Origin of the sequence: Paracoccus sp. IB05, from assembly GCF_016405985.1 — a bacterium.
In the GTDB taxonomy this organism is placed as follows: domain Bacteria; phylum Pseudomonadota; class Alphaproteobacteria; order Rhodobacterales; family Rhodobacteraceae; genus Pseudogemmobacter.
Genome location: NZ_JAEFCF010000031.1, coordinates 1 through 56,444 on the forward strand (window position 1 = coordinate 1; position 56,444 = coordinate 56,444).

Below are 56,444 nucleotides of genomic sequence, written 5' to 3' on the forward strand. Positions count from 1 at the left end.
GGCACCGGCGCGCTGCGTCAGGCGTTCGAGCTGGTCAAGCTTGCGCGGCCCGGGGCGAAGGTCTGGCTTTCGGCACCGACCTGGCCGAACCATCCGTCTATGGTGAAATTCCTTGGCCTGCCGATGGCGGAATACCGCTATTTCGACGTGAAGACCTCGGGGCTGGATTTCGCCGGTCTGATCGAGGATCTGGGCCAGGTGGCAGAGGGCGATGTCGTGCTGCTGCATGGCTGCTGCCATAACCCGACCGGGGCGAACCTGTCGCAGGCTGAGTGGGATGAGGTGATAGCGGTTCTGAAGAACCGCAAGGCGCTGCCGCTGGTCGATCTGGCCTATCAGGGCTTTGGCGACGGGCTGGATGCGGATGCCGAGGCCACCCGCAAAGTCGCGGCGGCGTTTGATGAAGTTCTGATCGCGGCCTCGTGCTCGAAGAATTTCGGCATCTACCGCGAGCGGACCGGCGTGCTGATCGCGCTGACATCAGCGGATCGCAAAGCAGTGGTGCAGGGCAATCTGAACTTCCTCAACCGCCAGAATTTCAGCTTCCCGCCGGATCATGGCGCGCGGATCGTGACCACGATCCTGGAAGACGCGGCCCTGACTGCCGACTGGAAGGCCGAGCTGGAGGAAGTGCGGCTGAACATGCTGGGCCTGCGCGAGCAGCTGGCATCCGAGCTGCGCAAGGCCACCAATTCCGACCGGTTTGATTTTGTCGCGGATCATCGGGGCATGTTCTCGCGTCTCGGGCTGTCCGAGGCGCAGGTGGTGAAGCTGCGCGAAGAATTCGGCGTCTATATGGTCGGCGATTCGCGGATCAATATCGCCGGGCTGAACAAGGGGACCGTGCCGGTGCTGGCGAAGGCGATTGCCTCGGTTCTCTGAGCGGTCTGACAGATCTGGAAAGGGCGGGACATTGTCCCGCCCTTTTGCATTTGGCCGGGGCCGCGGTGGGGGTTTCACACCCCCACACCCCCGTGGAGTATTTCCGTCAGGAGGAAGACCGGGGCTCAGTTCATTCCCATGGCGTCACGAACGGCGCGGTCGATATCGTCCTGGTTTTGCGAGGCGGGGGCGCCTTGCTGGTTCGAGCCGCCCTGGTAGACGGGCGCGTTGGAGCCGTCGAAATAGGGCACTTCCTCGGGCAGGACCGGGCGGTCGACCCCGCCGATATCGGGGGAGGGGTCGAAGGCGCCGCCCGCCGCGACGGTGTTTGGCGGGATCTCTTTCGGAAGCGGCATCGGGGGGACGCCTTCATTGATCCGGATCATCACCTCACGCCAGATATCTGCGGGCAGGCCGCCGCCGGTCACGCCGGTCAGCGGGCGGTTATCGTCATAGCCGAGCCAGACGCCAACCACGTAATCCGAGGTGAAGCCCACGAACCAGGCATCGCGCGCCGAATTGGTGGTACCGGTTTTGCCGGCGGCCTCGCGGCCTGGGAGGCGGGCGCGGGCACCGGTGCCGGAATTGATCACCTCGGTCATCATATAGATCAGCGCATGGGCGGCCGTTTCCGAGATCACCCTTTCGCCGATGCCACCGCCGCTGCCGAAGAGTTCGTCATTTTCACCCCGGAGCTTCAGCGCGCGCAGACCATAAGGCGTCACCGAAGAGCCGCCGTTCAGGATCCCGGCATAGGCGCCGGTCATTTCGATCAGCGTCGATTCCGAGGCACCGAGCGCCAGCGCCGGGCCATCGGCCATTTTGGAGGCGACGCCGAATTCGGTCGCGACATTCTTCACGAGGTCACGCCCGACCATTTCCGAGATTTTGACCGCCGGGATATTGCGGCTTTCCTTCAGAGCCTGGACCAGTGTGATCATTCCCTTGAATTTATTGTCGTAATTCTTGGGACTATAGGGGCCGGAGCCGGGGACATTGATCGTATAGGGACTGTCATCGACGTAATCGAGCGGGCTGTAGCCCAGATCGAGCGCCACCGCATAGACGAAGGGTTTGAACGCCGACCCGGTCTGCCGCAGCGCCTGGGTCGCGCGGTTGAAATCGCCGGCGCGCGGGATCGAGCGCCCGCCAACCATCGCGCGCACCGCACCGTCCGAGCTCATCACCACAATCGCGGCCTGGGCGGTCGAGCCGTCTTTCACCTTAGTGTCAAAGACATATTTCAGCGCCTCTTCGGATTTCCGCTGCAGATCCTGATCCAGCGTCGTCTCGATCACCACATCTTCGGTCGTGTCACGGGCGAGGTAATCCGGCGTGGTCTCCATCACCCAATCGGCGAAATAGCCGCCCGAGCGCTGCCGCGCGGCCTCGGTCGGGGTGGCGGGATGGGCACGGGCCTCATCGGCCTCGGCTTTGGTCAGGTAACCCTGTTCCTGCATCAGCCCGATCACCACATTGGCGCGGTTTTGCGAGCGTTCGAGGTTGGAAGTGGGCGCCAGTGCCGAAGGGGCCTGCAGCAGGCCCGCAAGCATCGCGGCCTCGGCCGGTGTCACGGTCGCTGCGGATTTGCCGAAATAGCGCTGTGCGGCGGCTTCGAACCCGCGCGCGCCGGCCCCCAGATAGGCGCGGTTCATATAGATGCCGAGGATGTCCTTCTTGGAGTATTTCAGCTCCATCGCGATGGCATAGGGCACTTCCTTGACCTTGCGCTTGATGCCGCCACCCCGGCAATCCGCCTCATATTCGGCCTCGGATTTCCATTCCGCCGGGTTGAAGGGCACGCCCAGACACAGGAGTTTTGCCACCTGTTGCGTGATGGTCGAGCCGCCATTGCCCTGGAACGCACTGCGCCCTTCGGCAAGGTTGATCCGGATCGCACTGGCGATACCGCGGGGCGAGACGCCAAGGTGCCAGTAGAAGCGCTTGTCCTCGGTTGCGACGATGGCATTGAGGAGATGCGGCGAGACCGTATCAGCGGTGATCTGGCCGCCATAGGTCTCACCGCGCCAGGCAAATGTCTTGCCGTCACGGTCAAGCATGGTGACCGAGCCGCGTGCCCGCCCGTCCAGCAGCGCCTCAAGCGGCGGCAGCTGGCTGTAGAAATACGCGACCACCGCGCCGACAACCAATGCGCCGACGGCGGTGACACGCCACAACACGCCCCAGATCATCCGCCAGAAGAACAGGATGGTCCCGAGGATGAAACCATGTTTGCGCCGGGCGCGGGCCGCTTTGCGGGGCTGTTTTGGCGCCTGTTTGCGCGGTGCCGGTTTTTGTGGCGGTCTGCCTCCGCCGCCACCACCCCCGCCGCTGCCGCCACGCCCCGGGCTTCCGCCCTGGCCTCTGCCGGAATTGCCACCGGACCCGCCGGAGCCACCCGCAGAAGAACGGGGAGGATATCGTCTGTCTGCCACCAGAGGGCTTTTGCCCCCGCCACTCGTCGCCATATGCCTGCTGCCCGCCTCGAAGCGTGTTCTTTCAGAATCCGGCAGAGAATAGCGGGTTCGCCCGGCTTTGCGAAGGGCAGGAGGAAACGATTCGAATCTATCCGCTGATGAAAAAATAATCACATGCCCTGATTAGTGCAAAAATTTTGCAACTGCACCGCAAAGCACCGGTTCAGAACACGCCGTTTTCTTGTGCTGCATCGGCAAAACCCCGCCTTCTTTTGCCCAGACGCCCGCTCGCCCCGGGCTCGCTCTCAGGAAGGGGACAGATGTGAAACTCATCATTGCGGCACTGAAACCGTTCAAGCTTGACGAAGTTCGCGAAGCGCTGACCACGATCGGCGTGCGCGGAATGATGGTGACAGAAATCAAGGGCTTCGGCCTGCAGTCCGGTCATACCGAAATCTATCGCGGCGCCGAATATGCGGTGAATTTCGTGCCGAAGGTCCGGCTGGAAATCGTCGTGGCCGATGCGCTGGCCGAGCAGGTGGTCGAAACCATCGCGAAGACCGCGAAGACCGACAAGATCGGTGACGGCAAAATCTTTGTGCTCGATGTCGAACAGGCCGTGCGGGTGCGCACCGGCGAAACCGGCGACGACGCGATCTGAACAGCGACCCGAGGGAATAGGGGAAAACAGCCAAAATGAACAAACTTGTCAAATATTCCGGTCTCGCGGCGGCGATGTCGCTTCTCGCCGGACTGCCCGCCCTGGCGCAGGACGCCACGGAGGCAGCTGTCGACGTGGTCGCGGCCGCTCCGGTGCTGGATACCGGCGATACCGCCTGGATGATGATTTCGACCGTCATCGTGCTCTTCATGATCTTCCCGGGCATCGCGCTGTTCTATGGCGGGCTGGTGCGCAGCAAGAACATGCTTTCCGTGCTGATGCAGACCACCGCTATCGCCGCGCTGATGATGGTCGCTTATGTGGTTTACGGCTATTCCTTTGCTTTTGGCGGCGCGACCGGCCCGTATTTCGGTGGTTTCGGTAAGCTGTTCCTCTCGGGCGTGACGATCGACAGCCTGTCCGGCACCATTCCGGAATATGTCTTCATCGCCTTCCAGATGACCTTCGCCTCGATCACGCCGGTGCTGATCATCGGCGCCTTCGCCGAGCGGATCAAATTCTCGGCGGCGCTTCTCTTCTCGCTGCTTTGGGTCACCACGGTCTATTACCCGGTCGCACATATGGCATGGGATGCGAATGGCCTCTTCTTCGGCTGGGAAGTGTTTGACTTTGCAGGCGGCACGGTTGTGCATATCAATGCCGGGATCGCGGCTCTGGTTGGCGCCATCTGCGTCGGCAAGCGCATCGGTTACGGCAAAGAGAACATGGCGCCGCATTCGCTGACCCTGACCATGGTCGGCGCCTCGATCCTCTTCGTTGGCTGGTTCGGCTTCAATGTCGGCTCGGCTCTGGGCGCAGGTTCGCTGGCGGGCCTCGTGATGATCAATACCTTCACCGCAACCGCCGGCGGCATCCTGGGCTGGATCATCGTCGAAGGGCTCTTGCGTGGCAAAGCCTCAATGCTGGGCGGTGTCTCGGGCATGATCGCAGGTCTTGTCGCCATCACCCCGGCGGCGGGCGTGGTCGGCCCGGTCGGCGCCATCTTCCTTGGCGCAATTGCTTCGGTGGCCTGCTACTACTTCGTTGCCGTCGTGAAGGTGAAGCTGGGCTATGATGACAGCCTCGACGTCTTTGGCATCCACGGGATCGGCGGCATCGTCGGCGCGGTTGGCGCGGGCATTTTCTGCGCGCCCTCGCTGGGTGGCCAGGGCTTTGCCGGCGAACGCGGTATGGGCGAGCAACTGTTCTACCAGATCTCGGCTGTCGGCATCACCATTGTCTATTGCGGGGTGATCTCGTTCATCCTCTACAAGGTGGTCGGAGCCCTGACCGGCGGCCTGCGCGTCAGGGAAGAAGCCGAGCGCGAAGGCCTCGACCTCACCTCGCATGGCGAGCGCGCCTATCACTCCTGATCGGCCAGGGCGCGGGGCCGCGCGGCCCCGCCTCCGACAAAAATCAAAGCCCGCCGGTTGTTCCGGCGGGCTTTTCGCATGTTCAGCTCGCAAACGCAGCGTGGTGACCGCCGCAGCCCCTGAACGCTCCGCGGGGAGTATTTTGGTCAAGAGGAAGCCGGCATTTCCTCTTGATCAAAATACTCCCGCCGGAGGCTTCCCCGGCGGTCCGGAGGCGCAGGTTCAGGCCTTTTGCAGATCCTGGATCAGCGCATCAATATCGCCCCTGCGCTTGTCGAGCATCGCGCCGATTTCGGTGCGCTCCGAGGCGAGCATGTTCACGCCTTCGATGATAATGTTGAAGAAAAGATCCCGCCCGCTTTTGTTCGAGACCTGCCAGCGCACCTCGAAGGGGCTCTCGCCTTTCAGATATGCGGTTGAGATCACTTCGTAATAGCTTTTCACCGGACGCGCGCCGGTGACTTCGATACGGCCCCCGATGAACTCGCGGAAGCGGCGGCCATATTTGCGGCTGACATAGCCCTGATAGGCTTTGGTGAATGCCTGCAACTGTGCCTTCGAGGCGGATTTCGCCGCCGGGCCAAGTGCCGAACGCGCGATCTGCGGCACATCGGCATAGGTTGCGAAGAGCTTCTCGAATTGCGGATACATCTGGGCTTCGGAGCGGCCCGAGTTGATGATCGCATTGATATCCGCGACCGCCTTGTCGATCAGGGCCTTGGCCTCGGCATCCGAGAAGGCGAGGGCGGGCATGGCCCCAAGCGCGGCCGCTGCCGCAAGCCCGGTGCCGAGAAAGTGGCGGCGCGAAAGGCCGGAAACCAGATGAACAGACATGTCAGTCCTCGCAACGTCAATCCGCATAGGGATCAATGAAATCGTCTTCATAGGGGTCGATGAAATCGCCATCATCCCCATCCGCTGCGCCCTTTGCCTTCGCAATCTCATGGCGCCGGTTCTGCAGATACAGAAGCCGGAGCTGGGCATAGCTGTCAGCGCTGTCATATAGGATCGAATCCACCGTATCGGAATAGCGGTAGCGATCATTTAGGCGTGAAAGCCCTTCAATGGCGAGCGTCGCATCGGCATCATTGCCGTCAAACACATTGTTCAGCGGGTTCATCGCGAAATCGACCACGATCCCGACCGTATCGCGTGCAGTGGACGGCCCTTCGATGGGCAATTCGACATAGGGCCCTTCGCCGACACCCCAGACGGCGAGCGTCTGGCCGAAATCGGCTTCGGTTTTCGGCATCCCCAGCACCGAGGCCACGTCGAACAGCCCGCCGATCCCGGCGGTCGCGTTCACCGCAAAGCGCAGCGCATTTGTCGTCGCCTCGCCGATCCGGGCCTGAAGCACCTGGTTCACCACCACGCCCGGCAGATCCAGCGTATCGGCGACATTCGAGACCCCCTGGCGCAGCGGCCCCGGCACCACGGTGCCATAGGCTTTCGACACCGGCCGAACGATCGCCGTGTCCAGCCCTTTATTCACTGCATGGACGCCGCGATTCATCGGCTCGATCGGGTCATAGATGCCATCCGCGCGCGGGGTCTGGGCACAGGCCGCAAGCGCGCTCAGCCCGAGGACCAGCAGGAAAGGGCGGAGAGAGAGGATTTCGGTCTGGCTGGTCACGGTCATTAACGGAATCTCAGGGCGTCACGAGACACTGAACAAAGAGAAGGATGCAGAGATATTGCGTGAGAGGCTTACGGTGTGGCAATGCTCAAGACAACGGACATTTCTGCAGCGGCCCCCGGGGCGGCAGGCTTCGGCCAAAATCAGGTCCTTTACTGAGCGATTTATGTGACATCCGGAGAAATGCATTGGTCAAAGACATTTCGCAATCCGGGCTGAGCGAGCTTTCCTCGGTCCGGTCCCTCTCAAAGGGGGCGTTGCTGGCGGCATTTCTCTTCTCGGTCTTCGCCAATCTCCTGATGCTGACCTCACCGCTTTACATGCTGCAGATCTATGACCGCGTGCTGCTGTCGAGATCCGAGCCGACGCTGATCGCGCTCACGGTGCTGATGGTGTTCCTGTTCGCGGTGATGGGGCTTCTGGATCATGCGCGGTCGCGCATTCTGGCCCGGATCGGGGCGCGGTTCCAGGAGGCGCTGGACAAGAGGGTGCTGGCGGCCTCGTTTCGCAGGCTCTCGGTTGCGCCGATGGATACCGAGGCCCGCGCCGCCCAGTCGGATCTGGAGGCGATTGCGCGCTTCTGGGCCTCGCCGCTGCTCCAGGGGCTGCTGGATCTGCCCTGGACCCCGATCTTCATCGCGGCCCTGTTCATCTTCCATCCGGTGCTGGGCTGGTTTGCGGTTGGTGCGGCGATCCTGTTGCTTTTGCTGGCCTGGGCCAATCAGCGCGCCACCGATACGATCACCCAACAGGCCACGCTGGCCAGTTTCGCCGCCGACCGCCAGGCCGAGAACCTGAAATCCGAATCCGAACTGGTGCGGTCCCTGGGCATGAGCGGCAATGCCTTTACCCGCTGGTATCATCTGCGCAGCCGCGCGCTGATCCGGGGGATGGAGCTGGCGGATCGCTCGGGCGGCTATTCGGTCCTGACCAAGACGCTGCGGCTGTTCCTGCAATCGGCGATCCTTGGCCTTGGCGCCTGGCTCGTGCTGGAAAACGCGCTGTCGCCGGGGGCGATGATTGCGGGCTCGATCCTTTTGGGGCGGGCTTTGCAGCCGATCGAGCAGACCATCGGGCAATGGCCGATGCTGGCCAGAACGCGGGCGGCGCGCGACCGTCTGGGCAAGCTTTTATCCGAAGTGCCGCGCGAGGGGAACCGCACCGCCTTGCCGCGCCCGACCGGGCGGATCGAGGTTTCGGGTCTTGCGGTTCTGCCCCCTGGTGATCCGCGTCCGGTTCTGCGGGGCGTGTCTTTCCGGGTCGATCCCGGTCAGGCCATCGGGGTGATCGGCCTATCGGGCTCGGGGAAATCCTCGCTGGCGCGGGCACTTTGCGGTGTCTGGCCGCCTGCGGCGGGGACGGTCAGGCTCGATGGGGCGACCCTGGATCAGTATGATCCCGATGTGCTGGGAAGCTATATCGGCTATCTGCCGCAGCGGGTGACGCTGTTTGACGGCACCATTGCCGAGAATATCTCGCGGCTCGATGAGAATGCCGATCCCGCGCAGATCGTGGATGCAGCGAAGAAGGCGGCGGTGCATGATCTGATCCTGCATCTGCCCAGAGGCTATGACACCCAGGTGACCAGCATGGGCGGCCAGCTCTCCGGCGGCCAGATCCAGCGCATCGGCCTCGCGCGGGCCTTTTACGGCAATCCGGTGATGCTGGTGCTGGATGAGCCGAATTCCAACCTCGACAATGACGGCTCACTGGCGCTGAATCAGGCGATCCGGCAGGCGAAATCTGATGGCTGCGCGGTGTTCATCATGGCGCACCGTCCGGCGGCAATCCAGGAATGTGACCTGCTGATGCTGATGAAAGACGGGATGGTGCAGAATTTCGGTCCGCGCGACCAGGTGCTGCGTGAGGCGGTGAAAAATGCCGGCGATATCGCCCGCCCTGCGCAGGGGGCCCAGACCCCCGCCAGTCAGGGAGGTGTGCAATGAGCCGCTCTGATCCCAACAGCGGCCCCGGCCTGGGGCAATGGCCCATGCACCGCCCGCTGATCATCGGTTTCGCAGCCCTCATAGCCCTGATCGGCGGTTTCGGCCTCTGGGGCGCTATGGCAAGCCTTTCGGGCGCCATCGTCGCCGGGGGCCAGATCGAGGTGGAGCAGAACCGTCAGGTGATCCAGCATCCTGATGGCGGGGTTGTGGCCTCGATCGAGGTCACTGAGGGCAAGCGGGTCGAGGCCGGCGATATACTGATCCGGCTGGACGGAACGCTTTTGCACAGTGAACTGGCGATCGTTGAAGGCCAGCTTTCCGAGGTGATCTCACAGCGGGTGCGGCTGGAAGCCGAGCGCGACAATATCCCGGTGCTGGACTTCCCCGAGTCGCTGCGGGAAGAGGCGAAGAGCCACCCCGAGATACAGGGTCAGATCGACGGTCAGATCAGCCTCTTTGAGGCGCGCCTTGCGACTTCGGCGAAAGAGGCAGAGCAGCTGGGGCGCCAGATCGGCCAGATCCAGGCGCGGATCACCGGGATCGACGCGCAATCCGAGGCGATCCGGATCCAGCTTGACCTGATCCGCCAGGAGCTGACCAGCCAGAAGAGCCTGCTGGATCGCGGACTGACCCAGATGGCTTCGGTGCTGGCGCTGCAACGCGAAGAGGCGCGGCTGCTGGGCCAGACCGGGGATCTGATCTCGACCCGCGCCCAGGCCGAGGAACGTATCACCGAAATCAATGTGGTGATCGGCAGTATCGATATCCGCCGCCGGGAAGAGGCGACCGACCGGCTGCGCGAGATCGCTCCGATGGAGCTGGAACTGGCCGAACGCAGGCGTGCGCTGCGCGAACAGGTGGCGCGGCTCGATATCCGCACGCCGGTTTCCGGGATCGTGCTGGGGCTTGGCGTGACCACGCCGCGGGCGGTGATCCGGGCGGCAGATCCCCTGCTCTATATCGTGCCGCAGGATCGCCCGCTGGTGATCGCGGCTCAGGTCTCGCCCATTGATATCGACCAGATCCATCTCGGCCAGCCGGTGGAGCTGGTCTTTTCGGCCTTCTCGTCGCGCACAACGCCGCATCTGCTGGGCAAGGTGACGGTGGTATCGGCCGATGCTTTCAGCGACCAGACGACCCATGCCAGTTTCTACCGGGTCGAAATCGTGCTTGATATCGGGGAAATCGACAAACTGGGAGATCTGCAGCTGATGCCCGGGATGCCGGTCGAAGCTTTTATCCAGACCGATCCCCGCACCCCGATCGGCTATCTGGTCAAACCCTTTATGGACTATTTCAATCGCGCATTCCGCGAGAGCTGAGCCGGAGTTTTAACAAAACTCCGGACCGGAGCCTGCACAGGCTCCGGCACGATTTCTTGTAAGAAATCGTTTCCGACGCGCCCGGCTTGTCGCCCGGGCGGCCTGCGGATAGGCTCGGTCGCGACATTGATCAGCGGAGAATCCCATGTCCATTGAAGCCCGCCTGAAAGAGCTTGGCGTCACCCTTCCTGACGCGCCTGCCCCGGTCGCGAATTACGTGGGCTTCGTCCGGACCGGAAATCTCGTCCATATTTCGGGCCAGATCAGCGCCGATGAAAACGGTCCGATCAAAGGCAAGCTGGGCAGTGACCTCTCGGTCGAACAGGGTGCGGCTGCTGCGCGGCGCTGCGCGATTTCGCTCCTGTCGCAGGTCAAAGCGGCCTGTGCTGGCGATCTGAGCCGTATCATCCGGCTGGTGAAACTGACCGGATTCGTCAATTCCACCGCCGATTTCACCGATCAGCCAAAGGTGATCAACGGCGCCTCGGATTTCATGGTTGATGTGCTGGGTGACAAAGGGCGCCATGCCCGGGCTGCGGTCTCTGCAAACTCGCTGCCGCTTGGCGTGGCGGTCGAGATCGACGCGATTTTCGAGATCGCCTGATCATGACCCGGGTCCCTCTGCCGCCGTCAATGCTTTGCCTGCCGGTCGCGCATCGTGCCTTGCATGACCGCAGCGGGGGGATCATCGAGAATTCTCCCGCCGCCATAAGGGCGGCCATCCGCGCCGGCTATGCGATCGAGATCGACCTGCAACTGTCACAGGACGGCGTGGCGATGGTGTTCCATGATGAGGACCTCGACCGTCTGACGCATGAGACCGGGCCGCTGAATGCACGCAACGCGGCTGATCTGTCCCGGATCACGCTGAAAGACAGCGAGGACAGGATCCCGACCTTTGCTGAAGTGCTTGATCTTGTCGCGGGACAGGTGCCGCTCCTGATCGAGATCAAGGACCAGACCCTGACCATGTCTGACACCGACGGGCGGCTGGAGGCCGAGACGGCGCGGTTGCTGGCGGATTACCAGGGCGATGTGGCGGTGATGTCCTTCAACCCGCATTCCATCGCCCATATGGCGCGGCTGGCGCCGGGGATCGCGCGGGGGATCACCACTTCGGCCTATGATGCTGAGGACTGGGCGCCGCTGGACCCTGCCATTTGCGACCATCTGCGCGAGATCCCGGATTTCACCCGCACCGGTGCGTCCTTCATCAGCCATGAGGCCAACGATCTGTCGCGCCCGCGCGTGGCAGAGCTGACGGCCCAGGGCGCGGCGATCCTGTGCTGGACCATCCGGTCACCCGTGGCCGAGGCAAAGGCCCGTGAAATCGCGCAGAATATCACCTTCGAAGGGTATTCCGCGCCGCTTCCGGCTTGATCTGCCCCCTGGGTGACCCATTTAAACCAGACACCTGCTCCCCGCGCCGCAAACAGGATCGCGATGGCCGATATTACCCTCGCCGAAAGCCTGACCGAGCTTCCCGCTGCCACCTGGGATGCGATTGCTGCGCCGGAACAGGCTGATGGCCGCCCCATTGACCCTTTCACCACGCATCGCTTTCTGATGGCGCTGGAGGCTTCGGGTTCGACCGGGGGTAAGACCGGCTGGCTGCCGAAACCTTTGATCCTGTCTGATGCCGGGCGCCCGGCTGCACTTATGCCGCTCTGGCTCAAGACCCACAGCCAGGGGGAATATATCTTCGATCATGGCTGGGCCGAGGCCTATGAGCGCGCGGGCGGCCGCTATTACCCCAAGCTCCAGGCGGCGGTGCCCTTCACCCCGGTCAGCGGCCGCCGGTTTCTCGGCCCCGACCCTTACCGCGAGGCGCTGGCCGAAGCCGCCATTTCGATCACCGCCGGCAATCAGATTTCTTCGCTGCATGTCACCTTCTGCACGCCTGAAGAGGCGCTGGCCCTGGCCGGATTCCAGGGCCTCATCCCCCGCAAGAGCCAGCAATTCCATTGGTTTAACCGAGGCTACGCCACATTTGACGACTTCCTTGCCGATCTGTCCTCGCGCAAGCGCAAGATGATCCGCAAGGAACGCGAGGCGGCGCGCGCCCATGGCCTCAGCATTCTTGCGCTCAGCGGCGACCAGATCCTGCCCGAACACTGGAGCGCTTTCTGGGCCTTTTACCAGGACACCGGCGCGCGCAAATGGGGCCGCCCCTATCTGACCCGCGCCGCCTTTACTGCCTTTCACGACACGATGCGCGACGATATGTTGCTGGTCCTTGCCTTCGATGGCGCGACAGCAGTGGCCGGCGCGCTGAATTTCATCGGGCGCGACGCGCTGTTCGGGCGCTATTGGGGGGCGCTCGCAGAGTATCCGGCGCTGCATTTCGAGCTCTGTTACTATCAGGCCATCGATTATGCCATTGCGCAGGGGCTGCAACGGGTCGAGGCCGGTGCCCAGGGCGAACACAAGCTTGCGCGGGGCTATCTGCCCCAGGAAACCTGGTCACTGCACTGGATCACCGATCCGGGCTTTCGCCGGGCGGTCGCCGATTTCACCAGCCGCGAATCGCTTGCACTGGAGGAGGAAATCGAAATCCTTACCCAGTACGGCCCCTTCCGCCGCGGCGGAGAGGCCGACTGATCAAAAGGAGGGCACCATGGCCACGTCACTGACCAAAGCCGAACGCAAAGAACAGCTCCCCGCGCTGGAAGCCACGGGCTGGCGCGCGGTCTCCGGGCAGGATGCCATCCGCAAGATCTGGAAATTCCGCAGCTTTTCCGAGGCCTGGGGCTTCATGTCTCGCGCGGCCCTCGCGGCAGAGCGCGCAAATCACCATCCGGAATGGTCAAACCGCTACAATATCGTCGATGTCACGCTGACCACGCATGACACGGATGGTCTGACCGCTCTCGATACCGATCTGGCCTGCAAACTTGACCGTTTCGCGCCCGAGGCCACGGTGATCACCGATCATGGGGAGCCTGTTTTGTGCCTGTGCGAGGAAAGGGCGCAATCCCGCCCCTGACCCCATTTTCTGTCTGAAAATATCCTCGGGGGGTGTGGGGGGCAGACAGCCCCCCGCAAACGCCAGCCGAAAAGATCAGACCTCGGCCAGCAGCGCTTCACCGCCCGAGATCTCGCACTGCCCCGGCGAGGCCTCAAGATGCAGCACCTTCACCACGCCATCTTCGGCCAGCAGCGCGTAGCGTTTGGAACGCCCCAGCAGACCGGCGGGCGGCGCGTCGAATTCCAGACCGATCGCTTTGGTGAATGACCCATCCGCATCACCAAGGAAGCTCAGCCCCGCCTTGTCTGCTCCGGTCGATTTCGCCCAGGCATCCATCACGAAAGGATCATTGACCGAGACGCAGATGATCTCTGCCACGCCTTTGGCGGCGAATTTTTCGGCGGTGCGGATAAAGCTTGGCACATGCGCGGTGGTGCAGGTGCCGGTATAGGCGCCGGGCAGACCGAAAATCACCACTTTGCGGCCCTTGAGCTTCTCGCCCAGATCCACCGCTTCCGGCCCGTTCGCACCCAGTTTCAAGAGCTTCGCTTCGGGCAGTTTCGCCCCGACAGTGATTTGCGACATTACGTGTCTCCTCGCGCGTTGCGCCTGTTGCCCGGGAAGTTATAGGCTGTGTCGCGTAACATTCCAGAGGGGGCGGAAGATGCGGGTGGTGATAGTGGGCGCCGGTCAGGCCGGAGCGGCGCTGGCGGCAAAATTGCGCAGCCTTGGCGCCGATGGTCCGATCACCATGATCGGCGATGAAGCCGCGCCGCCCTATCAGCGCCCGCCGCTGTCGAAAGCCTATCTGATGGGCGAGATGGAGCAGGAACGCCTCTGGCTGCGCGGCCCGGAATTCTGGCAGGAAAACAACATCACCCTGCGTCTGGGTGCGCCCGTGACCGCCATCGACCGCGCCGCGAAAACCGTGACGGTCGGGGCCGAGACCATCCCCTATGACCAGCTGGCGCTGACCACTGGCTCCAGCCCGCGCCGCCTGCCCGCTGCCATCGGCGGGGATCTGGACGGCGTCTTCACCTTGCGCAATCTGCGCGATGTCGACCGGATGCGCGCGGAATTCACCGCAGGCCGCAGCCTCGTCGTGATCGGCGGCGGCTATATCGGGCTCGAAGCGGCGGCGGTGGCCAGAAAACTCGGCCTCACCGTCACCCTGATCGAGGCAGCCCCCCGCATCCTGGGCCGTGTCGCCGCCGCCGAGACCGCCGATTTTGTCCGCAAGACCCATAGCGAACAAGGCGTTGCGATCCTCGAAGAAGCCGGGCTGGACCGCATCCTTGGTGACACATCCGTCACCGGCGTCCGGCTGAAAGACGGGCGCGAGATCGCGGCCGATTTCGTCGTGGTGGGTGTGGGCGTCTCGCCCGGGGCCGAGCTGGCCGAAGCCAGCGGCATCGCGCTCGATAACGGCATCGCAACGGATGAACATGGCCGCACTTCTGACCCGGCGATCTGGGCGGCGGGTGATTGCGCCTCCTTTCCCTGGAGAGGCGGCAGGATCCGGCTGGAATCGGTCGGGAATGCCATTGATCAGGGCGAGATCGTCGCGGAAAACATGCTCGGCGCCGCAAAGGCCTATCAGGCGAAACCCTGGTTCTGGTCGGATCAATATGATCTGAAACTGCAGATTGCCGGGCTGAATATCGGCTATGACCGGGTGATCACCCGCGAGATCGGCGGCATCTCGCATTGGTATTACCGCGGCGATGACCTGCTCGCGGTCGATGCCATGAGCGATGCGCGCGCCTATATGGTAGGCAAACGGCTGATCGAATCGGGCAAATCGCCGGCGCCGGAGGTGATCATCGCCGCACCCGATCTGAAGGCCTTGCTGAAATAATGCGCATCATCGGAGGCGCGCGGCGCGGGTTGCAACTCACGGATGTCGGGCAGGGGGATGTCGAGGCGCATCTGCGCCCCACCTCCGACCGCGTCCGCGAGGCGATCTTCAACCTGCTGCTGAATGGCGGCTACGGCAATCCGGTCCAGGGCGCGCGGGTTCTTGACCTTTTCGCGGGCACCGGCGCGCTCGGGCTTGAGGCATTGTCACGCGGCGCGGCGCAGGTCGCCTTTGTCGATGACGGCGCGGCGTCGCGCGCGCTTTTGCGCAAGAATATCGAAAAGATGCAGGCGATGGGCGTCACCGATGTCTGGCGCCGCGATGCGACAAAGCTCGGCGCCAATCGCGGCCCCGGCTATGGTCTCGTCTTCCTCGATCCGCCCTATGGCAAAGCGCTTGGCGAGGCCGCGCTCGCTTCGGCGCTCGAGGGCGCGTGGCTGACCCCGGGCGCGATCATCGTCTGGGAGGAAGGCACCGCCCCCGCCCCGCCCGGGGCATTCGGGCTCCTAGACCAGCGCCGCTATGGCGAGACCTGGATTACACTGCTGCGTGCCCCCGGCGCGGCCTGAGCGTTACCGCTATCACACAATCAGGATCTGATGCCGCCCGGGCGCTGTTCGCCCGGGGCCATGGGTGATAGCGCCGGGCAGAGATTGCCGCCCCCGCCAGAACCGGAGCACGACATGACCCCTCCCGCTGCTGTACTCTTCGATTGTGACGGCGTGATCGTTGACAGCGAAGGCCCGACATTCCAGATCATGCTGGCCGAGTTTGCCAGCTGCGGCTTTCATCTGACACTGGAAGAGCTCGAGCGCGATTATATCGGCGGCACTGTCGAGGATGTCGCTGCCCGCGCCCGTGCCAATGGCGCCGTTCTGCCCGACAGCTGGGTCGATGATCTCTATGCCAATATGTATGCCATGCTCGAAGCCGGGGTGCCGCTGATCCCGGATATTATCCAGGTCTTCGACCGGCTGGATGCGGCGGGCATTCCCTATGCGGTCGGCTCCAATGGATCACCCGAAAAGATGCAGATCACCCTGGGCGCGCGAGGTCTGATCCCACGGTTCCGCACCGTGCTGTCGGGCCAGGCCATCGGCAAACCAAAACCGCTGCCCGATCTCTACCTCGCCTGTGCAAAAGCCTGCGGCGCCGTGCCCAAAGACTGTGTGGTGATCGAAGACAGCCCCGCCGGCGCCCGCGCCGCCATTGCTGCGGGCATCCCCTGCCTCGGCTTTGCCGCCCATGGCGAAGACACGCCGCCCGCCAAAGGGCTCAAAGCCCTGAACGTGCCGCTCTTCCACTCCATGAAAGACCTGCCCGCTTTGCTCGGTCTGTGAGCATTTTCTGTCCTTAAATATCCCGGGGGAGTCTCTGAAAGAGACGGGGGCAGGGCCCCCAACCCGTCACGCCAACCCTCACTCCGCGCGCAGATCGCGCAAGACATCCGGGCTGGCATAGCCATCCGCCACCAGCCCGCGCGCCTTTTGCCAGGCCTTGACCGCGGCCACCGTCTTCGGCCCGATCCGTCCGTCAACACCGCCCGCGTCAAAGCCGGCGGCAGTCAGACGCTGCTGGACCTCCTTGCGCTCGTCAAGCGTCAGCGCCTTCCACTGCCGTGGCCAGCTGGCCGCAATGGTCGCGCCGCCCGCGATCCGGTCCGCCAGATGGCCAATCGCGATCACATAGGCATCGGCAGGGTTATAGCTCTCGATCGCCTGGAAATTCGGCCAGATTGCGAAGGCCGCACCCCTGGCCCCGGCAGGCACCAGGATCGACACCCGCGCGCCCTCTGGCCAGTCCCCCGCCACCGGCTTCACGCCAAGCGCCGCCCAGTCCGAAACCGGTTTCACCACCTGTTCAGAGGTCAGATCATAGTCGAATCCCTCGGGCAGCTGCACCTCCATCCCCCAGGGGACGCCTGTCGCCCAGCCATGCTTCGCCAGGTAATGCGCCGCCGAGGCCAGCGCGTCGGCTGGATCGTCGGACCACAGGTTTCGCCGCCCGTCGCCATCGAAATCCACCGCATAATCGCGCCAGGAGGTCGGCATGAACTGGGTATGCCCCATCGCGCCGGCCCAGCTGCCCTGCATCTGTGCGCGCGAAATTTCGCCGGCTTCGATGATCTTCAGCGCCTCGATCAGCTGCGCGCCGAAAAACGCCTCGCGCCGCCCGTCATAGGTCAGCGTCGCCAGCGCCGAGATCGTGTCGGTCGTGCCGCGAAAGCTGCCGTAAGAGGTCTCAAGCCCCCAGACCGCCAGCACAATTTCCTTCCGCACTCCGAATTTCGCCTCGATCCGGGCCAGCAGATCCGCATGTTTCTCAGCCGCCGCGCGGCCCATCGCCACCCGCTCATCCGAGACGGCAATGTCGAGATAATCCCAGATCGTGCGGGTAAACTCATTCTGGTTGCGGTCGCCGCGCAGGACATCGGGCAGGAACTCCGCCGCGCGCATTTCGCGGTCCCAGACCGGCGCCGGAACACCTGCCTCCAGCGCTTTGCCGCGATAGGCGCCAATCCAGGCGCGGAACCCCGCTGCACTTTCGCTTTCGCGCCCCACGGTTAGACTGCCCTCCGTGTCTTCGATGGTCTGGGCGTGAACCGCCGGCCCCATGGCGGGAGACGCCAGCATCAGCGCCGCCGCAAGGGCGAGCGGTTTCATTTCCGCCGCCTCACCACCCGGCGCTTCGCCGCCTCTGCCGCCCGCGCCTTGCCAAGCGCGCGTTTCGGCGCGCGGCCCCGGCCCTTCGCGGCACGCCCCGAAGGCAAAGCGCGGTCTTCCAGTTCGACAAGCTCAAGGATCAGCCCGCCGGTCACCGGCACGGCTTCGGCCAGGCGCACTTTGACCTTCTGGCCGATGCCGATGGTCAGGCCGGTATCGGCCCCCATCAGGGTCTGGCTTTCGGGGGCGAAATGGAAGAATTCGCGCCCGACCTCGCGGATCGGCACCAGCCCGTCGGCACCGGTCTCGTCAAGCTTCACGAAAAGCCCGAAGCGCTGCACCCCGGCGACGCGGCCGGTAAAGACTGCGCCGACCCGGTCCGAGAGATAGGCAGCCAGATAGCGGTCGACCGTGTCCCGCTCGGCTGCCATCGAGCGGCGCTCGGCATCCGAGATCAGCTTGCCGGTCTCGCCGAGGTTCTCCATGTCGAAATCCGACAGGCCATCCGGCGTGTTCTTTGGTCCGAGGCCCAGCCCCCGGATCAGCGCGCGATGCACGATCAGGTCGGCATAGCGGCGGATGGGAGAGGTGAAATGCGCGTAATTCTTCAGCGCCAGCCCGAAATGGCCGAAATTCTCGGGCGCGTAATAGGCCTGGGTCATCGAGCGCAGGGTCGAGATATTGATCAGCTCGTCAAATTCCGAGCCTTCGGCCTGTTTCAGCAGCTGGTTCAGATGCGAGGTTTTCAGCACCTGCCCCTTGGCCAGCGTAAAGCCGGAGCTTTCCGCCACTTCGCGAAGGCTTTCCAGCTTGTCGGGCGAGGGTTCTTCATGAACGCGGTATAGCAAAGGCTGCTTCACCCGCTGCAATTCTTCGGCGGCGGCGACATTCGCCATCACCATGCATTCCTCGATCAGCTTATGCGCGTCGAGCCGGTCCTTGAAATCGACCGCCAGAACCTTGCCCTCGTCTGACAGAACGATCTGGCGTTCGGGCAGATCCAGATCCAGCGGCTGACGCAAGGCCCGCCCGCGTTTCAGCGCGTCATAGCAGGCGTAAAGCACTTTGAGCTGCGGCAAAAGCGCCCCGGTCGCGGCATCGGGCTGGCCGTCAATCGCGCGCTGAACCTGGCCATATTCAAGGCTGCCCTTTGACCGCATCACGCCCCGCGTAAAGCGATGCGCGATCTTTTGCCCCGAGGAATTGACCCGCATTCTGACCGCCATACAGGGCCGGTCGACATGTTCGTGCAACGAACACAGATCGCCCGACAGCGTATCGGGCAGCATGGGCACCACTCGGTCGGGGAAATAGGTCGAATTGCCCCTGCGCCGCGCCTCACGGTCGAGGGCCGAGCCCGGGCGGACATAATTCGCCACATCGGCAATCGCGACCCAAAGGACAAAGCCGTCCGGATTGCCCGGCTCGTCATCAACCAGCGCCAGCACCGCATCATCACGGTCGCGCGCGTCCTGGGGGTCGATGGTGACAAGGTCGAGGCCCCGCAGATCTTCGCGATGTGCCATGGTAAAGGGCGGCGCGTTATCGGCCTCCTCCACCGCCTTGTCGGGGAACTGATCGGGGATGCCGTGCTGATGGATCGCGATCAGCGAGACCGCGCGCGGCCCCGCCGGATCGCCCAGCCGCGCCAGGATCTTCGCCTGCGGCAGGCCCATGCGGCGTGGGCCTGTGGCCTCGCCCTCGACCAGCTCGCCGTCTTTCGCGCCCATATCGCCATCGGGCAAGACCCGCCATTCCTTGTCCTGGCCCTTGTCGATCGGCACGATCCGCCCGCCATCGGATCCTTTGCGGAACACGCCCAGCACCTTCAGCGGGTTCGACCCGATCCGCCGGATCAGCCGCGCTTCCCAGACGTAATCGTCAAGATAGACCCGCGCGAGCCGCGCCAGAATCCGGTCGCCGGCCCCCAGGGTCGGGTCACCCTTTTTCGCGATGATCAGGATACGGCCGGTATCGGGATCAATGCCTTCCTCCATCGCTTCGGCGAAAAGATCGCCCGCCGCATCGGGCGGCAACACCTTCAGCAGCGCGACCGGCGGCAGCTCGCCTTTCGGCAGGAAGCGGCGCGCGCGTTTCGCGAGATCCCCCTCGGCCTCCATCTCGCGCAACAGGCGTTTCAGCGCGTTGCGCTCATCGGCCTTCACGCCGAAGGCTTTCGCGATGTCGCGTTTCGACGACAGGCCGGGATTATCGGTGATCCATTGACGGATCTGCTCTTTGGACGGGATCTGGCTCATGTCTCAGACCTAGCACGCGCCTTGCCAGCCGGGAAGCGGATGCTTGACAGGCTGCGCTTTCACGCGCTTATGCGGGCCAGTCCGCAGCCCCCCGCTGCTGCAGCCCCCGCCGCAGGAGGTCGATATGGCGCCGAAAAAGCCGCAGGAAAAGACACCGGAAGAGCTGTTTCTGCAGCCGCTGGCGCGTCTTGCGGGTGAGGATCCGGAGATAGAGGCGCTGGTCTTCTGGGGCGATGCCGATGGCTGGCCGGCGCTGCCCTCCGAGGCGCTGGAAAGCGAAGAGATCATCTTCTGGGCCGAAGGGCTGATCCCCGAGGGCTTCCACCTTGAATGGCGGGTGATTGCCGGGCCGGATGGCACCAGCCCGGATCACATCCGCCTTTACGCCTGGGAAACAGGCGCAGCCCCGCCCGAAGGCGACGCGGCGGTTCTTGCCCAGGCGCGCTGGCCTGACTGAGGTTCAGCCGCCGCGCGGACGACCCCCGACAAAGACGTAATAGGCCTTGCCCTGCGCTATGGTGATTTCAAACCCCATCTCGGTGATCTGGGGGTTGAGCAGATTGGCCAGATGCTGAGACGAACCCTGCCAGAGCCGTGCCGCCGTTCCCGAACTGGGCGCCGCAGTGCTGGTCGCCACGTTCTCCGTCGCGGTCTTGAGCCCGTAGCCCACCTTTTTCAGCCGCGACTTCAGCGTCGATCCGTTCGAGCCCTTATGGCCCATGAACGCATTTTTCGACATGTCACAGGCGTGACTCGTGGCGGCACTGTCAAGTTTTCCGTTCATTTGCAGAGGGCCAAGCCCGCGATCCGCGCGTAACCCATTGACCCATTTCGTGAATTCCTGACGAATTTGCTGCCGATCCCCCGCGGCTGTACAGGCGAGGGCAGGAACAGACATCGCGAAAAAGGCGACCGTCAGGGACGGCAACAGTGAGAATCTCATGCCAATATCATCCACGCTGAAAAGAAAAATCGGACAGAATCAGCCCCGCTGATCCTTTTTGATTATAAATGACCAAACCGGTTCAACTAAGACGTGTCAAAATAAAACCGGGCAGAATGCCCGGTTCTCGCCTATTTCACGACAAATGCCGCACAGAGGGTGTCTCTGTCTGGCTCAGTCCGGCTTAGTGACGGCCAGGCTCGTCGTCTTCGTCATCATCCTGACCGCCCGAAGGCATCGTGAAGAAGCTGTCGGCATCCGAGAAATCCTTCTCTTCCGCCTCTTCCTCTTCGACGGGCTGCTCCTCGCCAAAGACCTCAAGCCCGGTGAGAGCGGTCTCGACACGCGCGACGGGCTCCATGCCGAGGCTCTGCTCGGTCGAAACCAGTTTGCGACGCTCGTCATCCGACATCACACCGCCTTCGGCTGCCTTGCGGCGGACGGCCTGCTGCACCGCGGCGTCCAGCTCGGACTGGCGGCACAGGCCAAGCGCGACCGGGTCAACCGGGGTGATATGCTGGATGTTCCAATGGGTGCGTTCGCGGATCGACTGGATCGTCGGCTTGGTGGTGCCAACGAGCTTGCCAATGGCGCCATCCGAGAGTTCTGGGTGGAACTTGACCAGCCAGAGGATCGCCGCCGGACGGTCCTGGCGTTTCGAGAGCGGGGTATAGCGCGGGCCACGGCGCTTTTCCTCGCCCAGAGCGGCGGCGTTGAATTTGAGCTTGAGCCTGTAGAGCGGGTCTTTCTCGCCACGGTCGATCTCGACCTGTTCAAGCTGGTTATTGGCGATCGGGTCGAACCCTTTGACGCCACCCCCGACATCACCATCGGCAATGCCCTGAACCTCAAGCTCATGCATGCCGCAGAAATCGGCGATCTGTCTGAAGGTCAGGGTCGTGTTGTCCACCAGCCAGACGGCGGTCGCGCGGGCCATAATCGGCTTCGACATAGGACTTCCTTTCAGCTGCTGCCCTGATTGCAGGGCTGGCCTTTACAAATCTCTCCCGCGCCGGGAAAACGGCTGTGAACCTTTGGCTCACGTTCTCCGATGTCGGGGAATTACCCTGCCATATAGTGCGATTCCTGCGAGAGGGAAAGTAAAATTGCTGCGGATCCTGTCGCTCGTCACCCTGTGCCTGCTGATTGTCTCTCCGGCGAAAGCCGAGGGCGAGAGGGCGGGCGATTTCGACTATTACGTCATGGCGCTGTCCTGGTCCTCGGGCTGGTGCGAGGCCGAAGGCGATGCGCGCCGCGATCCGCAATGCGATATCGGGCGCGGGCTGACCTTCGTGCTGCACGGGCTCTGGCCGCAAAAGGAACAGGGCTGGCCGTCTTATTGCCGCACGGTGGAGCGCGATCCGACCCGGGCAGAATCTGCGGCTATGGCGGATGTGATGGGCGGCGCCGGTTATGCCTTCTACCAGTGGAAAAAGCACGGGCGCTGTTCGGGTCTCGCGCCGCGTGACTATTACGCAAAGGCCCGGGATGCCTATGAAAGCGTCAAAATCCCGCCGGTCTTTGCGCGCATGTCAAAGACGCTGAAAGTGCCGGCCGAGGTGATCGAGGGCGCCTTTCTCGACTCAAATCCGGCGCTGAAACCCGATCAGGTCACCGTCATCTGCCAGGACGGAGCCATCCGCGAAGTGCGAATCTGCCTGACCAAAGACCTCGCGCCGCGCCGCTGTGGCGAGGGCGCGATCCGGGATTGCCGGCTGAAAGACGCAGTGCTCGACGCGGTGCGCTGAAAGGCACAATCCGGAAGCCTCCGGCGGGAGTATTTAAGTCAAGAGGAAATCGCATTCCCCTGACCCAAATACTCCCGCCGGAGGCGCAGGGTTCAGCCCGCGCTCAGATCAGGAATTCTCGACCTTCATCACGATCTTCCCGATATGGCCGGGGGATTCGATCCGCTCATGCGCCTTCGCGGCGTCGCGAAGCGTGAATTCGCTGTCGAGCACCACTTTCAGCGCCCCCCGTGCGATCATCGGCCAGACCTCGCGTTCCAGATCGCGCGCGATCCGGGCCTTGGCGATGTCGCTTTGCGGGCGAAGGGTCGAGCCGGTGATGGTCAGGCGGCGCATCATCACCTCGGCGAAATTCACCTCGGCTTTGGCGCCTTGCAGGAAGGCGATCTGCACGATGCGGCCATCATCGGCAAGGGCTTTGATATTCCTCGGGATATAGCTGCCGCCGACCATATCGAGGATCACATCGGCCCCGCCGATCCTGCGCATTTCCGTCACAAAATCGCGGGTGCGGTAGTTGAAGGCAGCCTCGGCGCCGAGATCGAGGCAGACCTGGGCTTTCTCATCGCTGCCCGCGGTTGCGAAGACCCGCGCTCCTAGCGCTCCGGCAATCTGGATCGCGGTGGTGCCAATCCCCGAAGTGCCGCCATGGACAAGGAATTTCTCGCCCGGCCTGAGCCCACCACGCATCACGATATTCGACCAGACGGTGAAGCAGGTCTCGGGCAGGCAGGCGGCCATTTTCAGCGACATGCCCTGCGGCACCGGCAGCGCATGGGTCTCGTGGCACAGCGCATATTCCGCGTAACCACCGCCCGGGAGCAGCGCGCAGACCGTCTCGCCTATCTTCCAGCGCGAGACGCCCGGGCCGGTTTCAACCACCGTGCCCGAACATTCCAGCCCGGGCAGCGGCGAGGCATTCGCGGGCGGCGCATAGGCGCCGGCGCGTTGCAGCGCATCGGGGCGGTTCACCCCGGCATAGGCCACCCGGATCACGATCTGGCCATGGCCCGGCACCGGCACCGGCAGAGTACAGGGTTGCAGCACATCCGGGCCGCCGGGGGCGACGATCTCGATGGCCTGCATGGAATCAGAGAGTTTGTCGGAAAGGGGCATGGGCTTGCTTTGTCTTTGCGGGCAGGGATGCGGGGGACGGGGCAGTGACGCGGACAGGGGCGGCGGGCGGATCAGAACGGGCGGGGGCCTTTGCCGCCCTTTGCCTCCTGGCCCGGCAGATCATCGGGCAGGACGGGCGGGCGGATCCGGCCGAGAAATTTCAGCGGTCCCCCCATCAGTGCCTTGCTGATCGGGTTGCTGGCAAGGGCTGCTTTGGCTTTCTCGAACTGCATGACATTTTCGATGCGGCGGTCGAGGAAATCGCGCGTGGCCTGAAGGCCGGTGCTGTCATCGCCCAGCCAGAACAGAACCGTCGCCGCATAGACCGCCGAGAGGCTGAGGCGTTTCGTGTACCAGTTCAGATCATCCGATGTATCGCCAAGCGCGGTCCAGATTGCATCCGCCGTGCCCCAGATCGCGCGGCTTCCCTCGGCACTGTATTGGGGCAGCGCGAAAAGCGTGGTGCCCCGCCGGACCGCCTCGCGATCCGCGATCTCCAGCCGCAGGAGCACCGCCCGCGCCACCCGGTCGCGAAACCTCAGCGCGGCCAGATCCTCTTCGGCAAGGATCCGCGCCATCTCACGGTCGCCCCGCATATGCCAGGCCAGTGCCAGATCGACCCCACCGCGCGGGAAGAGCGCAGCTGCAAGGCCCGGCGCCACCCCCGAATCAGCCGCCGCCGCCTTCAGCGTGGTCTCGGACCAGCCATCGAACGCCACATGCGCCAGGGCCGCATCCAGCAGTTTTTCCCTTGCAATCGCCGCTTCCATCATCGTCTCCGCAGGTCGAAAGGTGGACAGGAGCCCCTGCATCTGTTATGCGCGCCGGGCCTGCACAAATATGTGCAACTCTAGCTTAGGAAGGTGGTGACAACCACATGCAGGTCAGCGTCCGCGACAATAACGTCGAACAGGCACTCCGTGCTCTGAAAAAGAAGCTGCAGCGCGAAGGCGTTTTCCGTGAAATGAAGCTTAAGCAACATTTCGAGAAACCGTCGGTTAAGAAAGCTCGCGAGCAAGCCGAAGCGATCCGCCGTGCGCGTAAACTCGCGCGCAAGAAAGCGCAACGCGAAGGCGCACTCTGAGTTTTACCGCGAGGTAGCTTTGAGGCGTTTCCCGATCTGGTCCTTCCGGTTTTCCAGAGGATCAGACAGGGACGTGAACACTGGGGCCGTTCGGTCCTTACAAGGTCAACCCCCGCCCTCATGGTTGGGGGTTTTCCTTTTTCGGGTCTCTGAAAGGCCAGGTCCCAGAGCTGTTGTCCTCCAGGGGATCACGAAACCCGCCGCCGAAACACAGAGGAAACCCTTGTTTCCGGAGACGTTCAGCAAATCCATGATCGTGTCGCCGCCCTCGTCGGGCAGGACAGAAACCTTTTCGCCTGGCTGACGTGCAAAAGCCGCGGGTCACAACCGCCCCGCGCCATCGAAAACGGCCCGCGAGAGGCGGGCCGTTCTGTCAGATCAGGCTTTCGATTTCAGCTCGACCAGGATCGCCTGCAGCAGCTCTGCCTCGGTGGGCGCGGCTGGCGCATCCGGGGCCGCTTCTTCTTTCTTCTTGCCCATTTGCGAGACGCGGTTGATCCCTTTGACCAGCAGGAAGACCACCCAGGCGATGATCAGGAACTTGATGACGGCATTGATGAAGCTGCCGATCTTGAATTGCGCTTCGCCGAGCCCGAAGCTCAAATTCGAGAAATCGATGCCGCCGACGATCAGACCGATCAGCGGATTGACGAGGTCATCGACCAGCGAGGTGACGATGGCGGTGAAGGCTGCGCCGATGATGATACCGACGGCCATGTCGATGACATTGCCGCGCGAGATAAAGGCCTTGAACTCATTGAGCATCTGAATGTCCCTTGTTTCCTCCGGCTCCTGCGCCGGTCCGCTTCTCTGCGCTTCACGCACAGTTACGACAGGAATATCGCACATAAATTGGGGCTTACCCACTGGGAAAAAATGCCTATCTCTTAGCAAAACAGCCGCAGGAGGCCACATTGTCCACACTATCAGCTTTTCCGGTGACGGCGCGCTGGCCCGCCCACAACCCCGAGGTGATCCAGCTTTATTCGCTGCCCACACCCAACGGGATCAAGGTGTCCCTGATGCTTGAGGAGACCGGCCTGCCCTATGAGGCGCATCTGGTTGATTTCGGGAAAAATGACCAGCTCAGCCCAGAATTCCTGTCGCTGAACCCGAACAACAAGATCCCGGCGATGATCGACCCGCATGGGCCGGGGGATAAACCGCTGCCCTTGTTCGAGAGCGGTGCGATCCTGCTCTATCTGGCAGAGAAAAGCGGGAAATTCCTGCCCGAGGCCAAACGCTGGCAGGTGATCCAGTGGCTGATGTTCCAGATGGGCGGACTTGGGCCGATGTTCGGCCAGCTGGGCTATTTCCACCATTTCGCGGGCAAGGAGATTGAGGATCCGCGCCCGAAGGAACGCTACCGTGCCGAGGCGGAGCGGCTTTTAAAGGTGCTCGACCAGGCGCTTGAGGGGCAGGACTGGCTGGTTGGCGACTATAGCATCGCCGATATGGCAATCGGGCCCTGGCTCAATACGCTGAAGGGGTTTTACAAAGCCGCAGAGATCGCAGGCTGGGCGGATCTGAAAAACGTGCCGGCCTATCTGGACCGGATCCTTGCGCGCCCGGCCATGCAGCGCGCCATGAATATCCCGGCCCGCGGGTAAGGGACTGCGGGCGGGGGGTTCCCCCCGCCCCTGCGTTCAGCAGGGCTTTTTCCAGCCGTCGATCACCGAAATCGCCTCTTCTGCGGTCTCGACCATGCGGAAGAGGTCGAGATCTTCCGGAGAGATCACCCCCGCCTCCGCCAGCTGGGTCCAGTTGACCACGCTTTCCCACCAGCTCTTGCCAAAGAGCAGGAAGGGCACGGGCTTCATGCGATGGGTCTGGATCAGGGTCAGCGCCTCGAACATCTCATCAAGCGTGCCAAAGCCGCCGGGGAAGACCACGATCGCCTCGGCCCGCATCAGGAAATGCATCTTGCGGATCGCGAAATAGTGGAAGTTGAAGCACAGATCCGGTGAGACATAAGCGTTCGGCGCCTGTTCATGCGGCAAGACGATATTGAGGCCGATGGAATGGCCCCCGGCATCCGCGGCGCCGCGATTTCCCGCCTCCATCACACCCGGACCGCCGCCGGTCACGATGACCCCCTTGCGCCCGTAAGTGCCAAGGCTGCGCTCGGTCATGATCTTGGCGAAACGGCGCGCCTCATCGTAATAGGGCGAGAGATCAGCCAGCGCCTTGGTCTTTGCCTGATCGCGATGTTCCGGCGCGGGAATGCGGGCCCCGCCGAACAGGACGATGGTGGTCTCGATCCCGCGTTCATCCATGATCAGCTGCGGCTTCAGCAATTCCAGCTGCAGCCGGATCGGGCGCAGATCCTCACGCGTGAGGAAATCCTGGTCGGCAAAGGCCAGCCGGTAAGCCGGGGCACGGGTCTGCAGCGTATCGGGGCATTGATCTGCGGCAGCCAGATCCTGGCCACTGTCCCGGAACGGATGATTGCGCGACTCGTCGTTCATGATACCTCCCACCAGTCACCGGGCCGATTGCGTGACCCGGATACAAGCCTTATAGCCCCATGGACCTGAACAAAACCCTGTCACGAACGAAGCCTGCCAGAACAAAACTGTCCGAACAAATCTGCCCGAGGAGATCCACATGTCGAACGCCGCGCTGGAAACCGCAATCGAGGCCGCCTGGGAGGCGCGCGATACCATCACCCCGGCCACGAAAGGCGAGGCGCGTGATGCGATCGAGGCGACGCTGGAATCGCTCGACAAAGGCCAGCTGCGGGTGGCCGAGCGCCAGGCGGATGGGGTCTGGCATGTGAATCAATGGGCGAAAAAGGCGGTCCTGCTGGGGTTCCGGCTGAAAGATATGGAGATCCATGAGGGCGGCTCGCAGGGCGGCACCTGGTGGGACAAGGTCGACAGCAAGTTCAACGGCTGGGGTGAGGCGGAATGGAAAACCGCCGGCTTCCGCGCAGTGCCGAACTGCATCGTCCGCCGTTCGGCCTATATCGCGAAAGGCGTGGTGCTGATGCCGTCTTTCGTCAATCTCGGCGCGCATGTCGATGAGGGCACCATGGTCGATACCTGGGCGACCGTTGGCTCCTGCGCCCAGATCGGCAAGAATGTGCATCTTTCCGGCGGCGTTGGCATCGGCGGCGTGCTGGAGCCGATGCAGGCCGGCCCGACCATCATCGAGGATAACTGCTTTATCGGTGCGCGGTCCGAGGTTGTTGAGGGCTGCATCGTGCGCGAGGGTGCGGTCCTCGGCATGGGCGTCTTCATCGGGAAATCGACCAAGATCGTCGACCGTGAGACCGGCGAAGTGATGTATGGCGAAGTGCCGGCAGGATCGGTCGTGGTCGCGGGCTCGCTTCCGTCGAAGAACGGGGTGAACCTTTACTGCGCGGTGATTGTGAAACGGGTCGATGCGCAGACGCGGTCCAAGACCTCGATCAATGAGCTGCTGCGCGACTGAGCCGCAGGTGAACAGGGGCGCGGGTCGGTTTCTGATCAGAAACCGGCCCAAATCCTTTGAAGGATTTGGGGGCGCGACATGGATGATGTTGAGAAGCCGGTAAAAGAAAAGCGTCCGCAGCAGGTCTATTCTCTGGTGGTCGAGGTTGGTCGCAAGGCCGGCGATGGTCTCCCGGAGAAAGCGACCGGTGCGGCATTGCTGTGCTATGCCTCGGGCGTGGATGAGGCAGAGGCGGTGCGCGAGACGGTGGCGATCCTGAAGGATGCCGATCTCTCGCCGCTGGAAGTCCAGGGGCTTGGCACGCTCGAAGAGCGCCGGGCCGCCGGGGATGAGATCGGCGAAGACGAGGTCGTGCTGATGGAGCGCGCTCTGGCCGAGAATTCGGTGATCGTGGCGCAGATGACGCCGTTCTTCGACTGACCTTATGCGCCCTGTGAAGACCCCGCGGGCCGCGCAGAGCACTTGATTCGGGCGATGTGGGGCCGACGGTGCCGCGCGAGACGGCGCGTGGCCCCTGCAAATCTCAGGATCTGCTCAAGCCACGGGCCTCTCTCCGCCGCTCCGAGATCTGCAACTTGCGAAGATCCTGCAGATCGCGAAACCTGACGGTCCGTCCTGTGTCGCCAGGGTATAAGGGCTCAGCGCAAGGCGCGGCCTTTGATAATGGCGTCTTTGCCGAAACGGGCGCGGATCGCATCGGCCGCATGTTCCGCCTTTGCGCGCCGGGCGGCAGTCGGGTCGAGAAGATCGGGGCTGCGGTCGGCCTCTGTGCCGGGGCAGAGATCGGTGAGGCCGGTGCCGATCAGGCGGAAGGGGCCCCTGACGCCCGCGCGGTCGAGCAGATCGCGCGCGGTGCGATAGATGCGGTCGGCAAGCTGGGTCGGATCTGACAGCGCCTGGCGGCGGGTGACAATCTGGAAGTCACCCTTTCTCAGCTTGAGCGTGACGGTGCGGCCGGCGAGGTCTTTGGCTTTCGCGCGGTCGGAGACCTGTTCGGCAAGCCGCCAGAGATGGCCGTCAAGCAGATCGGCATCGGTGGTGTCCTCGAAGAAGGTGGTTTCCTTTGAGATGGATTTCAGACCGGTGTCGCGGCTGACGCGGCGGTGGTCTTCGCCGCGCGCCAGGTGCCAGAGGCGTTCGCCCATCTGGCCGAAGCGCAATGTCAGATCGCGACGGTCCCAGCGGAGGAGATCGGCGATGGTTCTGACCCCTGCGGCCTCAAGCGCGCTCCGGCTCGCTGCGCCGACACCCCAGATGATGCCAACCGGCTTTGGCATCAGGAAAGCCTGGGTCTCGACCCGCCCGATCACCGAAAAGCCGCGCGGCTTGTCGAGATCCGAGGCAATCTTGGCCAGAAATTTGTTATGCGACAGGCCGATCGAGCCAGAAACGCCGATCTCGTCCTCCATCCGCTTTGTCAGCCGCGCGAGCAGCACGGCGGGCGGCGCGCCATGCAGCCGCGCGGTGCCGGAGAGATCGAGAAAGGCCTCATCCAGCGACAGGGGTTCAATGTCGGGGGTCAGCTCTTCCATCATGGCGCGGATCTGCCGCGACGCTTCGGCGTAATGCGCGATGCGGGGGGGCACCACCACGGCCTCGGGGCAGAGCTTCAGCGCCTGGAACATCGGCATGGCCGAGCGCACCCCTTTGATCCGGGCAAGATAGCAACAGGTCGAAACCACGCCGCGCCTTCCGCCGCCGACGATCAGCGGCTGGTCTCGCAGCGCCGGATTGTCGCGTTTTTCAACGCTGGCGTAAAAGGCGTCGCAATCCATATGGGCAATGGAAAGGTGATCAAGCTCGGCATGGGCGATCACCCGGGGCGACCGGCAGGAGGGGCAGCGGCGGCCACGCCCCACCAGGCCCGGTTGGTCGATACCTGGCTGTCCTGGTTCGAATCGGGTCAGGCAATCGCGGCAGAGGGCTGGCATAATGGCGGGGATCATACCCGGAACATCGGCCTTGGAACAGGGGCGGCGGGCCCGGTTCGGCCTTGGCGGGCAGGGGGATTTGCTGTCTGGAGCCTGATGGGCGGTGATTTATGGACAGTGGCGGGAAAACCCTGTATGGCGCCCCCAGGCCTGTCTGCTCCGGGCCGCGACCGGGAGGGTTGCGGCGGTGCTCTGGGCCTTCTTTCTGGCTCATATGCGGGGGCGACTGGCCCCCTGACAGGACAAATAATGACGATTGATTCTATCGCAGGCCCGCTTAAGGCGGCGCTGGCAGCCAAGGGCTATTCCGCGCTGACCCCGGTGCAGGAGGCCGTGCTGGCCCCCGAACTGATCGGGCGCGATCTGCTGGTTTCGGCGCAGACCGGGTCGGGCAAGACGGTGGCCTTCGGCCTGGCCATCGCGCCCGAGGTTCTGGGCGGCATCGACCGGCTTTTGCCGCCGGAAAAGCCGCTGGCCCTGGTCATCGCGCCGACCCGCGAACTGGCGCTTCAGGTGCAGCGCGAACTGGTCTGGCTGTATGAGGGGGCTGTCGTGGCCTCTTGCGTGGGCGGGATGGATTATCGCACCGAACGCCGCGCACTTTCCCAGGGCGCCCATATCGTGGTCGGCACTCCGGGCCGGTTGCGCGACCATGTCGAGCGCAAATCGCTTGATCTGTCGGAACTGGCGGCGGTCGTCCTCGATGAGGCCGATGAGATGCTGGATATGGGCTTTGCCGAGGATCTGGAATTCCTGCTGGGCGGTGCCCCGGAAGAAAAGCGTGTGCTGATGTTCTCGGCCACGGTGCCGAAAGAGATCGCCTCGCTTGCCGCGACCTATCAGCGCGAGGCGCGCCGGGTCGAGGTGAAATCTTCGGCCAGCCAGCATGCCGATATCGAATATCGCGCGATCTCGGTGTCGAACCGTGACAAGGAACCGGCGATTTTCAATCTTCTGCGCTGGTATGATGCGCAGGTGGCGATTGTCTTCGCCAAGACCCGGGCCAATGTGAACCACCTGCATGCGCGGATGGTGAACCGGGGCTTCCCGGTGGTGGCGCTTTCGGGCGAGCTGTCGCAAAGCGAGCGGCTGCATGCGCTCCAGGCGCTGCGTGACGGGCGCGCCCGCGTCTGTATCGCGACCGATGTGGCGGCACGCGGCATCGACTTGCCGGGGCTGGATCTGGTGATCCATGCCGATCTGCCGACCAATCCGGAAACATTGTTGCACCGTTCGGGCCGGACGGGCCGCGCCGGGCGCAAGGGGACCTCGGTCCTTGTGGTGCCGCAGGCCGAATTCCGCAAAGCAAACCGTATCCTGCAAGGCGCCAAGCTGGTCGCCGAATGGGGTAAGGCGCCGGGCGCTGATGAGGTGCAGTCGCGCGAGGATGAGCGTCTGATCTCGGACCCGGCTCTGACCGAGGCGCCGGGCGAAGAGGCCGGGATCGCGGCTGATCTGCTTGAGGCACATGGCGGCGAGGCGATCGCTGCGGCTTTTGTGCGGCTGTGGCGCGCCAAGCGTTCGGCCCCGGAAGAGCTGGTCGAAGACCTGCCGCCCCCCGCCGCTTTGCCGCCGCGTGAGCGGGGCGAGTTCGGGCCGTCGGTCTGGTACAAGCTTTCGGTCGGGCATGAGGGCCGGGCCGAAGCGCGCTGGCTCCTGCCGAAAATCTGCGATGCCGGCGGCATTTCTAAAGACGGGATCGGCGCGATCCGGGTGCAGCAGGATGTAACCTATGTGCAGATCGCCGAGCAGCTGGCCGGGCGGTTCAAAGAGACGACCGAAATCGAGCCGGGTCTTACGATGGAGCGTGTCGCTGAGGCACCGGAATTCGGGCCGAAGGGCCGGGTGACCGGCGGCCGGCCCGAACGCGCCCCACGTGAGGGCAAACCGGCCTGGTCGCCGCGCCCGTCGCGTGGCGAGGGCGAAGAAGAGGCACCGCGTCGTCCGCGCGCCCCGCGTGAGGCAGCTGAAAGCGGCGAAGCACGCAAGCCCTATGCGCGCCGTGAGGATGGCGATGCGCCCCGTAAGCCCTATGCGCGCCGTGAGGACAGCGATGCGCCGCGCAAACCCTATACGCGCCGTGAAGATGGGGATGCGCCGGCCAAACCGCGCTGGACGCCGACCGAGGGCGAGCGCCCGATGCGCGATGACCGGCCGTCAAAGCCCGCACCGCGCTCGACCGGGTTCAAATCGCATGGTGGCAGCCCGGATCGCCCGGCGCGCTCTACCGGATTCAAGAGCCATGCCGGCGCGCCGAAGGGCCGCGACTCTTATGCGGGCCGCGATGAGGCGCCGCGCAAACCGCGCGCCGAAGGGGGCGCCGAGGGCCGGCCTTTTGAGAAACGGGAGGGCAGCAAGCCCTATGCCGGGAAGTCCGCAGCGGCAAAATCAGGTGATGCGAAACCGGCCTATAGCAAAGGCGCACCGCGCGCGGCCGGCAGCAAAACATTTGGTGCGAAACCCGAGGCAGGCAAAGGCTTTGCACCGCGCAAACCTGCCGCGCGGCCGGCAGATGCCACCGATACCTCAAAGCGTTTCACCCCGCCGAAACGTCCGCGCAGCTGAGCGCAGCGCTGACCACTGCCCCGGCACGGCAACATGATATGACGGCCCCTCGCTTTCTCAGCCAGGGGCCGTTTGTTTTTCACCCCCCCCCGCAAACCGGCTGCTGGTGACGCTGGGCTGATTGCCGTTCGCCCGGATCTGCGACACAGAATTTACGTCACCCGCTCATCCGGGTGCCGCGGTATGCGTCTTCGGCAGGAAACCACTCTTCTGCCAGGCCGAGCAGCTGGGAGTAGCTCAGAGGTTTTTCCAGCGCGAGGGTGACACCTGCGGCCTCGAGGTCCCGACATTCGGACCCCAGCGTCGAGGCGGTGATCCCGATGATCGGAACATTTTTGTCAGTCTTGCGGATTTCGCGTACGATTTCGCAACCGGTACTGCCCGGCAACAGCTGGTCGACGAGGATCAGATCGTAATTCCCGCGCTCCCACATATCCAGACCGGCTGGTCCGGTCTCGGCCCTGTCGACCAGGCGAAACAGCCGTCGCAGCCTCGTACGGGTGATCTCGCCGACAAGGCGGTTGTCCTCGATCAGCAACACCTGCCGGGCAAACCAGCGCGGTGCGACGGCAGGATCGGCCGGGTCTTCTTCGCGAAGTGGCTCTGGCACCGGGGGCGGGGTCGTGATGCTGCGGACCGGGTGGCTCAGCACGAAATGCGCCCCCCTGGGGGTTTCAAGCAGGTTCAGCTCACCTCCGAGCAGAGTGATGGCCTTGCGTGCGGTATAAAGGCCAAGCCCGGCGCCGCCGCGCCCCGGGCGCTGTTCGGGTGGCGCGCTGAAGGGTTCGTACATCCGCGCGCGTTCTGCAGCTGGGATGCCGATGCCATTATCGGCGACCTGCCAGGTGAGCATGACCTCGGCACCAGCCCCGCGACTTGCAATCACGCTGAGCCGGATTGCTGAGCCTTGCGAATGCAGGATCGCGTTGTGAAGCAGTTTTGAGAGCGCGATGAAAACCCGCGCGAAATCGCCGCGCAACGGCAGATCAGCGCTGTCCGTCCGGCTGGCCTCAATGGTAATGCCATGGGTGGTGGCGACCGGCGAGAAAATCTCAAGCAGTTGGGATATCAGGTCGATGGGCGTAAAGCTCTGCCCGACGGGAAGGGCAGAGGCGCCAGAATCCGCCATGAGATCTTCGATGATCGAGCTGATCCGGTCCATCGTTTGTTCAAACCCTTCGCGAACATCTTCCCAGAGCGCGCCGTTGCGCAGCTCTTCGGCGAGCATCGAGAGGATGGCGATGGGGGTGCGCAATTCATGTGCGGCAAAGGAGAGCAGCCTTTCCTCACGCAGGACGGCATCTGCCAGCAGCCTTTCTGCGCGTTCTGCACGTTCGGCCAGCTCTTTTTCATGCGAGAGGCTGAAGAGCGCGAGCCAGGCGGTGGGATGGGTCTTCTTCAGCACCCGCGCTTCGAAAAGCTGCGGCCCGCTGACCTCGCGGCGCGTTTCACCAGCGGGTTTCATCTGCAGGCGGATTCTGACCGGCGCGGTCTGCTCTCCCTCTGGTTTTTGCAGCTCGCGCAGCAAATCGAGCAGCCCGCTCGAGGCGCTTTCCTGGAAGATGCGACTGAAGCTGACCGGCGGCCCGCGCTCTGCCGAAAAGGCGGAGCCGAAGGGGAAATGCACCGTCTGCTTTTCCAGGTCGAGCAGAACGAGCCAGCTGGTCGAATTGCGGCTGAAGGCTGAGATCACCGCAGGCGGAGGGTCGCCGGCGCGGCGCACGAGAGTGCCGCCGCTGCGTCGGCTGGTGCGCATGATGCTGAAAGGAAGCGCCAGCAAAAGCGCAAGGAGGCCCGGGTCACCTGTCGGATCGCTGAGCAACCAGCCGCAAAGGAGCGGCGCCGCCAGGCAGAGCAGCATTCCCATGAGGGTCAGCACCCAGAAGCGCCGCATCAGGAACACCGTCAGCAGCGCGGGCACCAGCAACAGGGTGAGGAAGCCGGAGGGGGATTGGGCAGTGATGCGGTTGCCGGCAATCATCCCATAGCCCAGCATGGCGGCGATGGCGAGCAGAGCCGGCGTCAGATCAGATGGCGCCATTTCCTTACGGTCACTGGCGATGGTTACGGCAAGCCCGAAGAGGAGCGTGACCCCGGGTGTGAAGGCGGCGAGCGCTGCGGCCAGCAGGGCGCGCTCGACCGAGAACGGGGAGCTGAGGCCCGGCAGCACCAGGGTTGCGATAAGCCAGAACCCGGTCGCATAGACCGAACAGGCGAAAATCAGATGAATAGGGTGGATCAGTACTTTTGAAGTCGCGACGGCCTGCCAGCTGAGCACCTGCCGCGAGGCGCGGGCCAGCAAGGCGAGCAGGGCGCCGCCCCCCCAGCAGAGTGACGTCATGACACCGGGTTCGCCGAGACCGGTGCCAGCGGGCAGAAAGAGACTGCTGACTCCGAATGCAGGTTGCAAGAGCAGCGCAGCAAGGAGGACGAGCACCAGGGTGATCCGTCTGCCAAACCTGTCCATCGGCAGGAGGGTCGTGAGGATCCCTGTCAGGACAGCGGCATAAACTGCGGTTGCGAGTGGCTGCACGGTCGGTTGCGTGGCGAGCGGGGTCAGGATCTGACCCGCCGCCGGCATGAGGGTCAGGCAAAAGACCGTGGCCGGGCGCCAGCCCCCTTCTCCCTCATTGTGTTTCCGGTTCTGTTCCATTGCGGGGGCCTCGCCGTCAGCTGGTGGTGATCAGACGGTAGATCGCGGGCGCGAGCAGCAGGATCAGCAGCGGCGGCACAGTGAAGATCATTGTCCCGAGCGTCATCTTGGTCGGCAGCACATTTGCGCGCTCTTCGATCTGACGCACCCGGCGGTCGCGCAGATCGGCGCTGAACACCCGCAATGTATGGGCGACCGGCGTGCCCATCGTGCCGGATTGCACGATGATGGTGGCCAGCTGCCGCAGATCATCATTGCCGGTCTCCAGGGCGAGCCGGCTCCAGGCATCCTGTCTCTCAGCCCCGGCGGTCAGCGCCTCGGTCAGCGCCTGGAGACGGGCGGCAAGATCGGGATGTACCGGTTCCAGTTCTTCGGCCACGCGCAGCAATGCGAGATCGGTGGTCTGCCCGGCCTCGACGCAGACAAGCATGAAATCCAGCGCATCCGGCAGCGCGATGGCGATCCGTTTTTTCCAGGCCTTGCGCCTTTTGTCAACGATCAGGGTGGGCAGAAAATAGCCCGTCAGAAAGGCACCCACCAAGGCGATCGCCTTTTTCACCGGGGTGAGTTCGCTGAGGGGGGCGATAAGGACCAGAGCCGCCGCAACCAGGGCGACCAGCAAGACCGTCAGCCCGATTTTGACCATGGTGAAATAGCGCGCGGCCTCGGGATGGGTGAAGCCGGCCTGGAAGAGCTGACGGCGCAGCTCGGCCGCATTGCCGGAGAGCGGCGCGGGGGCGGCCGGATCGCCCGCGGTCCCGGCGAGGAAGGCGCTTTCGGGCAGGCGACTGACCACCAGCATGGCCATTGAGAAAAGCGCTGCGCCGAGCGTGAAGGCGCCGAGGAAAAACAGGGATGAGGTCATTGCCGGTATCCGCCTGCCAGATTTCTGAACCGCCATGTCATTCCACTTTGACCAGCCAGCGCATGAAGAGAATGTTGAGAAAGAGCAAAGCCCCTACCAGGCCCAGCATTGGCAAAAAGAAAGGCTTGTCAGATATTTCCGAAAAATAATCTGGGTTTACCATTAGAAGCATCCCTGTTGCGCCCAAGGGGAAGAAAGACAGAAACCGCCCGGACCATTTCGCTTCCGAGGTGATGGAGCGCACCTTCCGGTGCAATTGCTGTCGCCCGCGCGCGATGGCGGCGAGCCGGTCCAGTACTTCGGCGAGATTGCCGCCGGTGTTGGACTGGATCGCCACTGCCGCCGCGAAAAAGCGCAGGCCCTGGCTGTCCGTTCGGTTTGCCATGTCGCGCAATGCGCTGACCGGCTCCTGGCCATAGCTGATCCGCGCCGAGGTTTCAGAGAACTCTTCCGCAATCGGGCCGCTGAGCTCTTTCCCGGCGGTCTGAACGGCCGGACCCACCGGCAGGCCCACCTTGAGCGAACGCACGATCAGATCCATAGCTTCGGGAAGGGCTTCCTCGATGGCCAGGGCGCGACGGCGGATCAGACGCCGGACCTGCAGGATCCAGATGGTCAGGGCAAGGATCAGGCCACAGGCAATCCCGATCGCGAGCCAGAGGCCAAGAATGACATGCGCCAGCACTGTCACAACCGTGGTAACCGTGAGGACGAGGATCAGGGCGAGATGGCGGGGCAGCACATCTGCCCGCCCGCCGCCCGCCGCACCAGACAGGCTCAGCCAGCTTTTGTGCACCCCGTCCCGGCGGAGTGCGATGGCATCGGCCGTTTCCAGCAGCGGGTCCTCGCTGCGCACCTGCCCCGAGAAACGCCGGATCGCCATAAGCCGCCTGCGCCGCGGCCCAAGCTCCGAAATCTGCCACAGGGCCAGCAGAAGGAGGCCGCAGCCGAGGGTCAGGATCAGGCCGAAGGTCAGGGAAAGGGACATGGTCATACCCCGTAGAGATCGGGGGGAAGGGAAATCCCCCAGCGTCGGAAGCGGTCCGACCAGGCCGAGCGCACACCTGAGGTGCCATAACCGCCCTCGACCCTGCCATCCGGGGTGATGCCGGTATGTTCAAAGAAGAACAGCTCCTGCATGGTCAGCACCTCGCCTTCGCAGCCGGTGACTTCGGTGATTGAGGTCACTTTGCGGCTGCCGTCTTGCAGCCGGTTGACCTGCACGATCAGGTTGACCGCGCTGGCGACCTGGCGCCGCAACGCGCCGAGCGGGATCTCAACGCCCGACATCGCGACCATGTTTTCCAGCCGGCTGGTGGCGTCGCGGGCAGAGTTGGCGTGGATCGTGGTCATCGAGCCGTCATGCCCGGTATTCATCGCCTGCAGCATGTCGATCACCTCATCGCCGCGGGTCTCGCCCACGATGATCCGGTCGGGGCGCATCCGCAGGGCATTTCTCAGGCAGTCGCGCTGAGTGATGGCGCCTTTGCCTTCGATATTCGCGGGCCGGCTTTCCATCCGGCCGACATGCGCCTGCTGCAATTGCAACTCGGCGGTGTCTTCGACGGTGATGATCCGCTCCCGCTTGCCGATAAAGGCCGAAAGCGCATTCATCAGCGTGGTTTTCCCCGAGCCCGTGCCGCCCGAGATCACGATATTCAGCCGGCAGGCGACGGCGGCGCGCAGATAGATCGCCATCTTCTCGCTCATGGCGCCGAGAAAGGTCAGCTGTTCGAGGCTGAGCTTGTCTTTGCGGAATTTGCGGATCGAAACCAGCGTCCCATCAAGCGCAATCGGCGCGATGACCGCATTGAGCCGCGACCCGTCAGGCAGGCGGGAATCGACATAGGGCGTCGATTCGTCGAGCCGCCGGCCCGCCATGCCGACAATCTTTTGCAGGATGCGCCGCAGATGCGCCTCATCCTGGAATTGCACATCGGTGATCTCGAGCAGACCACCTTGTTCTACGAAAACCTGTTCCGGCCCATTGATCAAAATGTCGGAAACCGTCTCATCATTGATCAGGATCTCAAGCGGGCCAAGGCCCATCACCTCATAATAGAGGTCTTCGACCAGCCCATCCCGTTCCGAGCGGCTGACGGCCACACTTTGCGATGGGATCAGCGCTTTGAGGACCGCAGCGATCTCGGCCTTAATATCGGCCTCAGAGGCCTGCACCAGCGCGGAAAGGTTCAGGATTTCCAACAGTTGCTGATGTGCCTGCTGCCGGATTTCGGCAAGCTTCCGGCGCCGTTGCCTGGCTGTGGTAACGTCAGGTGCGGGGATGGGCTCGGCTTCGGCCGTCCCTGGCAGGGGAAGATTCTGTGCGGCGACCGGCGTGGCCTCGCCGAATTTGCTCTGGCGGAATTTGTCGAACATCAGGCGGTTCCCGTTTCATTCAGATGACGCCGCCCGATCTTCGGCGCCAGGAGTTCACCGAGGCCGAGGATCCCCTTGCGCAGCGGATTGTCAGGAGCCGCCCGCCACAGGGGAGTGCCGGAATTGCAGGCCGCCTCGACCTCATGGCCGCCATCCGGCAGAAGGCGGAAGAAGCCTGCGCCTAGACCGGTTTCAAACCCGTTTCGCGAGGCGGTCCAGCCCGCATCGGGCCGGGCCGGCACCATGTTCAGCAGATGAAAGAGCCGGCCATCGGCGAGTCTTTCGGACCGCAGCAGGGCGAGCAGCCGCGCCATATTCTGGGCCGAGCGCACATCGGCCCGGCTGGTGGTGAAAATGGCATCGGCCTCGGCCCAGGCGGTTCCGCTCCAGTCGGTGATCAGATGTGGCAGATCGAGAAGGACCAGATCGGCACTGTCGCGGGCAAGCGCGAGAATGCGGCGCAGATCCCGTTCGGAAATCCCGTCGACCGGAAGAATTTCGGCAGGGGCCGTGAAGACCCGCAGATGGTCAGAGAGCCGGAGCAGACAGGACTGAAAGGAGTCGTAGTCCAGCGCCGAAAGCTGCCGATAGGCGTCGGTCACCCGCGAATTTGCCGGCAGATCAAGATAGGTGCCGACGTTTCCGAATTGCGGATTGAGGTCAATCAGGCAAATTTCCGAAGGCGGTGACAGGCGAGAGAGCTCGACCGCAAGGTTGACGACTATCGTAGTGGCACCGACGCCGCCGGCAACCGGCTGAAAGGCCAGAATCCGGCAGGGCTGCTGCGGCAGCTCGGGCGCCGTGAATGCCTTGCTCTGCGGTGCGGCATTCACCGACTGCCGGCGCAACAGACGGGTCAGCAGGGTTTTGCCGGTCTGGGGTGCAACCTGACCCGGGCGCCGCGCGGCATCTGGCGAAGCTAAGGTCGCATCGCGCGCGATACCCGGAAGGTCAGCTTCGCGGCCAGCGCCAGGATCCGGCGGGGCGAAGGGCGGACCGTAATGGATCTGCATCCCGGGGATTTGCGGCAGGGTCAGTCTCGCGCCGGGTGGCAGCAGCAGCAGGAGTTCGCAGTTGAGGCTGGCCGCAGCCTGCAAAACGCCGGTCACCAGTTTTGGCGCGGCCGATTTGCCGGTATCCGGGGCGAGGATGATCTGGTCGAAATCCTGCGCTGCTGGCTGATGCAGCATATCCAGCGCCTCGGTCAGGCTCAGATCGGAACGGATGGCATTCGCCGGCAGATGCACAAGCCAGGCCGACATCCGTAAAAGCGCATCGAACCCGTCGCAGATCGCGCAGATCCTGAGCGGCGCGTCGTTTTCAGCTGGTGGGGCTGGATCCTCAGTCAGCATGGCACATCCATCACCGACCGCGCTCCGCCGCGCACGATGGCGGTCTGGCACCTTGCGCGGGCCGAGACCTGTGCGATCCCGTCGGTCTGTTCCCCGCGCACCACCAGCGGCAAAGTTGCCAGATCGGCCGGGCCGACCACGAATTCCTCATGTTCAAGGCTCAGCTTGCGCGCTGCGGGCAGGATGCTGAACACGCCTGAAGACGATGCCTCCACCACCCGCATCGCATCCTGCGAGGCGCCTTCGAGCATCATTTTATCGGCCAGCGGCCCCTCGCTGCTGTTGCCCGGAAGCGCGAGGATCCGCAGGGCCGAGCCGATCATCCGCGTCTCGGTCGTGCCGCCACCGATATTGCGGGTCCATAACAGGTCGACGGGATCACCCGGTTTCAGCCGATCAATAAAATCCAGCAGATTTTGTGCCTTGATGGCGATGGCCCTGGCATCGCCGGAGAGAATAAACCCGTAATCAGGGCCCCCGGCAGATGTGGCAATATCGCCATTCAGGACGAGCGCCCCCTGACGCATTGCCGCCAGCGCGATAAAGCCGCCCTCACTCGGGGGAGGGAGCTTTTGCAACACATTGGCCGGAAGGAAGCTGCCCGGCATCCTGACCGGCAGGAAATCTTCCTGGCTGAGGATACTGCCCGGGGCGAGGTCGCGGGCCGGTACCGGCACCAGCACGGTTTCCCCAAAGGCGCGCAGGCTGACCCTGGCGGTGGCGAGTTCCGTTTCCAGCGCGCGCGAATACTGAAACGTCCCGAAACCCGCGGCCACAGAGAGCAGGATGCCAAACAGGACAAGCATCAGAATCCTGACTTTCACGGTATTTCCTCCCCTCCTGGCGGCAGGTCGGGCACTGGCCCTTCCTCGCGGCCGATTTCATTCACCGCATCCGAGATGACGCCGCGCAGTCCGTGCGTGACCTGATCCGCGCCGCCCGAACTCAGCCAGATGCCTATAAAGGTTGTCAGCGCCGCCGCCGCCACGCTGAGGAGCAGCCAATCGTCACGCCCGGTGCCGGTTTCGAGCCGGAGGAAGAGATGGAGCGGATACATGCCTGCCGGCCCTTGCTGAAAATCAGGGGCATTGTGCAAGCCAGAGCGTTTAGAATGGGTTTATGCGGAATCTGTTCTTTCAGCGCAGAGAAGGATCGCGCCAGACCTCCTGTCCCCGAAACAGGGTCAGAAGGACGCGGGTGGCAGAAATCTGCGCGGGGGCGCAGCTGAAAATATCCTGATCCGTCACGATCAGATCGGCAGAAAAACCGGGAGAGAGCCGGCCGCTATAGCCGTCACGCCAGGAGGCGCGGGCGGCGTTAATCGTATAGCCCGCCACAGATTCGGTCAGGCTCAGCGCCTGATCGGGCAGGAAGGGCGGGCCGGAATGATCCTGGGCGCGCGCCTGGCGGGTAATGGCGGTTTCGATGATCTCGAACGGGTTCAGGGTCGAGACCGGCCAGTCCGACGACATCGCGAAACCGGTTCCCAGCTTCACCATATCGCGAAACGCATAGGTCTGCGGCAGGCGCGCGGGCCCGATCATGTCGAACGCGATATCGGGGATCTTTGCGTCGAATCGCGCCCAGAGCGGCTGAATATTCGCCATTGCGAGCCGCGCGAGGCGGGGGAAATCGGCGGGGGCGACCAGTTGCAGATGGGTGATCTGGTGGCAGGCGGGCCAGGGGCCGTTGGCGGCCAGCGCCGCTTCCAGCCCGTCCAGCGCGCGGGCGCAGGCGGCATCGCCGATCACATGGACATGGATCTGAAAGCGCGCGGCATCCAGCGCGGTCATCAGCGCCAGGGTCTGATCATGGCGGAACATGCAGGGCGCAGTGCCGCCCGCTCCGTCGGCATAGGGGGCGAGGCAGGCGGCGGTTCGGTTCTCGAACACGCCATCCATGAAAAACTTCGCGGCATTGATATGGAAATCCGGGCCCGGATGGGCGGTGCGCAGCGCGCTCAGCCGGGCCAGTGCGGTTTCCGGAGTATCGGCCTCGGAGACATGCGCCGCCCCGGCGACGCGCAGGGTGAGGAGGTTTTCGCGCGCGGCACGGGCATAGATCCGTGCCTCGATCGCGGTGATTTTGGCGTCGATCACGCCGGTGATGCCATGGCGATTGGCATGGGCCTGGCCTGCCATCAGCCCGGCCAACAGCTGGTCATCGGTGAAACCGGGCAGGCGTGCGAGCGCCCAGGGGATCGCTTCTTCATGCAGCATGCCGGTGGCCTGGCCGGTCGCATCCCGCAGGATATGGCCATTGGGCGGATCGTTTGTGTCATCGGTGATCCCGGCCATCACCAGCGCGGCAGAGTTGAGACAGGCGGAATGGAAGCTCGAATCGTAGATCAGCGCCGGGCGGGAACCGGTCAGCGGATCAAGCCAGGTAGTGGTCAGGTTGTGATCGCCGAAAAGCCCGGGCTGCCAGCCGGCACCGACCAACAAGGGCAGGTCGGGATGAGCTGCGGCATGGCTGCGGATCAGTTGCGCCAGCGTGTCGGGGTCTTCGGCCTCGTAAAGCTGCGCGGCGGTGGCGAGATCGGTGCCGCCGGAGAGAAGATGGGTATGGGCATCCTGAAACCCGGGCAGGACGAGGCGCCCGCCAAGATCGGTGATCCGTGCTCCGGACTGGGCGAGGGCGGCGATGTCATCGCCGCCGACGGCTGCGATAATGCCATCGCGGATCAGGATCGCGCGGGCCTGCGGCAAGGCAGGGTCCATCGTATGGATGCGGCCATTGATCAGCAGGTGGTCACTCATAAAGGCTCCAGTCGCTGGCCGGCAGCACATGGGCGGGCTGGTCGACATCGCGGGTCCAGGCGAAGAGGCTGAGGAAGGGCAGGGCTCCGGTCAGGGTCGCATGCGGTTTGAGCGCCGGGTTCCAGACCGGCTGCAGCGCGGGGAGCGTGCGAAAGGGCCCATCCGGGGCAAAGCGCCAGCGATGCGGGCCGGTGAGCGGCAGGTAAAGCTCGGGCGCGGGATGGGCATGATCGCGGTAGAGAATGCCGGGCGCGACGAGGAAGAGGCCAAGGTCGAAATCGCTGGCCCTCCAGGGCGCGGTCGCGCCGATCAGCGAGCAAAAGGCATGCGAGCGCGTAAAATGAGGCCCGATCTGCGCGGGCGGATAGGCGTCATAGGTGATCCAGGTCAGATCCCCGGTCGCGGCGGCGATGGCGGCGGCCAGTGTCGGGTCGATGGTTTTCGCGGCCTCCAATGCGGTTTCCATATGGGTTTCGACCACCAGGTTTGCGCGCCCGGGGCGTGGGTCTGGCTTTTGCAGCAGGGCGGCGGCGAGGAGCGTGCGGGTCTCGGCAATCCCCGGGCCGGAGAGGGCGGCAAGGCAGCGGTCGGTCTCGGCCAGGAGATGCGCGAGGCGGGCGGCGGCATCGGGCGCGGGCGGGACGGGTGGCGTGAGCCCGCGATCCGCCATGACGCGGAACGGCTCGACGGCATCGGCGGTGGCCGCCTCGCGGTAAGCCTCAAGCTGGGCGGTGCTCAGCGCGCCTGATGCGTGGAGCGCCATTGCCGCGCCGTAGCGGCGGCGCCCGGAGCCGGGCGGGCCGGCGGGTTCGCTCAGCGCAAGCCAGAGCACGCTGGTTGCCATGTCCGTCATCCGTTGGCCCTGTATGCGAGCCGCTCTTCGGCGAGCCGGCGCCTTTCGGCCCGGCTCATCAGCCAGCCGGCAATGGCGACACAGATCCCCACAATCACGACGATCAGCGTGGCGAGCGCGTTGATATCGGGCGTGACGCCCAGCTTGACCTTGGACCAGATCAGCAAAGGCAGCGTGGTCGATCCCGGCCCCATCACGAAGGTGGTGATCACCACATCATCAAGCGAGATTGTGAAGGCCAGCAGCCAGCCCGACAGCAGCGCGGGCGAGATCACCGGCAGGGTCACGTCCTTCAACACCTGCCAGGGGCGCGAGCCGAGATCCATCGCGGCCTCTTCGATCGAGCGGTCCATCTGGATCATCCGCGAATGGACCACGGTGGTGACGAACACCATAGAGAAGGTGATATGCGCCAGCGTGATCGTGGTGAAACCGCGCTGCCCGGGCCAGCCGATCCAGTTCGCGAGCAGCGTGAAGAAGATCAGCAGCGAGATGCCGGTGATCACTTCGGGCATGATCAGGGGGGCTGTGACCATGCCGGAAAACGCGGTGCGGCCCCGGAATTTGCGAAACCGCGCCAGCGTGATCCCGGCCATGGCGCCAAGCACCGTCGCAACCGAAGCCGAGATCAGCGCGATCTGCAACGAGAGCCAGAGCGCGGCGCCGACCTGGCGGTTGGAGAAAAGCGAGACATACCATTTGGTCGAGAACCCGCCCCAGACGGTGACAAGCCGGCTTTCGTTGAAGGAATAGATGATCATCGAGAGGATCGGGATGTAGAAAAAGGCGAACCCAAAGCACATCACGGTAATCAGAAAGACGGGGCGGCGGGTCATGGGCGCTCCTCCGCCCGGCCCTCGGCTTTCTGCTGATAGCGCGAATAGAGCATGGTCGGCCCGACCATCAGGATCAACAGCGCCACGGCGACGGTCGAGGCCATGGGCCAGTCCCTGACCTGCGCGAATTCATCCGAGATGATGCGGCCGATCATCGGCGAAGAGGGATTGCCGACGAGGGCGGGGATCACCAGCTCGCCTGCCGCCGGGATGAAGACGAGCATGGCGCCCGCGATGATGCCCGGTATCGATTGCGGCAGGGTCACATCGCGGAAGACCTGGAAGGGACGCGATCCGAGATCCATCGCGGCCTCGTCCAGCACCGGATCGAGCCGTTCGAGATTGGCGTAAAGCGGCAGAATCATGAAGGGCAGGTAGCAATAGACCATGACGAGAACCACCGCGAAATTGCTGTTCATCATCGGGATCGAGGTCAGCGCGTAAGATTGCGGGGTGAGGAGATTCCAGATGTCTGTGAGCAGCCCGTTGAACCAGGAATTCCGCCCCATCATCCCCATCCAAGCGTAGACGCGCAGCAGGAACGAGGTCCAGAAGGGCAGGATCACCAGCATCAGAAGAATATTGCGCCAGGATTTCGAAACCCGGGTGAGGCCGAGCGCCATCGGATAGCCGATGATCAGGCAGATCACCGTGGCGACGGCGGCATTCATCAGCGAGGTGATAAAGGCGCGGATATAGAGGGTCTCGGTGAAAAGCCGCGCATAGCCTTCGAAATTGAGGATCGGGTTCGCGCCACCATAGCCAAAGGGCGGCGCGGTGGGGGTGCGGGTGGCGAGGCTCATCGCCACGACGATCAGGAAGGGGATCAGGAAGAAGACGATCAGCCAGAGATAGGGGATGCCGATGATCAGATCGCGCCAGCCGCGGCGATGGAACCAGGAGGCGAGGGATTTCATGGCTGGCCTCGTGCTTTGCGGCGCGCGGCGGGGGGCTGCCTGCCCCCCGCACCCCCCGGGAGTATTTGTGTCAGGAGGAAGGGGGCGGCTTTTCGCATGGCATCAATCCGTCAGGAGGATGGCTGAGGCGGGCTCGAAGGAGAGCCAGACGCGGTCGTCCCAGTCGGCGGGGCGGCCGGATTCAGAGGCGCGCCGCGCATTGACCGTATGGACCGAGATCAGATCGCCCCCCGGCAGGATCACACGGTAGAGGCTGTCCTTGCCGAAATAGGCGAGGTCTTTCACCTGACCTTCAACCACATTGACGGCATCGGGGCAGGTTTTCGAGATGGAGACTTTCTCGGGGCGCAGGGCTACGGTGACGGTCTGGCCCTCGGTCAGGCCAGGGAGGGATCGGGCCGCAAAGGTGCCGCCCATGGCGGGGATGTCGATCTCGGTCAGATCGCCGGTCAGGCGGATGACGCGGGCCGGATAGGTCGAGATCGCGCCGATAAAGCCGGCAACAAAGCGGGAATTGGGATATTCATAGATCTGGTTCGCCGGGCCGACCTGTTTGACCTCGCCCTTGTCCATCACCGCGATACGGTCGGCGAGGGTCATCGCCTCTTCCTGGTCATGGGTGACCACGACAAAAGTGACGCCGGTATTCTGCTGGATCGACATCAGTTCGAACTGGGTATGTTCGCGCAGTTTCTTGTCGAGCGCCGCGAGCGGCTCGTCGAGCAAAAGCACCTTGGGCTGCCGCGCCAGCGCGCGGGCCAGGGCCACGCGCTGGCGTTGCCCGCCGGAAATCTGATGCGGTTTCCTTTTGGCAAAAGGCGTCAGCTGTACCAGCGCCAGCATCTCTTCGACCCGGGCGGCGCGCCGGGCGGCGGTCATCTTTTCGTGCTTCAGCCCATAGGCGATGTTCTTTTCGACGCTCATATGCGGAAAGATCGCGTAGCTCTGGAACATCATATGGACCGGGCGATCCCAGGGCGGCGTATCGGCCATATCCTGGCCGTCGATAAAAATCCGTCCCGATGTCGGGGTCTCGAAGCCCGCCAGCATCCGCAAAAGCGTGGTCTTGCCGCAGCCGGAGCCGCCGAGCAGGGCGAAGATCTCGCCCTTGCCAATGGTCAGACTGACGTCACGCACCGCCTCGAACTGGCCAAAGCGTTTGGAGACGCCCTCGATACGGATGAAAGGGGCATTTTCCGGCAGGACAGGCTCTGACATGACGGGCCTCGCCTCAGCTGCCGCTCTTGATCATCTGCCAGGCGCGGTTCAGGTCGCGCTCCTGGTCTTCGGTCATCGGGCGTGTGGTGAAGAGGCGCGAGAGGGTCTCGTCATCGGGATAGATCGCCGGGTCGCTGGCGATTGCCGGATCGACCAGCGGCGTCGCCGCCTTATTGGCATTGGCATAGCCGGTGAAATTGGTGCAGGCCGCCGCCACTTCGGGCCGCAACAGATAATCGAGCAATATATAGGCATTTTCCACATTCGGCGCATCGGCCGGAATGCCCCAGAGATCGAACCAGGCCGGGGCGCCGGTTTTGGGGACGAAATAGGCCAGCTCCATCTCGATCCCGGCCTCGGCGGCGCGGGTCTTGGCGACGCCGTAATCGCCGGACCAGGAATTGATCACGCAAAGCTCGCCATTGGGGATCGCGTTGAGGTAATTCGCATTGTCAAAGGTGGTGATATATTGCCGGATCGGCGCAAACGCCTCGGCCATTTTCGCATATTCGGCGGCGCCGGCGGTATTGGGGTCAATGCCCAGATATTTCAGCATCATATAGCCGGCATCGGTCGGGCTATCGAGAACCGAGATGCCGCAATCGGCCAGTTTCGACGCATTCTCGGGCTTGAACAGAACATCAAGGCTGTTCAGATCAGCATCAGGAAGCCGTGCGCGTACCATCTGCATATTGTAGGCCATACCGACCGATCCCCACATATAGGGGACACCATGGGCCTGCCCCGGGTCGTAATCTTCGATGATCCTCAGGATATCGGGGTCGAGATTGCTCCAGCCCGGCAATTTGGAACGGTCGAGTTTCTGATAGACACCAGCGGCTACCATACGCGGATAGGACATGCCCGATTGCAAAACGAGGTCATATCCGGTGCCGCTGACCAGCATTTTGGCATCGACCTCTTCGGCGCTGGCATAAAGATCATAGGTGACCGAGATTCCGGTTTCGGCCTCGAAATCGGCAATTGTGGTCTCACCGATATAATCCGACCAGTTATAGACATTGACCGAGCCGGCGCTCGCGCGGGCCGGGCGGATGAAGGGCGCAGACAGCGGTCCGGCAAGAACGGCACCGGAAAGGGCGGTAAGTGCGTGGCGACGGGTCAGCTTCATCTTAGTCTCCCTGGCGTTTTATTGTCTGATTTTTAAGAAAGCCTAAGCCCGCCCTGCCTTTGCACAAAGCAAATCCTTGTTGAGGGCGCGCATTTCACCCTCTGCGGGTGCGGCGCTGCGGGACATCACCGGAAGCAGGCGGCGCAGCTGATCATGATGGCGGCGCAACCCGTATTCGAGGTCCGAGAGGTGGAAGCCTTCGAAATTTTCAGACCGCATTGATTCGTTTGACCAGATCGACAGCTGCTGATCTTCGGCAGAGGTGTCGCGGTCGATCCGCTGCGCGAGATAGCGGGCGGCGCGGGTCTGGCGGTCTTCATCGGCCAGGCGATACTGGCGGCCGGTCAGGAGTGTTCTGCCCGGTGACTGCGGCAGGTCATGGTAGAATTGTGCGCTTTCAGGCGTGAAGGCGATCACCGTATTGGGAAAGAGGCCGTAATAGGCCCAGTTCCGTTGCAGATGCGGCGGCAGATCTGCACGTTGCGGCGAATGCCTGACATAGTTCTTCACCGACCAGCTCCGGCCCGGGCGGTCGCCGTAAAAGCCGTAACTGACATGCAGGCCGCCGGGCAGGTAAAGGTCGCGGTAATCGCGGCCGTAAAGATCCTGCAAAGACGGATGGGCGAGGGCGACGTGATAGCCCTCATTGTCCACATCGCGCACCGATTTCCAGTTCACCGCAAGCTCCGCCGACCAGCCCGAGACATCGAGCGGCATCAGCCTCTCGGCCCCCCAGGCGGTGAAATCGGGCGCATAGGGGGCAAGGAGGTCACGCACCGAAGGCTGAGGTCCGGGGCGAAAGCGCAGGAAGAGGAAGCCTGCGAAAATCTCCAGCTCCAGCGGTTTCAGCCCGAAGGCGGATTTGTCCAGGCCATCGCCGAAGGTTTCGGGGCGCGAGACGCCGCGAAGCGTGCCGTCAAGGTTATAGACCCAGCCATGGAAGGGGCAGACCAGCGCGCCCCGGCATTTGCCCTGCGCACCATCCACCACCCGCGCGCCGCGATGGCGGCAGAGGTTCATGAAGGCACGGACCTCGCCATCCTGCCCGCGGATGATCACCGCGCGCTCGCCCAGAAGGTCAAAGGACAGCCAGTCGCCCGGTGCCGGGATGTCGGAGATATGGCCCGCAACCTGCCAGTGGGTCAGAAAAATCGCTTCACGTTCCAGATCGAACAGGGTCTGGGAATGATAGGTCCAGGCCGGCAGCCCGCGCCGGTCCCAGCCTGTCGGGATCGGGTCAGAACGCAGCGGAGTATCGGGAAATATGGTCATGCTGTTCCTCCCTCTGATCCGGCCGCCATCCCGGCCAGTATCCATTGGTGGAAACGGTGGATCTCATATTCTTCGGGCATCAGCGTGCCGCGCGTGAACGATGGCGAGGCAATGCCGCGCTGGTTCATCTCGGACGCGGCGCCGTCCTGCTCCATCACCAGTTTCGCGAAAGCCGCGATGGCAACGGCGTCAAAACCGGGCTGTGCCAGTGTTTCGGGCGGGAAATACCACTCCGCCACCAGCCTTGTGCGGTTGGGCGAGACCGGCTCCAGCCGCACGGCGCGGACATAATCGACATGCGCGACGATATAGGTCGAGGGCCAGAGTGTGACGAAGGTATAGCCGCGCGCGCGTTCCTCAGGTGTCAGCCCGGGAAAGACCGGCCCACAGGGCGCGCCCGAAGGTGTCCAGCTTTCGGCCCCTGCTTTGAGGTTCGGGCTGACGGGTCGATCCGGCGTCCAGTCCCGCGCCTCGTTGGCGCCCATGATGCCCTGGCGGTAGACCGGCACCATGTCGCACAGCTCGGGATGGATGCCGGGGCAGTGGAGGCATTCGGAATAATTCTCCCAGAACGCTTTCCAGTTGCAGTCGAGGTCCGAGACCCAGCGATGCCCGGTGACAAGCCCCGCCATTGGCCAGTTGTCATAGGTTTCCAGCGGCATATCGGCAGTCAGCGGGCCGGGATCACACGCAAGGTTCAGAAAGATGAACCCGTTCCAGATGCGCGAGGCGACCGGCTTCAGCGCGTGGTCGTCCTTGCGGAAATCAGCGGTTGGCACGGCATGGGCGGTCGAGACCAGCCGCCCGTCTTTGGCGGCAAAAGCCCAGGCGTGATAGGGGCAGGTGATCAGCTTGCCGAAGGACCGCTCTTCTCCCTCGGGACACAGTTCAGACCCGCGATGGCGGCAGCTGTTGTGAAAGGCCGAGACGCTGCCGTCAGTCGCCCGCACCAGCAGAACCGGGGCCTCTCCCACCCTGGTTCCGCGCAGGGTGCCGGCGGGCAGATCGGCCAGCCGCCCGACCATCACCCATTCGCGCGCGAAAATCGTCTCCATTTCCCGGGCGAACCAGTCGGGGGCGATCCAGGCCGCACGGGGAAGCGTTTCGGGGCAATGGCTGAGGCGGGGGCTGTCGGGATGGGGGCTTTGGGCGATGTCATGCGGCATCAGAACCTCCCCGGTGGGGTGGCACGGCGGCGTTCGGGGGCGAAAAACGGCCGGGCGGTTTTGGTGACAGGCAGCATAAGCTTTTGATATTGCAGCTCGCGCAGCGCGTAGATCTCGACCCAGAGATGGTCGCAACTGTCGTAGCGGGCCTCGACCTGGGCAATGGCGATGTTGCGTTTCAGTGTCGGAGACCAGCAGGCGGCGGTGATGAACCCCGCCTCGCGGCGCTTGTCGAAGTAGAGGATCGCGCCCTCGGCACTGACATTGCCGGGGATGTCGAGCCCGACCAGAGCCCATTGCGATGATTTTCCGTCGCGCTCGGCCATCAGGGCGCGGCGCCCGGTGAAATGCCCTTTATCCCAGGCGATCATCCAGTCGAGGCCGATTTCAAACGGTGACCGCGCCCGGTCTTCGCGCACCGCGTGCTGGACAGGGACGAAATCCATGCCGGTGGTGATGAACCCGGCCTCGAGCCGCGCCAGCATCACCGCCTCGGACCCGACCGGCATCAGCCCGTAAAGCGCGCCCGCCTGCATCAGGTGATCCCAGAGCGGCAGGGCAAGATCGGGGCTGATCCAGAGCTCATAACCCAGATCGCCGGTAAATCCGGTGCGCGAAATCATCACCTCGCCGGTGTCGAACGGGCAGGTCGTCATACGGAAGGGTTTCAGGGCCTGGATGTCGAACCCGGCCTGAGCCAGCACGGTCGCCGAAACCGGCCCCTGCAGCGCCAGCGCCGCGAGGTCTTCGGTCTCGTCCCGGAGCCGTATATCCAGCCCCCAGGCGCTGTCGAGCAGCCAGGGCAGGTGGCGTTCCTGACAGCACAGCCGGAAATCATCAGGCCCAAGGCGAAAGACGGTGCCATCATCCATCACCTTGCCCTGATCGTCACACCAGGCGGTGTAATGCACCTGACCCACCGCCAGCCGCCCCACATCGCGCAGCGTCAGGCGGTTGAGATAGGCCACCGCATCCGGCCCGGTGATGCGGTATTTCACCATGGGCGAGATGTCATACAGCGTCGCCGCATTGCGGATCGCCGTATGTTCCATCGTGCTGTCGCCGAAACAGGTGGCGGTCATGTAACCGGCCCAGGGGGCCCAGCCCTGCAGGCGATTCGCGGCTTCGGTGCGCGGATGGAACGGGGTCTGCGCCAGCGGGGTGGTGAAATGGGTCAGCGCCGGCGGCGCATTAAGATGGGGGGCTGCGCTCATGCTTTCGCCTCCAGCACAGCATCGGCGGCGTTCCGGCCGGCGGCGCCCGACATGCCGCCCGGATGGGTTCCGGCGCCGGTGAGCCAAAGCCCTTTCAGCGGCGTTGCATAGCGCGACAGCGGCGCGATCGGGCGGTTGAAGAGCATCTGTTCGACCGCCAGCTCGCCATGATGCCAGTTGCCACCCGCCATGCCGAACTGTCGTTCGATATCATAGGGCATCAGGATCCCGGCGCGGGTGATCAGCGCGCTGATCCCTGGCGCCGCCTCTTCCAGCCGCGCGAGGCAGGCTTTGAGCATCGCTTCTCGCGCCGCGTCTTCGCCCGCCTTCGGCGCATGGGGGGCGAATTGCACATTGGCCGACAGAAGATGCGGGCCAGTGCCGCCGGAAAACGCCGTGGGGATCACAATCTCCATCACCGGACGGTCAGGCACCTCGCCATATTTGACCGGGTTGAAGGCGGTTTCGACCTCATGTTCATCTGCGGCCAGCAGCAGGCGGGAGCGCAGATCGGCACCCCGAAAATCCGGGCGGGCGGAAAGCGCGAGATGCAGTTTTGCGGTGCCGCCCCGCGATTTCTGATGGCGCAAAGCGGTGACAAGGCCGGTGTCGAAATGCTCTGTGCCAGCGAGGGACAGGATCGTTGCCTTTGGCCCGATTGCCGAGATCACCACCGGCGCGACAAGGGTTTCGCCGCTGTGAAGGATCACGCCGGTGATGCGGTCATCGGCGATGCTGATCCGGCTGACGCGGGAATTGCTGCGCAGCGAAACACCTGCTGCAGTCGCAGCATTTGTCATGGCCTGCGCCAGCGCGGGCATCCCGCCTTTGGGCAGCCCGAGTGCTCCCTTACGTCCCGCGATTTCTCCGGCCAGCCGATCCAGGAGTAAAATCAGTGTATTGGGAGAGCGCGGTCCCGCCCAGGCGCCAAGCACGGCATCGAAACACAGGGCGGCGCGCAGCCGGGGATCTGTCAGTTCATCCTGAGCCACATCATGGGCGTTGATCAGGATCACCCGCAGCAATTCGCGAAAATCCTTCGTGCCAAGCGCGCGGATACCGATCAGGTTCTTCGCAAGCCTGGCCCAGGAATTGCCGCCCGCCTGCAGGCGTGGCGGCGCCATGCGGCGGAAGGGCTCCAGCGCGGCAGCGAAGGAGAGGAGGCGCTGGTAAAGCGCCTTCCAGGCCGCCGCGTCTGGGCCCTCGGTCAGTGGCCCCCGGATCACCAGATTGCCGTCGCGCCCGATCACCGTGGTCGGAATATCTGTGGCCTCCCATGTAAGGCCGTGGCGCGACAGATCCATCGCGGCCTCGACCCGCGGGTCGATCTGCCAGACAAGATGCGCCAGCGAAGGCGTCAGTCCGGGCGCCAGATCCGGGAGCGCACGGATGCCGCCACCGGGCGTGGCTTCGGCCTCGATCAGCGTCACTTTGCGGCCTTTGGACGCCAGGCGATGGGCGCAGGCCAGACCATTCGGCCCGGCTCCGATCACGATCACATCACGGTCAAAGGACGGGCCAGGCATCGCTCATATCCTTTGGCGAGAGTTTCGCATCACGCAGGATTTCCGACGCCGCATTGCGGCCCGGCGCGCCCATCACGCCACCGCCGGGATGGGTCGAGGAGCCGCAGATCCAGAGATCACGAACGGGGGTTCGGTAATTGGCATATCTCGGCACCGGTCGGTTGAAGAGCAGCTGGTCAAAGGTCAGCTCGCCCTGGAAGATATTGCCCTCGGTCAGCCCGACTTCGGCCTCGAGCTCGCGCGGGGTGCGGATCTCGACATGGCGGATGAGGTTTCTGAAACCGGGTGCGTAACGCTCGATCTGGTTCAGACAGGCCTCGCCGAAAGCATCGCGATCGGCATCGGTCCAGTCGCGGCCCCCCTCTGCCAGGTCTCCGATCTTTGGCGGCGCATATTGCACGAAGCACGACATGAAATGCTTGCCCGGCGGCGTCATGGTCGGGTCGATCATCGTGGGGATCATCACATCCTGGAACGGGTCGCGCGAGAAATGCCCGGCCTTCCAGTCGTCATAGGCGCGTTCCATCTTTTCGATGGAATCGGTGAAATGCAGATCCCCTTTGATCGCGGGTGACCCCTCGGGAAGCGCGGCGAATTTCGGGGCGGCGTCCAGTGCGATGTTCAGCTTGCCCGAGGAGCCGCGCGTTTTGAACTTCTTTACCGAAGCCACGTAATCGCCGGGAAGCTCGCGCTCCTCGACATGTTTCAGCATGGTGCGTTTGACATCCATGTTCGAGATCACGCGCTTTGCCCGGATCTCATCGCCGTTTTCCAGCACGACGCCGATAGACCGCCCGTTCTTCACCAGCACCCGGGCGACCGGTGCACCGGTGCGGATCTCACCGCCCGAGGCCTGCAAGGACGAAGACAGCGCTTTGGTGATCGACCCCATGCCGCCGCGCGCGAACCCCCAGGCACCGATATTGCCATCCACATCGCCCATATAGTGATGCAAGAGCACATAGGCGGACCCAGGCGACATCGGACCGAGCGCGGTGCCGATGATCGCGGAAACCGCGAGATAGGCCTTGATCACAGGGCTTTCAAAATAGTGGTCGAGGTAGTCCGAGATCGACATGGTCCAGAAGCGGACCATGTCTGCGATCTGGCGTTCCGACAGGCCCGAGACCTGTTTGCCGATGAACAGCAGCTCTCCGATGTCGCGCGGGCGGAACCGCGCCGGATCGGGCGGGGTGCGCAAGAGCATCGGGCGGATGAAACGGCAATAGCGCAGCACGTCGCGGGAATAGACGTCATAGGCCTCGGCATCGCGGGCCGAGTGGCGGGCGAATTCGCGGCGGTTCGCATCATGGTCGCGATACATGCCGAGGTAGCCGCCGCCCTCCTGGAACACCGCGCCACCCTCATAGGGCAGGATCTGCAACCCGTGGCGCGGGAGTTCAAGGTCGCGCATGATCTCGGGTCGGAAGAGGGATGCGACATAGGAGCAGTTGGAATAGGTGAAGCCGGGGGTCAGTTCCCGCGAGACGGCGGCCCCGCCAACCCAGTCGTTTTTCTCGATGACCAGCACCTTCATCCCGGCGCGGGCGAGGTAGCAGGCGGTGACCAGCCCGTTATGCCCGGCACCTAGGATCAGGGCGTCATATGTCATTCGGCGGCGTCCAGCTTGCCTTCCGCCTGGTCACGCAGCGTCAGGTCAACGGCTGTCTCTACCGCCCGGATGGTGTCGGTGTAGCAGGTCTCGTCCAGGCCATGCGCCTCACACATGAACCAGGGCTCGCGCGAGTCGGGTTCCACGATGATGTTCAGATCATGCAGGTACCAGGCCATGCGGTCGTAGAAGGAGTAATCCGAGGTCTTCCAGGCGCGGTAATTGTCCGGTGGCTCGGGCGCGAAGAAGATGCCGAACATCGCGGGATGACCCGAGAAGCTATGCGTGATGCCGCGCGCCGAGAGGATTTCGGAAATGCCGGCCTTCAGCCGGGTGCCGTAGTTCGCCAGCGTCTCAAGCGCAGGGGTCTCATCGAGGATGCGCAGCGTTTCCTCGGCGGCGGCGAGGCTGACGGAATGGGCGGTATAGGTGCCGCCATGCGACGCGCCGCCATAGCGGAAGGTGCGCATGATATCCTCGCGCCCCGCGACCAGCGAGATCGGATAGCCATTGGCGACCGCTTTCGCGAAGGTGGTGATATCGGGGGTAACGCCCAGGATGCCCTGGACACCACCCTTGCCGACGCGGAAGCCGGTTTTCACCTCGTCGATGATCAGCAACACGCCATATTGGTCGCAGAGTTTGCGGGCCAGCTGGACGTAGTCTTTCCGGGCCGAGATCCCGCAGCAATTCCCTTGAATCGGTTCGATCAGCATCGCGGCCATATCGTCGCCATGGCGGCGGAAGGTGTCTTCCAGCCGCTGCATATCGTTCATCGGCACCAGATGGGCGAGTTGTTTGACGGTGTTCGGGATGCCCTGACCATAGGGCACGATCTCGGGGTCGCTGTTCGATTTCGCGTCCCATTCATCCATATTCGCCATCCACATGGCGGCATCGAACAACCCGTGATAGCCGCCCTCGACCAGCAGATAGCTTTCGCGGCCCGTCCAGGCGCGGGCGAGACGCAGCGCGGACATCACGGCTTCGGTGCCGGAGTTCGAAAACCGCACCAGTTCTGCCGCCGGAACCATTTTCGAGATGCGTTCGGCAACGGCCAGCTCGCGCTCGGTCGAGAGGGCGAAGACGCCGCCGACCTCCATCCCCCGCTTTGCGGCGGCATCGACCCGGTCGTCTGCATAGCCGAGGATCGCCGGACCGTAGCCCAGCCGGTAATCAACGTAATTATTGCCGTCGATATCCCAGGTCCGGCCGCCCTTGCCGTGGTCGACATAGATCGTTCGCTCGTCACCCCAGTATCGGAAGGTCGAGGCCACCCCCAGCGGCAGCTTCTTCAGCGCCTTTTGGAAATGGGCATTGGACTTTTCCAGCTTGCGGTGCGGCGCGGTGGTCATGGCGTCAACCTGTTCCTGTTGCGGCTCTCCAAACTGTCGAATTATTTTGACTGAACTGTCAATCAGAATCTGAAACCGCTTTTAACGCAGCGGTTTTTCAGGCAAGACTGGCTGCGAACGGAGACGCAGATGGCAGCAATCGAGCAGACCGATACCCCAGAATCCGGGACCCCTGATTCCCAGCCCCGCAAGATGCCGCGCGATGCCCGGCGCGTGCAGCTGATCGAGGCGACGATCGAGACCATCGCACGTTTTGGCTATTCCAGGACGACGATGTCCGAGGTGGCACGGATGGCCGGCCTTTCGCATGGGCTGGTGAATTTCCACTTCCAGACCAAGGAAAACCTGCTCTCGGAAACGCTGCTCTATCTGTCCGGGGAATACCGGCAGAACTGGACCGGCGCGGTCGAGGCAGCGGGGGCAGGGGCGGCGGAACAGCTTTATGCCATGCTGGCGGCTGATTTCCGGCCCGAGATCTGCACGCCGGGGCGGCTGGCGGCCTGGTGTTCGTTCTGGGGCGAGACCTCGG

The 56,444-nt window shown here is 63.6% G+C and carries 52 protein-coding genes (1 of these 52 running past the window's edge); 20 read left to right on the top strand and 32 right to left on the bottom strand.

Translation table 11 applies throughout. The features are described from left to right. Positions 1–882, top strand: an 882-nt coding sequence (locus JC607_RS17975) for an aromatic amino acid transaminase (protein WP_198838273.1), incomplete at its 5' end; no start/stop codon positions are given. Positions 883–1,007: 125 nt separating this feature from the next. On the opposite strand, the gene JC607_RS17980 is transcribed toward JC607_RS17975, so the two are convergent. Next, positions 1,008–3,350 (bottom strand): transglycosylase domain-containing protein, encoded by a 2,343-nt coding sequence (locus JC607_RS17980; RefSeq protein WP_198838274.1) that lies wholly within the window; start codon positions 3,348–3,350, stop codon positions 1,008–1,010. Positions 3,351–3,621: 271 nt separating this feature from the next. Between JC607_RS17980 and JC607_RS17985 the strand changes: the two genes are divergently transcribed. Together JC607_RS17985 and JC607_RS17990 are read left to right on the top strand one after the other, a co-directional pair. Further along, the gene (locus JC607_RS17985) at positions 3,622–3,960 is read left to right on the top strand and encodes a P-II family nitrogen regulator (RefSeq protein ID WP_112310129.1); all 339 of its coding nucleotides are present in this window, start codon (positions 3,622–3,624) and stop codon (positions 3,958–3,960) included. A gap of 35 nt (positions 3,961–3,995) precedes the next feature. Beyond that, positions 3,996–5,333, top strand: a complete 1,338-nt coding sequence (locus tag JC607_RS17990) for an ammonium transporter (RefSeq protein WP_198838275.1) — start codon at positions 3,996–3,998, stop codon at positions 5,331–5,333. 222 nt (positions 5,334–5,555) lie between these two features. Here the strand turns inward: JC607_RS17990 and JC607_RS17995 are convergent, their stop codons facing one another. Both JC607_RS17995 and JC607_RS18000 read right to left on the bottom strand, forming a co-directional pair. Beyond that, positions 5,556–6,167: a phospholipid-binding protein MlaC gene (locus JC607_RS17995; RefSeq protein WP_198838276.1), complete on the bottom strand. Its 612-nt coding sequence runs from the start codon at positions 6,165–6,167 to the stop codon at positions 5,556–5,558. A 16-nt stretch (positions 6,168–6,183) separates the two neighbouring features. After that, entirely contained in the window at positions 6,184–6,972 is a 789-nt protein-coding gene (locus JC607_RS18000) for a VacJ family lipoprotein (RefSeq protein ID WP_198838277.1), read from the bottom strand. A gap of 185 nt (positions 6,973–7,157) precedes the next feature. Between JC607_RS18000 and JC607_RS18005 the strand changes: the two genes are divergently transcribed. From JC607_RS18005 to JC607_RS18030, 6 genes are all read left to right on the top strand, one after another. Continuing rightward, positions 7,158–8,915: a type I secretion system permease/ATPase gene (locus JC607_RS18005; protein ID WP_198838278.1), complete on the top strand. Its 1,758-nt coding sequence runs from the start codon at positions 7,158–7,160 to the stop codon at positions 8,913–8,915. Further along, a complete protein-coding gene (locus JC607_RS18010) occupies positions 8,912–10,237 on the top strand; it encodes an HlyD family type I secretion periplasmic adaptor subunit (RefSeq protein ID WP_233092989.1) in 1,326 nt (441 codons plus the stop codon). Before JC607_RS18005 ends, JC607_RS18010 begins: the two co-directional genes overlap by 4 nt. Before the next feature lie 145 nt (positions 10,238–10,382). After that, a complete protein-coding gene (locus JC607_RS18015; RefSeq protein ID WP_198838279.1) occupies positions 10,383–10,841 on the top strand; it encodes a RidA family protein in 459 nt (152 codons plus the stop codon). Between the two features lie 2 nt (positions 10,842–10,843). Then, a complete protein-coding gene (locus tag JC607_RS18020; RefSeq protein WP_198838280.1) occupies positions 10,844–11,617 on the top strand; it encodes a glycerophosphodiester phosphodiesterase family protein in 774 nt (257 codons plus the stop codon). A gap of 63 nt (positions 11,618–11,680) precedes the next feature. Beyond that, positions 11,681–12,838, top strand: coding sequence for a GNAT family N-acetyltransferase (locus JC607_RS18025; RefSeq protein WP_198838281.1), 1,158 nt, complete (start codon positions 11,681–11,683; stop codon positions 12,836–12,838). Positions 12,839–12,854: 16 nt separating this feature from the next. After that, complete coding sequence (locus JC607_RS18030) at positions 12,855–13,223, top strand: 4a-hydroxytetrahydrobiopterin dehydratase (RefSeq protein WP_198838282.1); 369 nt, start codon at positions 12,855–12,857, stop codon at positions 13,221–13,223. 75 nt (positions 13,224–13,298) lie between these two features. On the opposite strand, the gene JC607_RS18035 is transcribed toward JC607_RS18030, so the two are convergent. Further along, entirely contained in the window at positions 13,299–13,790 is a 492-nt protein-coding gene (locus JC607_RS18035; RefSeq protein ID WP_198838283.1) for a peroxiredoxin, read from the bottom strand. A 79-nt stretch (positions 13,791–13,869) separates the two neighbouring features. Here JC607_RS18035 and JC607_RS18040 point away from each other — a divergent pair, with 79 nt between their 5' ends. The 3 genes from JC607_RS18040 (at position 13,870) to JC607_RS18050 (ending at position 16,403) form a co-directional block, all read left to right on the top strand. Further along, entirely contained in the window at positions 13,870–15,063 is a 1,194-nt protein-coding gene (locus JC607_RS18040) for an NAD(P)/FAD-dependent oxidoreductase (protein WP_198838284.1), read from the top strand. Then, positions 15,063–15,632, top strand: a complete 570-nt coding sequence (gene rsmD / locus JC607_RS18045; RefSeq protein ID WP_198838285.1) for a 16S rRNA (guanine(966)-N(2))-methyltransferase RsmD — start codon at positions 15,063–15,065, stop codon at positions 15,630–15,632. The genes JC607_RS18040 and rsmD overlap by 1 nt, the downstream gene beginning before the upstream one ends. Positions 15,633–15,746: 114 nt before the next feature. Next, complete coding sequence (locus JC607_RS18050; RefSeq protein ID WP_198838286.1) at positions 15,747–16,403, top strand: HAD family phosphatase; 657 nt, start codon at positions 15,747–15,749, stop codon at positions 16,401–16,403. Positions 16,404–16,481: 78 nt separating this feature from the next. Here the strand turns inward: JC607_RS18050 and JC607_RS18055 are convergent, their stop codons facing one another. Beyond that, on the bottom strand, positions 16,482–17,726 hold the full coding sequence (locus tag JC607_RS18055; protein WP_198838287.1) for a lytic murein transglycosylase: 1,245 nt from the start codon (positions 17,724–17,726) through the stop codon (positions 16,482–16,484). Then, the gene (gene rnr / locus JC607_RS18060; protein WP_198838288.1) at positions 17,723–19,984 is read right to left on the bottom strand and encodes a ribonuclease R; all 2,262 of its coding nucleotides are present in this window, start codon (positions 19,982–19,984) and stop codon (positions 17,723–17,725) included. Before rnr ends, JC607_RS18055 begins: the two co-directional genes overlap by 4 nt. A gap of 124 nt (positions 19,985–20,108) precedes the next feature. On the opposite strand from rnr, the gene JC607_RS18065 reads away from it, so the two are divergent. After that, entirely contained in the window at positions 20,109–20,441 is a 333-nt protein-coding gene (locus tag JC607_RS18065; RefSeq protein WP_198838289.1) for a hypothetical protein, read from the top strand. A 3-nt stretch (positions 20,442–20,444) separates the two neighbouring features. Here JC607_RS18065 and JC607_RS18070 read toward each other — a convergent pair whose 3' ends face one another. Beyond that, entirely contained in the window at positions 20,445–20,927 is a 483-nt protein-coding gene (locus tag JC607_RS18070; protein ID WP_198838290.1) for a CAP domain-containing protein, read from the bottom strand. Between the two features lie 184 nt (positions 20,928–21,111). Further along, a complete protein-coding gene (locus JC607_RS18075; RefSeq protein WP_198838291.1) occupies positions 21,112–21,879 on the bottom strand; it encodes a DUF1013 domain-containing protein in 768 nt (255 codons plus the stop codon). A 154-nt stretch (positions 21,880–22,033) separates the two neighbouring features. On the opposite strand from JC607_RS18075, the gene JC607_RS18080 reads away from it, so the two are divergent. Continuing rightward, positions 22,034–22,675, top strand: a complete 642-nt coding sequence (locus JC607_RS18080) for a ribonuclease T (RefSeq protein WP_370584867.1) — start codon at positions 22,034–22,036, stop codon at positions 22,673–22,675. 108 nt (positions 22,676–22,783) lie between these two features. Here JC607_RS18080 and JC607_RS18085 read toward each other — a convergent pair whose 3' ends face one another. Beyond that, on the bottom strand, positions 22,784–23,791 hold the full coding sequence (locus JC607_RS18085; RefSeq protein WP_198838293.1) for an NAD(P)H-quinone oxidoreductase: 1,008 nt from the start codon (positions 23,789–23,791) through the stop codon (positions 22,784–22,786). 71 nt (positions 23,792–23,862) lie between these two features. Continuing rightward, complete coding sequence (locus JC607_RS18090; RefSeq protein ID WP_233092991.1) at positions 23,863–24,561, bottom strand: COQ9 family protein; 699 nt, start codon at positions 24,559–24,561, stop codon at positions 23,863–23,865. 107 nt (positions 24,562–24,668) lie between these two features. Between JC607_RS18090 and rpsU the strand changes: the two genes are divergently transcribed. Continuing rightward, entirely contained in the window at positions 24,669–24,875 is a 207-nt protein-coding gene (gene rpsU / locus JC607_RS18095) for a 30S ribosomal protein S21 (RefSeq protein ID WP_082400860.1), read from the top strand. Positions 24,876–25,253: 378 nt separating this feature from the next. On the opposite strand, the gene mscL is transcribed toward rpsU, so the two are convergent. Next, positions 25,254–25,640, bottom strand: coding sequence for a large conductance mechanosensitive channel protein MscL (gene mscL / locus JC607_RS18100; protein ID WP_198838294.1), 387 nt, complete (start codon positions 25,638–25,640; stop codon positions 25,254–25,256). Between the two features lie 149 nt (positions 25,641–25,789). On the opposite strand from mscL, the gene JC607_RS18105 reads away from it, so the two are divergent. After that, positions 25,790–26,485, top strand: a complete 696-nt coding sequence (locus JC607_RS18105) for a glutathione S-transferase N-terminal domain-containing protein (protein ID WP_198838295.1) — start codon at positions 25,790–25,792, stop codon at positions 26,483–26,485. Positions 26,486–26,521: 36 nt separating this feature from the next. Here JC607_RS18105 and JC607_RS18110 read toward each other — a convergent pair whose 3' ends face one another. After that, positions 26,522–27,343, bottom strand: a complete 822-nt coding sequence (locus tag JC607_RS18110; RefSeq protein WP_198838296.1) for a TIGR00730 family Rossman fold protein — start codon at positions 27,341–27,343, stop codon at positions 26,522–26,524. 139 nt (positions 27,344–27,482) lie between these two features. Here JC607_RS18110 and dapD point away from each other — a divergent pair, with 139 nt between their 5' ends. Then, positions 27,483–28,310, top strand: coding sequence for a 2,3,4,5-tetrahydropyridine-2,6-dicarboxylate N-succinyltransferase (dapD, locus tag JC607_RS18115; protein ID WP_198838297.1), 828 nt, complete (start codon positions 27,483–27,485; stop codon positions 28,308–28,310). 78 nt (positions 28,311–28,388) lie between these two features. Next, the gene (locus JC607_RS18120) at positions 28,389–28,730 is read left to right on the top strand and encodes a hypothetical protein (protein ID WP_198838298.1); all 342 of its coding nucleotides are present in this window, start codon (positions 28,389–28,391) and stop codon (positions 28,728–28,730) included. 218 nt (positions 28,731–28,948) lie between these two features. On the opposite strand, the gene JC607_RS18125 is transcribed toward JC607_RS18120, so the two are convergent. After that, complete coding sequence (locus JC607_RS18125) at positions 28,949–30,241, bottom strand: DNA polymerase IV (RefSeq protein ID WP_198838299.1); 1,293 nt, start codon at positions 30,239–30,241, stop codon at positions 28,949–28,951. A 249-nt stretch (positions 30,242–30,490) separates the two neighbouring features. Here JC607_RS18125 and JC607_RS18130 point away from each other — a divergent pair, with 249 nt between their 5' ends. Then, a complete protein-coding gene (locus tag JC607_RS18130) occupies positions 30,491–32,806 on the top strand; it encodes a DEAD/DEAH box helicase (protein ID WP_198838300.1) in 2,316 nt (771 codons plus the stop codon). Between the two features lie 157 nt (positions 32,807–32,963). On the opposite strand, the gene JC607_RS18135 is transcribed toward JC607_RS18130, so the two are convergent. The 19 genes from JC607_RS18135 to JC607_RS18225 all read right to left on the bottom strand — a co-directional run bounded on the left by JC607_RS18135 (position 32,964) and on the right by JC607_RS18225 (position 55,915). Then, positions 32,964–35,459, bottom strand: coding sequence for a hybrid sensor histidine kinase/response regulator (locus JC607_RS18135; protein WP_198838301.1), 2,496 nt, complete (start codon positions 35,457–35,459; stop codon positions 32,964–32,966). Between the two features lie 16 nt (positions 35,460–35,475). Beyond that, positions 35,476–36,324: a type II secretion system F family protein gene (locus tag JC607_RS18140; RefSeq protein ID WP_198838302.1), complete on the bottom strand. Its 849-nt coding sequence runs from the start codon at positions 36,322–36,324 to the stop codon at positions 35,476–35,478. 37 nt (positions 36,325–36,361) lie between these two features. Beyond that, positions 36,362–37,312, bottom strand: a complete 951-nt coding sequence (locus JC607_RS18145) for a type II secretion system F family protein (RefSeq protein WP_198838303.1) — start codon at positions 37,310–37,312, stop codon at positions 36,362–36,364. Positions 37,313–37,314: 2 nt separating this feature from the next. Next, positions 37,315–38,703, bottom strand: coding sequence for a CpaF family protein (locus JC607_RS18150; RefSeq protein WP_198838304.1), 1,389 nt, complete (start codon positions 38,701–38,703; stop codon positions 37,315–37,317). Continuing rightward, the gene (locus JC607_RS18155; protein WP_198838305.1) at positions 38,703–40,055 is read right to left on the bottom strand and encodes an AAA family ATPase; all 1,353 of its coding nucleotides are present in this window, start codon (positions 40,053–40,055) and stop codon (positions 38,703–38,705) included. Before JC607_RS18155 ends, JC607_RS18150 begins: the two co-directional genes overlap by 1 nt. Then, entirely contained in the window at positions 40,049–40,879 is an 831-nt protein-coding gene (locus JC607_RS18160; RefSeq protein WP_198838306.1) for a Flp pilus assembly protein CpaB, read from the bottom strand. Before JC607_RS18160 ends, JC607_RS18155 begins: the two co-directional genes overlap by 7 nt. Continuing rightward, positions 40,876–41,112: a hypothetical protein gene (locus JC607_RS18165; protein ID WP_198838307.1), complete on the bottom strand. Its 237-nt coding sequence runs from the start codon at positions 41,110–41,112 to the stop codon at positions 40,876–40,878. Before JC607_RS18165 ends, JC607_RS18160 begins: the two co-directional genes overlap by 4 nt. A gap of 79 nt (positions 41,113–41,191) precedes the next feature. Further along, the gene (locus tag JC607_RS18170) at positions 41,192–42,814 is read right to left on the bottom strand and encodes an amidohydrolase (RefSeq protein ID WP_198838308.1); all 1,623 of its coding nucleotides are present in this window, start codon (positions 42,812–42,814) and stop codon (positions 41,192–41,194) included. Next, positions 42,807–43,658: a dimethylsulfonioproprionate lyase family protein gene (locus JC607_RS18175; protein WP_198838309.1), complete on the bottom strand. Its 852-nt coding sequence runs from the start codon at positions 43,656–43,658 to the stop codon at positions 42,807–42,809. Before JC607_RS18175 ends, JC607_RS18170 begins: the two co-directional genes overlap by 8 nt. A 5-nt stretch (positions 43,659–43,663) precedes the next feature. Next, positions 43,664–44,503 (bottom strand): ABC transporter permease subunit, encoded by an 840-nt coding sequence (locus tag JC607_RS18180; protein WP_198838310.1) that lies wholly within the window; start codon positions 44,501–44,503, stop codon positions 43,664–43,666. Then, the gene (locus JC607_RS18185; protein ID WP_198838311.1) at positions 44,500–45,420 is read right to left on the bottom strand and encodes an ABC transporter permease; all 921 of its coding nucleotides are present in this window, start codon (positions 45,418–45,420) and stop codon (positions 44,500–44,502) included. The genes JC607_RS18180 and JC607_RS18185 overlap by 4 nt, the downstream gene beginning before the upstream one ends. A gap of 102 nt (positions 45,421–45,522) precedes the next feature. Then, positions 45,523–46,638, bottom strand: a complete 1,116-nt coding sequence (locus JC607_RS18190) for an ABC transporter ATP-binding protein (protein WP_198838312.1) — start codon at positions 46,636–46,638, stop codon at positions 45,523–45,525. 13 nt (positions 46,639–46,651) lie between these two features. After that, positions 46,652–47,770, bottom strand: coding sequence for a polyamine ABC transporter substrate-binding protein (locus JC607_RS18195; protein WP_198838313.1), 1,119 nt, complete (start codon positions 47,768–47,770; stop codon positions 46,652–46,654). Positions 47,771–47,812: 42 nt separating this feature from the next. Further along, positions 47,813–49,042, bottom strand: coding sequence for an aromatic ring-hydroxylating dioxygenase subunit alpha (locus JC607_RS18200; protein WP_198838314.1), 1,230 nt, complete (start codon positions 49,040–49,042; stop codon positions 47,813–47,815). Then, positions 49,039–50,208: an aromatic ring-hydroxylating dioxygenase subunit alpha gene (locus JC607_RS18205; RefSeq protein ID WP_198838315.1), complete on the bottom strand. Its 1,170-nt coding sequence runs from the start codon at positions 50,206–50,208 to the stop codon at positions 49,039–49,041. The genes JC607_RS18200 and JC607_RS18205 overlap by 4 nt, the downstream gene beginning before the upstream one ends. Then, complete coding sequence (locus JC607_RS18210; protein WP_198838316.1) at positions 50,208–51,422, bottom strand: aminomethyltransferase family protein; 1,215 nt, start codon at positions 51,420–51,422, stop codon at positions 50,208–50,210. The genes JC607_RS18205 and JC607_RS18210 overlap by 1 nt, the downstream gene beginning before the upstream one ends. Then, positions 51,419–52,948, bottom strand: a complete 1,530-nt coding sequence (locus JC607_RS18215) for an NAD(P)/FAD-dependent oxidoreductase (protein WP_198838317.1) — start codon at positions 52,946–52,948, stop codon at positions 51,419–51,421. The genes JC607_RS18210 and JC607_RS18215 overlap by 4 nt, the downstream gene beginning before the upstream one ends. Then, entirely contained in the window at positions 52,929–54,560 is a 1,632-nt protein-coding gene (locus tag JC607_RS18220) for an NAD(P)/FAD-dependent oxidoreductase (RefSeq protein WP_198838318.1), read from the bottom strand. The genes JC607_RS18215 and JC607_RS18220 overlap by 20 nt, the downstream gene beginning before the upstream one ends. Beyond that, positions 54,557–55,915 carry an aspartate aminotransferase family protein gene (locus JC607_RS18225; protein WP_198838319.1) on the bottom strand — a complete coding sequence of 453 codons (1,359 nt, stop codon included), beginning with the start codon at positions 55,913–55,915 and terminating at the stop codon, positions 54,557–54,559. The genes JC607_RS18220 and JC607_RS18225 overlap by 4 nt, the downstream gene beginning before the upstream one ends. Positions 55,916–56,044: 129 nt before the next feature. On the opposite strand from JC607_RS18225, the gene JC607_RS18230 reads away from it, so the two are divergent. Then, on the top strand, positions 56,045–56,444 hold the 5' portion of the coding sequence (locus JC607_RS18230; protein ID WP_198838320.1) for a TetR family transcriptional regulator. Its footprint extends 299 nt past the window's final position; the window shows 400 of its 699 coding nt (coding positions 1–400); the start codon lies at positions 56,045–56,047; its stop codon lies off the right edge, out of view.

What these genes read in the sequence shown, in the direction of transcription:
- JC607_RS17980 (WP_198838274.1), bottom strand. Translation starts at nt 3,350, where the DNA reads ATGGCGACGAGTGGCGGGGGCAAAAGCCCTCTGGTGGCAGACAGACGA.
- JC607_RS17990 (WP_198838275.1), top strand. Translation starts at nt 3,996, where the DNA reads ATGAACAAACTTGTCAAATATTCCGGTCTCGCGGCGGCGATGTCGCTT.
- JC607_RS17995 (WP_198838276.1), bottom strand. Translation starts at nt 6,167, where the DNA reads ATGTCTGTTCATCTGGTTTCCGGCCTTTCGCGCCGCCACTTTCTCGGC.
- JC607_RS18000 (WP_198838277.1), bottom strand. Translation starts at nt 6,972, where the DNA reads ATGACCGTGACCAGCCAGACCGAAATCCTCTCTCTCCGCCCTTTCCTG.
- JC607_RS18010 (WP_233092989.1), top strand. Translation starts at nt 8,912, where the DNA reads ATGAGCCGCTCTGATCCCAACAGCGGCCCCGGCCTGGGGCAATGGCCC.
- JC607_RS18015 (WP_198838279.1), top strand. Translation starts at nt 10,383, where the DNA reads ATGTCCATTGAAGCCCGCCTGAAAGAGCTTGGCGTCACCCTTCCTGAC.
- JC607_RS18020 (WP_198838280.1), top strand. Translation starts at nt 10,844, where the DNA reads ATGACCCGGGTCCCTCTGCCGCCGTCAATGCTTTGCCTGCCGGTCGCG.
- JC607_RS18025 (WP_198838281.1), top strand. Translation starts at nt 11,681, where the DNA reads ATGGCCGATATTACCCTCGCCGAAAGCCTGACCGAGCTTCCCGCTGCC.
- JC607_RS18030 (WP_198838282.1), top strand. Translation starts at nt 12,855, where the DNA reads ATGGCCACGTCACTGACCAAAGCCGAACGCAAAGAACAGCTCCCCGCG.
- JC607_RS18035 (WP_198838283.1), bottom strand. Translation starts at nt 13,790, where the DNA reads ATGTCGCAAATCACTGTCGGGGCGAAACTGCCCGAAGCGAAGCTCTTG.
- JC607_RS18040 (WP_198838284.1), top strand. Translation starts at nt 13,870, where the DNA reads ATGCGGGTGGTGATAGTGGGCGCCGGTCAGGCCGGAGCGGCGCTGGCG.
- rsmD (WP_198838285.1), top strand. Translation starts at nt 15,063, where the DNA reads ATGCGCATCATCGGAGGCGCGCGGCGCGGGTTGCAACTCACGGATGTC.
- JC607_RS18050 (WP_198838286.1), top strand. Translation starts at nt 15,747, where the DNA reads ATGACCCCTCCCGCTGCTGTACTCTTCGATTGTGACGGCGTGATCGTT.
- JC607_RS18055 (WP_198838287.1), bottom strand. Translation starts at nt 17,726, where the DNA reads ATGAAACCGCTCGCCCTTGCGGCGGCGCTGATGCTGGCGTCTCCCGCC.
- rnr (WP_198838288.1), bottom strand. Translation starts at nt 19,984, where the DNA reads ATGAGCCAGATCCCGTCCAAAGAGCAGATCCGTCAATGGATCACCGAT.
- JC607_RS18065 (WP_198838289.1), top strand. Translation starts at nt 20,109, where the DNA reads ATGGCGCCGAAAAAGCCGCAGGAAAAGACACCGGAAGAGCTGTTTCTG.
- JC607_RS18070 (WP_198838290.1), bottom strand. Translation starts at nt 20,927, where the DNA reads ATGAGATTCTCACTGTTGCCGTCCCTGACGGTCGCCTTTTTCGCGATG.
- JC607_RS18075 (WP_198838291.1), bottom strand. Translation starts at nt 21,879, where the DNA reads ATGTCGAAGCCGATTATGGCCCGCGCGACCGCCGTCTGGCTGGTGGAC.
- JC607_RS18085 (WP_198838293.1), bottom strand. Translation starts at nt 23,791, where the DNA reads ATGCCCCTTTCCGACAAACTCTCTGATTCCATGCAGGCCATCGAGATC.
- JC607_RS18090 (WP_233092991.1), bottom strand. Translation starts at nt 24,561, where the DNA reads ATGGAAGCGGCGATTGCAAGGGAAAAACTGCTGGATGCGGCCCTGGCG.
- rpsU (WP_082400860.1), top strand. Translation starts at nt 24,669, where the DNA reads ATGCAGGTCAGCGTCCGCGACAATAACGTCGAACAGGCACTCCGTGCT.
- mscL (WP_198838294.1), bottom strand. Translation starts at nt 25,640, where the DNA reads ATGCTCAATGAGTTCAAGGCCTTTATCTCGCGCGGCAATGTCATCGAC.
- JC607_RS18110 (WP_198838296.1), bottom strand. Translation starts at nt 27,343, where the DNA reads ATGAACGACGAGTCGCGCAATCATCCGTTCCGGGACAGTGGCCAGGAT.
- dapD (WP_198838297.1), top strand. Translation starts at nt 27,483, where the DNA reads ATGTCGAACGCCGCGCTGGAAACCGCAATCGAGGCCGCCTGGGAGGCG.
- JC607_RS18120 (WP_198838298.1), top strand. Translation starts at nt 28,389, where the DNA reads ATGGATGATGTTGAGAAGCCGGTAAAAGAAAAGCGTCCGCAGCAGGTC.
- JC607_RS18125 (WP_198838299.1), bottom strand. Translation starts at nt 30,241, where the DNA reads ATGCCAGCCCTCTGCCGCGATTGCCTGACCCGATTCGAACCAGGACAG.
- JC607_RS18130 (WP_198838300.1), top strand. Translation starts at nt 30,491, where the DNA reads ATGACGATTGATTCTATCGCAGGCCCGCTTAAGGCGGCGCTGGCAGCC.
- JC607_RS18135 (WP_198838301.1), bottom strand. Translation starts at nt 35,459, where the DNA reads ATGGAACAGAACCGGAAACACAATGAGGGAGAAGGGGGCTGGCGCCCG.
- JC607_RS18140 (WP_198838302.1), bottom strand. Translation starts at nt 36,324, where the DNA reads ATGACCTCATCCCTGTTTTTCCTCGGCGCCTTCACGCTCGGCGCAGCG.
- JC607_RS18145 (WP_198838303.1), bottom strand. Translation starts at nt 37,312, where the DNA reads ATGTCCCTTTCCCTGACCTTCGGCCTGATCCTGACCCTCGGCTGCGGC.
- JC607_RS18150 (WP_198838304.1), bottom strand. Translation starts at nt 38,703, where the DNA reads ATGTTCGACAAATTCCGCCAGAGCAAATTCGGCGAGGCCACGCCGGTC.
- JC607_RS18155 (WP_198838305.1), bottom strand. Translation starts at nt 40,055, where the DNA reads ATGCTGACTGAGGATCCAGCCCCACCAGCTGAAAACGACGCGCCGCTC.
- JC607_RS18165 (WP_198838307.1), bottom strand. Translation starts at nt 41,112, where the DNA reads ATGTATCCGCTCCATCTCTTCCTCCGGCTCGAAACCGGCACCGGGCGT.
- JC607_RS18170 (WP_198838308.1), bottom strand. Translation starts at nt 42,814, where the DNA reads ATGAGTGACCACCTGCTGATCAATGGCCGCATCCATACGATGGACCCT.
- JC607_RS18175 (WP_198838309.1), bottom strand. Translation starts at nt 43,658, where the DNA reads ATGGCAACCAGCGTGCTCTGGCTTGCGCTGAGCGAACCCGCCGGCCCG.
- JC607_RS18180 (WP_198838310.1), bottom strand. Translation starts at nt 44,503, where the DNA reads ATGACCCGCCGCCCCGTCTTTCTGATTACCGTGATGTGCTTTGGGTTC.
- JC607_RS18185 (WP_198838311.1), bottom strand. Translation starts at nt 45,420, where the DNA reads ATGAAATCCCTCGCCTCCTGGTTCCATCGCCGCGGCTGGCGCGATCTG.
- JC607_RS18190 (WP_198838312.1), bottom strand. Translation starts at nt 46,638, where the DNA reads ATGTCAGAGCCTGTCCTGCCGGAAAATGCCCCTTTCATCCGTATCGAG.
- JC607_RS18195 (WP_198838313.1), bottom strand. Translation starts at nt 47,770, where the DNA reads ATGAAGCTGACCCGTCGCCACGCACTTACCGCCCTTTCCGGTGCCGTT.
- JC607_RS18200 (WP_198838314.1), bottom strand. Translation starts at nt 49,042, where the DNA reads ATGACCATATTTCCCGATACTCCGCTGCGTTCTGACCCGATCCCGACA.
- JC607_RS18205 (WP_198838315.1), bottom strand. Translation starts at nt 50,208, where the DNA reads ATGCCGCATGACATCGCCCAAAGCCCCCATCCCGACAGCCCCCGCCTC.
- JC607_RS18210 (WP_198838316.1), bottom strand. Translation starts at nt 51,422, where the DNA reads ATGAGCGCAGCCCCCCATCTTAATGCGCCGCCGGCGCTGACCCATTTC.
- JC607_RS18215 (WP_198838317.1), bottom strand. Translation starts at nt 52,948, where the DNA reads ATGCCTGGCCCGTCCTTTGACCGTGATGTGATCGTGATCGGAGCCGGG.
- JC607_RS18220 (WP_198838318.1), bottom strand. Translation starts at nt 54,560, where the DNA reads ATGACATATGACGCCCTGATCCTAGGTGCCGGGCATAACGGGCTGGTC.
- JC607_RS18225 (WP_198838319.1), bottom strand. Translation starts at nt 55,915, where the DNA reads ATGACCACCGCGCCGCACCGCAAGCTGGAAAAGTCCAATGCCCATTTC.